This window comes from Sphingopyxis sp. YR583 (genome assembly GCF_900108295.1).
In the GTDB taxonomy this organism is placed as follows: domain Bacteria; phylum Pseudomonadota; class Alphaproteobacteria; order Sphingomonadales; family Sphingomonadaceae; genus Sphingopyxis.
Genome location: NZ_FNWK01000001.1, coordinates 1,701,268 through 1,756,260, shown reverse-complemented (window position 1 = coordinate 1,756,260; position 54,993 = coordinate 1,701,268). Strand labels below are relative to the sequence as shown.

Annotated in this window: 58 protein-coding genes (2 of these 58 cut by a window edge); 29 read left to right on the top strand and 29 right to left on the bottom strand. The window is 65.0% G+C overall.

All coding sequences use genetic code 11. The features are described from left to right. Both BLW56_RS08130 and metW read left to right on the top strand, forming a co-directional pair. On the top strand, positions 1 to 122 hold the final stretch of the coding sequence (locus tag BLW56_RS08130) for a homoserine O-acetyltransferase MetX (RefSeq protein WP_093510041.1). It extends 1,000 nt beyond the left edge of the window; only the last 122 of its 1,122 coding nucleotides appear in the window; the start codon falls outside the window, past its left edge; it ends in the stop codon at positions 120 to 122. Beyond that, complete coding sequence (metW, locus tag BLW56_RS08125; RefSeq protein WP_371262217.1) at positions 122 to 709, top strand: methionine biosynthesis protein MetW; 588 nt, start codon at positions 122 to 124, stop codon at positions 707 to 709. Before BLW56_RS08130 ends, metW begins: the two co-directional genes overlap by 1 nt. Here metW and BLW56_RS08120 read toward each other — a convergent pair. Further along, positions 706 to 1,341 (bottom strand): TetR/AcrR family transcriptional regulator, encoded by a 636-nt coding sequence (locus BLW56_RS08120; RefSeq protein WP_093510040.1) that lies wholly within the window; start codon positions 1,339 to 1,341, stop codon positions 706 to 708. The genes metW and BLW56_RS08120 overlap by 4 nt on opposite strands. A gap of 205 nt (positions 1,342 to 1,546) precedes the next feature. Between BLW56_RS08120 and BLW56_RS08115 the strand changes: the two genes are divergently transcribed. Then, entirely contained in the window at positions 1,547 to 3,907 is a 2,361-nt protein-coding gene (locus tag BLW56_RS08115) for a TonB-dependent receptor (protein ID WP_093510039.1), read from the top strand. Between the two features lie 51 nt (positions 3,908 to 3,958). On the opposite strand, the gene BLW56_RS08110 is transcribed toward BLW56_RS08115, so the two are convergent. Genes BLW56_RS08110 through hemC form a run of 5 tightly spaced genes read right to left on the bottom strand, consistent with a single transcriptional unit; the run spans position 3,959 to position 8,892 of the window. Continuing rightward, a complete protein-coding gene (locus tag BLW56_RS08110; protein ID WP_177175937.1) occupies positions 3,959 to 5,077 on the bottom strand; it encodes a CaiB/BaiF CoA transferase family protein in 1,119 nt (372 codons plus the stop codon). 10 nt (positions 5,078 to 5,087) lie between these two features. Then, complete coding sequence (locus BLW56_RS08105; protein ID WP_093510037.1) at positions 5,088 to 6,290, bottom strand: acyl-CoA dehydrogenase; 1,203 nt, start codon at positions 6,288 to 6,290, stop codon at positions 5,088 to 5,090. A gap of 52 nt (positions 6,291 to 6,342) precedes the next feature. Next, positions 6,343 to 7,239 (bottom strand): mitofilin family membrane protein, encoded by an 897-nt coding sequence (locus BLW56_RS08100; protein WP_093510036.1) that lies wholly within the window; start codon positions 7,237 to 7,239, stop codon positions 6,343 to 6,345. Between the two features lie 19 nt (positions 7,240 to 7,258). Then, positions 7,259 to 7,948, bottom strand: coding sequence for a uroporphyrinogen-III synthase (locus BLW56_RS08095; protein ID WP_093510035.1), 690 nt, complete (start codon positions 7,946 to 7,948; stop codon positions 7,259 to 7,261). After that, a complete protein-coding gene (gene hemC / locus BLW56_RS08090) occupies positions 7,945 to 8,892 on the bottom strand; it encodes a hydroxymethylbilane synthase (protein WP_093510034.1) in 948 nt (315 codons plus the stop codon). The genes BLW56_RS08095 and hemC overlap by 4 nt, the downstream gene beginning before the upstream one ends. 63 nt (positions 8,893 to 8,955) lie before the next feature. On the opposite strand from hemC, the gene tsaD reads away from it, so the two are divergent. The 3 genes from tsaD (at position 8,956) to BLW56_RS08075 (ending at position 12,585) form a co-directional block, all read left to right on the top strand. Then, positions 8,956 to 9,990, top strand: a complete 1,035-nt coding sequence (gene tsaD / locus BLW56_RS08085) for a tRNA (adenosine(37)-N6)-threonylcarbamoyltransferase complex transferase subunit TsaD (protein ID WP_093510033.1) — start codon at positions 8,956 to 8,958, stop codon at positions 9,988 to 9,990. After that, a complete protein-coding gene (locus BLW56_RS08080; RefSeq protein WP_093510032.1) occupies positions 9,987 to 10,979 on the top strand; it encodes an NAD(P)H-dependent glycerol-3-phosphate dehydrogenase in 993 nt (330 codons plus the stop codon). Before tsaD ends, BLW56_RS08080 begins: the two co-directional genes overlap by 4 nt. 76 nt (positions 10,980 to 11,055) lie before the next feature. Further along, a complete protein-coding gene (locus BLW56_RS08075; RefSeq protein WP_177175877.1) occupies positions 11,056 to 12,585 on the top strand; it encodes a lipopolysaccharide biosynthesis protein in 1,530 nt (509 codons plus the stop codon). Between the two features lie 3 nt (positions 12,586 to 12,588). On the opposite strand, the gene BLW56_RS08070 is transcribed toward BLW56_RS08075, so the two are convergent. Together BLW56_RS08070 and BLW56_RS08065 are read right to left on the bottom strand one after the other, a co-directional pair. Beyond that, on the bottom strand, positions 12,589 to 12,846 hold the full coding sequence (locus BLW56_RS08070) for a hypothetical protein (RefSeq protein ID WP_093510031.1): 258 nt from the start codon (positions 12,844 to 12,846) through the stop codon (positions 12,589 to 12,591). A 58-nt stretch (positions 12,847 to 12,904) separates the two neighbouring features. Then, on the bottom strand, positions 12,905 to 13,903 hold the full coding sequence (locus BLW56_RS08065) for an adenosine kinase (protein WP_093510030.1): 999 nt from the start codon (positions 13,901 to 13,903) through the stop codon (positions 12,905 to 12,907). A 110-nt stretch (positions 13,904 to 14,013) separates the two neighbouring features. Here BLW56_RS08065 and BLW56_RS08060 point away from each other — a divergent pair, with 110 nt between their 5' ends. Together BLW56_RS08060 and BLW56_RS08055 are read left to right on the top strand one after the other, a co-directional pair. Further along, a complete protein-coding gene (locus BLW56_RS08060; RefSeq protein ID WP_093510029.1) occupies positions 14,014 to 14,694 on the top strand; it encodes an EI24 domain-containing protein in 681 nt (226 codons plus the stop codon). Continuing rightward, complete coding sequence (locus BLW56_RS08055) at positions 14,691 to 15,074, top strand: hypothetical protein (RefSeq protein ID WP_256203347.1); 384 nt, start codon at positions 14,691 to 14,693, stop codon at positions 15,072 to 15,074. The genes BLW56_RS08060 and BLW56_RS08055 overlap by 4 nt, the downstream gene beginning before the upstream one ends. Positions 15,075 to 15,081: 7 nt before the next feature. Here BLW56_RS08055 and queG read toward each other — a convergent pair whose 3' ends face one another. After that, positions 15,082 to 16,134, bottom strand: coding sequence for a tRNA epoxyqueuosine(34) reductase QueG (gene queG / locus BLW56_RS08050; RefSeq protein WP_093510028.1), 1,053 nt, complete (start codon positions 16,132 to 16,134; stop codon positions 15,082 to 15,084). A gap of 66 nt (positions 16,135 to 16,200) precedes the next feature. On the opposite strand from queG, the gene BLW56_RS08045 reads away from it, so the two are divergent. From BLW56_RS08045 to msrB, 4 genes are all read left to right on the top strand, one after another. Further along, a complete protein-coding gene (locus BLW56_RS08045; RefSeq protein ID WP_093510027.1) occupies positions 16,201 to 17,157 on the top strand; it encodes an ABC transporter ATP-binding protein in 957 nt (318 codons plus the stop codon). Further along, complete coding sequence (locus BLW56_RS08040; protein WP_093510026.1) at positions 17,154 to 18,401, top strand: ABC transporter permease; 1,248 nt, start codon at positions 17,154 to 17,156, stop codon at positions 18,399 to 18,401. Before BLW56_RS08045 ends, BLW56_RS08040 begins: the two co-directional genes overlap by 4 nt. Before the next feature lie 124 nt (positions 18,402 to 18,525). Then, on the top strand, positions 18,526 to 19,782 hold the full coding sequence (locus tag BLW56_RS08035) for a cytochrome P450 (RefSeq protein ID WP_093510025.1): 1,257 nt from the start codon (positions 18,526 to 18,528) through the stop codon (positions 19,780 to 19,782). A 55-nt stretch (positions 19,783 to 19,837) separates the two neighbouring features. Further along, the gene (gene msrB, locus BLW56_RS08030) at positions 19,838 to 20,326 is read left to right on the top strand and encodes a peptide-methionine (R)-S-oxide reductase MsrB (protein WP_093510024.1); all 489 of its coding nucleotides are present in this window, start codon (positions 19,838 to 19,840) and stop codon (positions 20,324 to 20,326) included. A gap of 10 nt (positions 20,327 to 20,336) precedes the next feature. Here the strand turns inward: msrB and BLW56_RS08025 are convergent, their stop codons facing one another. The 3 genes from BLW56_RS08025 to BLW56_RS08015 are packed head-to-tail and all read right to left on the bottom strand — an operon-like array spanning position 20,337 to position 24,199. Then, positions 20,337 to 22,214, bottom strand: a complete 1,878-nt coding sequence (locus tag BLW56_RS08025; protein ID WP_093510023.1) for a hypothetical protein — start codon at positions 22,212 to 22,214, stop codon at positions 20,337 to 20,339. Further along, positions 22,211 to 22,642 (bottom strand): GtrA family protein, encoded by a 432-nt coding sequence (locus BLW56_RS08020; RefSeq protein WP_093510022.1) that lies wholly within the window; start codon positions 22,640 to 22,642, stop codon positions 22,211 to 22,213. The genes BLW56_RS08025 and BLW56_RS08020 overlap by 4 nt, the downstream gene beginning before the upstream one ends. A gap of 21 nt (positions 22,643 to 22,663) precedes the next feature. Next, positions 22,664 to 24,199 carry an NAD(P)/FAD-dependent oxidoreductase gene (locus tag BLW56_RS08015; protein ID WP_093510021.1) on the bottom strand — a complete coding sequence of 512 codons (1,536 nt, stop codon included), beginning with the start codon at positions 24,197 to 24,199 and terminating at the stop codon, positions 22,664 to 22,666. Between the two features lie 160 nt (positions 24,200 to 24,359). Here BLW56_RS08015 and BLW56_RS08010 point away from each other — a divergent pair, with 160 nt between their 5' ends. Further along, positions 24,360 to 25,322 (top strand): patatin-like phospholipase family protein, encoded by a 963-nt coding sequence (locus tag BLW56_RS08010; protein WP_093510020.1) that lies wholly within the window; start codon positions 24,360 to 24,362, stop codon positions 25,320 to 25,322. Between the two features lie 172 nt (positions 25,323 to 25,494). On the opposite strand, the gene BLW56_RS08005 is transcribed toward BLW56_RS08010, so the two are convergent. From BLW56_RS08005 to BLW56_RS07965, 9 genes are all read right to left on the bottom strand, one after another. Further along, positions 25,495 to 28,275: a carboxypeptidase-like regulatory domain-containing protein gene (locus tag BLW56_RS08005; RefSeq protein ID WP_093510019.1), complete on the bottom strand. Its 2,781-nt coding sequence runs from the start codon at positions 28,273 to 28,275 to the stop codon at positions 25,495 to 25,497. A 31-nt stretch (positions 28,276 to 28,306) separates the two neighbouring features. Next, positions 28,307 to 29,131, bottom strand: a complete 825-nt coding sequence (locus tag BLW56_RS08000) for a hypothetical protein (protein ID WP_093510018.1) — start codon at positions 29,129 to 29,131, stop codon at positions 28,307 to 28,309. Positions 29,132 to 29,321: 190 nt separating this feature from the next. Next, entirely contained in the window at positions 29,322 to 29,819 is a 498-nt protein-coding gene (locus BLW56_RS07995; RefSeq protein ID WP_093510017.1) for a DUF4402 domain-containing protein, read from the bottom strand. A gap of 284 nt (positions 29,820 to 30,103) precedes the next feature. Further along, on the bottom strand, positions 30,104 to 31,075 hold the full coding sequence (locus BLW56_RS07990; protein WP_093510016.1) for a ParB/RepB/Spo0J family partition protein: 972 nt from the start codon (positions 31,073 to 31,075) through the stop codon (positions 30,104 to 30,106). Further along, entirely contained in the window at positions 31,076 to 31,858 is a 783-nt protein-coding gene (locus tag BLW56_RS07985; protein ID WP_093510015.1) for a ParA family protein, read from the bottom strand. After that, positions 31,855 to 32,502 (bottom strand): 16S rRNA (guanine(527)-N(7))-methyltransferase RsmG, encoded by a 648-nt coding sequence (gene rsmG / locus BLW56_RS07980; RefSeq protein ID WP_371262216.1) that lies wholly within the window; start codon positions 32,500 to 32,502, stop codon positions 31,855 to 31,857. The genes BLW56_RS07985 and rsmG overlap by 4 nt, the downstream gene beginning before the upstream one ends. Continuing rightward, positions 32,499 to 34,367: a tRNA uridine-5-carboxymethylaminomethyl(34) synthesis enzyme MnmG gene (mnmG, locus tag BLW56_RS07975; protein ID WP_093510014.1), complete on the bottom strand. Its 1,869-nt coding sequence runs from the start codon at positions 34,365 to 34,367 to the stop codon at positions 32,499 to 32,501. Before mnmG ends, rsmG begins: the two co-directional genes overlap by 4 nt. A gap of 75 nt (positions 34,368 to 34,442) precedes the next feature. Then, positions 34,443 to 35,762: a tRNA uridine-5-carboxymethylaminomethyl(34) synthesis GTPase MnmE gene (gene mnmE / locus BLW56_RS07970; protein ID WP_093510013.1), complete on the bottom strand. Its 1,320-nt coding sequence runs from the start codon at positions 35,760 to 35,762 to the stop codon at positions 34,443 to 34,445. A gap of 8 nt (positions 35,763 to 35,770) precedes the next feature. After that, entirely contained in the window at positions 35,771 to 36,067 is a 297-nt protein-coding gene (locus BLW56_RS07965) for a DUF6489 family protein (RefSeq protein WP_093510012.1), read from the bottom strand. 109 nt (positions 36,068 to 36,176) lie between these two features. Between BLW56_RS07965 and BLW56_RS07960 the strand changes: the two genes are divergently transcribed. Genes BLW56_RS07960 through BLW56_RS07950 form a run of 3 tightly spaced genes read left to right on the top strand, consistent with a single transcriptional unit; the run spans position 36,177 to position 38,863 of the window. After that, the gene (locus BLW56_RS07960; protein ID WP_093510011.1) at positions 36,177 to 36,875 is read left to right on the top strand and encodes a dienelactone hydrolase family protein; all 699 of its coding nucleotides are present in this window, start codon (positions 36,177 to 36,179) and stop codon (positions 36,873 to 36,875) included. Then, positions 36,872 to 37,270 (top strand): nuclear transport factor 2 family protein, encoded by a 399-nt coding sequence (locus BLW56_RS07955; protein ID WP_093510010.1) that lies wholly within the window; start codon positions 36,872 to 36,874, stop codon positions 37,268 to 37,270. The genes BLW56_RS07960 and BLW56_RS07955 overlap by 4 nt, the downstream gene beginning before the upstream one ends. Before the next feature lie 15 nt (positions 37,271 to 37,285). After that, entirely contained in the window at positions 37,286 to 38,863 is a 1,578-nt protein-coding gene (locus BLW56_RS07950) for an FMN-binding glutamate synthase family protein (RefSeq protein ID WP_093510009.1), read from the top strand. Here BLW56_RS07950 and BLW56_RS07945 read toward each other — a convergent pair. The 6 genes from BLW56_RS07945 to hemE form a co-directional block, all read right to left on the bottom strand. Beyond that, complete coding sequence (locus tag BLW56_RS07945; protein WP_256203346.1) at positions 38,860 to 39,246, bottom strand: DUF1489 domain-containing protein; 387 nt, start codon at positions 39,244 to 39,246, stop codon at positions 38,860 to 38,862. The two genes, BLW56_RS07950 and BLW56_RS07945, sit on opposite strands and share 4 nt — an antisense overlap. 77 nt (positions 39,247 to 39,323) lie before the next feature. Next, positions 39,324 to 39,986 carry a TerC family protein gene (locus BLW56_RS07940; RefSeq protein WP_371262230.1) on the bottom strand — a complete coding sequence of 221 codons (663 nt, stop codon included), beginning with the start codon at positions 39,984 to 39,986 and terminating at the stop codon, positions 39,324 to 39,326. 59 nt (positions 39,987 to 40,045) lie between these two features. Further along, complete coding sequence (locus BLW56_RS07935; protein WP_093510007.1) at positions 40,046 to 40,339, bottom strand: antibiotic biosynthesis monooxygenase family protein; 294 nt, start codon at positions 40,337 to 40,339, stop codon at positions 40,046 to 40,048. A 12-nt stretch (positions 40,340 to 40,351) separates the two neighbouring features. Continuing rightward, on the bottom strand, positions 40,352 to 41,608 hold the full coding sequence (gene rho, locus BLW56_RS07930; protein WP_093510006.1) for a transcription termination factor Rho: 1,257 nt from the start codon (positions 41,606 to 41,608) through the stop codon (positions 40,352 to 40,354). 197 nt (positions 41,609 to 41,805) lie between these two features. Further along, positions 41,806 to 42,222 carry a CopD family protein gene (locus BLW56_RS07925; RefSeq protein ID WP_371262215.1) on the bottom strand — a complete coding sequence of 139 codons (417 nt, stop codon included), beginning with the start codon at positions 42,220 to 42,222 and terminating at the stop codon, positions 41,806 to 41,808. Between the two features lie 33 nt (positions 42,223 to 42,255). Next, a complete protein-coding gene (hemE, locus tag BLW56_RS07920; RefSeq protein ID WP_093510004.1) occupies positions 42,256 to 43,284 on the bottom strand; it encodes a uroporphyrinogen decarboxylase in 1,029 nt (342 codons plus the stop codon). A 338-nt stretch (positions 43,285 to 43,622) separates the two neighbouring features. On the opposite strand from hemE, the gene BLW56_RS07915 reads away from it, so the two are divergent. The 12 genes from BLW56_RS07915 to BLW56_RS07860 all read left to right on the top strand — a co-directional run bounded on the left by BLW56_RS07915 (position 43,623) and on the right by BLW56_RS07860 (position 52,018). Then, entirely contained in the window at positions 43,623 to 44,435 is an 813-nt protein-coding gene (locus BLW56_RS07915) for a pyruvate, water dikinase regulatory protein (protein ID WP_093510003.1), read from the top strand. Then, complete coding sequence (locus BLW56_RS07910) at positions 44,432 to 45,028, top strand: Maf family protein (RefSeq protein ID WP_093510002.1); 597 nt, start codon at positions 44,432 to 44,434, stop codon at positions 45,026 to 45,028. Before BLW56_RS07915 ends, BLW56_RS07910 begins: the two co-directional genes overlap by 4 nt. Beyond that, on the top strand, positions 45,025 to 45,837 hold the full coding sequence (gene aroE, locus BLW56_RS07905; protein ID WP_093510001.1) for a shikimate dehydrogenase: 813 nt from the start codon (positions 45,025 to 45,027) through the stop codon (positions 45,835 to 45,837). The genes BLW56_RS07910 and aroE overlap by 4 nt, the downstream gene beginning before the upstream one ends. Then, positions 45,834 to 46,457, top strand: coding sequence for a dephospho-CoA kinase (gene coaE / locus BLW56_RS07900; RefSeq protein WP_093510000.1), 624 nt, complete (start codon positions 45,834 to 45,836; stop codon positions 46,455 to 46,457). The genes aroE and coaE overlap by 4 nt, the downstream gene beginning before the upstream one ends. A 19-nt stretch (positions 46,458 to 46,476) precedes the next feature. Next, positions 46,477 to 47,175 carry a DNA polymerase III subunit epsilon gene (gene dnaQ / locus BLW56_RS07895; RefSeq protein ID WP_093509999.1) on the top strand — a complete coding sequence of 233 codons (699 nt, stop codon included), beginning with the start codon at positions 46,477 to 46,479 and terminating at the stop codon, positions 47,173 to 47,175. A gap of 46 nt (positions 47,176 to 47,221) precedes the next feature. After that, positions 47,222 to 47,794, top strand: a complete 573-nt coding sequence (hpf, locus tag BLW56_RS07890; RefSeq protein ID WP_062186249.1) for a ribosome hibernation-promoting factor, HPF/YfiA family — start codon at positions 47,222 to 47,224, stop codon at positions 47,792 to 47,794. Positions 47,795 to 47,945: 151 nt separating this feature from the next. Beyond that, positions 47,946 to 48,410: a PTS sugar transporter subunit IIA gene (locus BLW56_RS07885; protein WP_093509998.1), complete on the top strand. Its 465-nt coding sequence runs from the start codon at positions 47,946 to 47,948 to the stop codon at positions 48,408 to 48,410. Positions 48,411 to 48,431: 21 nt separating this feature from the next. Continuing rightward, positions 48,432 to 48,770 carry a DUF1491 family protein gene (locus BLW56_RS07880; RefSeq protein WP_093509997.1) on the top strand — a complete coding sequence of 113 codons (339 nt, stop codon included), beginning with the start codon at positions 48,432 to 48,434 and terminating at the stop codon, positions 48,768 to 48,770. A gap of 197 nt (positions 48,771 to 48,967) precedes the next feature. Continuing rightward, on the top strand, positions 48,968 to 49,633 hold the full coding sequence (locus BLW56_RS07875; protein ID WP_093509996.1) for a cell wall hydrolase: 666 nt from the start codon (positions 48,968 to 48,970) through the stop codon (positions 49,631 to 49,633). 185 nt (positions 49,634 to 49,818) lie between these two features. Continuing rightward, on the top strand, positions 49,819 to 50,439 hold the full coding sequence (locus tag BLW56_RS07870; protein WP_093510853.1) for a DUF4136 domain-containing protein: 621 nt from the start codon (positions 49,819 to 49,821) through the stop codon (positions 50,437 to 50,439). Next, a complete protein-coding gene (locus tag BLW56_RS07865; protein ID WP_093509995.1) occupies positions 50,436 to 51,545 on the top strand; it encodes a M14 family metallopeptidase in 1,110 nt (369 codons plus the stop codon). The genes BLW56_RS07870 and BLW56_RS07865 overlap by 4 nt, the downstream gene beginning before the upstream one ends. Continuing rightward, entirely contained in the window at positions 51,545 to 52,018 is a 474-nt protein-coding gene (locus BLW56_RS07860; RefSeq protein ID WP_093509994.1) for a GNAT family N-acetyltransferase, read from the top strand. Before BLW56_RS07865 ends, BLW56_RS07860 begins: the two co-directional genes overlap by 1 nt. A gap of 63 nt (positions 52,019 to 52,081) precedes the next feature. On the opposite strand, the gene BLW56_RS07855 is transcribed toward BLW56_RS07860, so the two are convergent. Further along, positions 52,082 to 52,543: an Hsp20 family protein gene (locus tag BLW56_RS07855; protein WP_093509993.1), complete on the bottom strand. Its 462-nt coding sequence runs from the start codon at positions 52,541 to 52,543 to the stop codon at positions 52,082 to 52,084. Positions 52,544 to 52,732: 189 nt separating this feature from the next. On the opposite strand from BLW56_RS07855, the gene gpmA reads away from it, so the two are divergent. After that, the gene (gene gpmA, locus BLW56_RS07850) at positions 52,733 to 53,419 is read left to right on the top strand and encodes a 2,3-diphosphoglycerate-dependent phosphoglycerate mutase (protein WP_093509992.1); all 687 of its coding nucleotides are present in this window, start codon (positions 52,733 to 52,735) and stop codon (positions 53,417 to 53,419) included. Between the two features lie 89 nt (positions 53,420 to 53,508). On the opposite strand, the gene BLW56_RS07845 is transcribed toward gpmA, so the two are convergent. After that, on the bottom strand, positions 53,509 to 54,993 hold the 3' portion of the coding sequence (locus BLW56_RS07845) for a TonB-dependent receptor (RefSeq protein WP_093509991.1). It continues 570 nt past the right edge of the window; 1,485 of the gene's 2,055 nt are visible here — the last part of the coding sequence; the start codon falls outside the window, past its right edge; its stop codon occupies positions 53,509 to 53,511.

Here is a 54,993-nt window from a genome sequence, read left to right as displayed (position 1 = left end):
AGAGTGTCGGCGCCGCGGCCAGCTTCGTCGAGCTGTCGGCGCCCTTCGGCCACGACAGCTTCCTCCTCGACGTCCCCGCGCTCGACCGCCTCGTCGCGGGCGCTTTGGGATCGGGTTTCTGATGGCGCTGCGTCCCGACCTTGCGATCATCGCCGACGCCGTTCCCGCGACGTCACGCGTTCTCGACGTCGGTTGCGGCGACGGCGAGCTGATGGTTGCGCTGCGCAACAAGGGAGTCGACGCGCGCGGGCTGGAAATCGATCCGGCCAACGTCACGGCGGCGATCGCGCGCGGCCAGTCGGTGGTACAGGGCGACGCGAACCGCGACCTTGCCGACTATCCCGATGACGCCTTCGACTATGCGATCCTGTCGCAGACGCTGCAGACGACCGAGCGCCCCGACCGCATCGTCGACGAATTGCTGCGCATCGCGCCGCGCGCCTTCGTCAGCTTCCCCAATTTCGCGCATTGGCGCGTGCGGCTCGCGTTATTGTGGGGCGGGCGCATGCCGGTCACGCGGTCGATCCCGATCGCCTGGTACGAAACCCCGAACATCCACCATGTCACGGTGAGCGATTTCCGCGATCTCGTCCGCGCCAAGGGCATCGGGGTCGAACGCGTCTGGCACCTGTCGGGCGACCGGCCGACGAGCGACGCCGCGGCGAGCTGGCGCGCCGAACATGCGATCTTCCTGATTTCGCGTAGCTAATCCGGCTTTTTCAACCCGTTGGCGAGCAGGTCGTTCGCGATCCGCGCAATCTCCGAAATATCGCTCTCGGTATCCCACAGGCCATAGCGCATTCCCAGGAACACGTTCATCCCACCGATCGCCCATGCGTGGATTTCGCTGACGTCATCGCGGATTTCGCCCCGCGCCGCGCCATTCTCCAGCCGCTGACGCACGCGCGCGACGGTGGTTTCATAATGACGGCGATAGCTTTCATAATCGACGAATTCCGCCTCATCGATGATGCGGTAAATCTCCTTATGCTCGCGCACGAAGCCCAAATAGGATTCGAGCCCGATGCGTTCGGCGCTGATCTCGTCGGGTGCCGCCTGAACCAGCGGCGTGACATGATCGCGGAGCTGCTCGCTCATATAGCGAACGAGCGCCTGGAAGATTTCCTCTTTCGAATCGAAATAGGTGTAGAAGCTGCCGAGCGCCGTCCCCGCGCGGCGCGTGATCGCGCTGATCGATGCCTCGTGAAAGCCGCGTTCGCCGAATTCGATCGCCGCCGCGTCGAGCAGCTTGCGCAGCGTGCGTCGCCCGCGCTCGGTGCGCGGCGTCTTGTCGCGCGCTTCGCTATCGACCCTTGCTGTCGCGGCTGGCGGTTGATCCATAACGGTCCTCGTCTCCCCTCCGTCGCTGCCCCAATCCTGCATCGTGGCTTTTTCGCACCACTGGCAAGCAAAAAACGACGGCTGCACATTCCAAGTTGAAACTTGGTTCATGTTTCATTATTGGATGCGACGCGGCTTGGCAAGCACCGGCCCAAGAAAACCAGAACAGGGTGGCGAGGGGTCACCCGCCACATGGGAGAGTCATATGCGTCCTTTCGCCCGCCCGCTGCGCCGTGCCGTCCTTGCCACCAGCGCGCTTCCGATGATCGCCTTCGTCCCCGCCGCTTTCGCGCAGGAAGCGGGCACGACCGACTCCAGCGACGGAGACATCGTCGTCACCGCTCGCCGCCGCGAAGAATCGCTGCTCGACGTGCCGATTGCGGTTACCGCTTATTCGGGTGCGGCGCTGGAGCAATCGGGCGCGTCCGACATCACCGCCATTTCCGACACGACGCCCAACGTCACGCTGGAAAACTCGCGCGCGACCAATTCGACGCTGACCGCGTTCATCCGCGGCGTCGGGCAGCAGGATCCGGTCGGCGGATTTGAGGCCGGCGTCGGCATCTATCTCGACGATGTCTATCTCAACCGCCCGCAGGCCGCCGTGCTCGACATTTACGATGTGGAACGGATCGAGATTTTGCGTGGTCCGCAAGGCACGCTTTACGGTCGCAACACCATCGGCGGCGCGGTCAAATATGTCACCAAGACGCTGCCGCAGGATTTTTCGCTGAAGCTGCGCGCGACCTATGGCACCTATGACCAGGCAGAGGGTGTCATCACCGCCAGTGCGCCGATTGGCGACCTCCTCCGCGTCGGCGGGTCGGTTGCGCGGCTGTCACGCGGCGGGTTCGGCAAGAATCTGACGACCGGACTCGACAATTATAACAAGGATATCTGGGCAGGGCGGGGCACCGTCGAATTCGGTGGCTATGGCGAACCGGTGCTGATCCGCATTTCGGGCGACTATACCAAGGACAAGTCGCAGCCGCGCGGCGGCCACCGCCTGATCCGCAGCCTGCAGACCGGAACGCCCGTACTCGACGATGTCTACGACACCCGAGGCGGCCTCGTCACGCCGAAGCAGGATATCGAGGCTTATGGTCTCTCGATGAATGTCTCGGCCGACCTGTCGGACACGGTCACGGTGCGTAGCATCAGCGCCTGGCGCAAGGACACGAGCTTCGGCCCGATCGATTTCGACGCGCTTCCCGCTGTCGATGTCGACGTTCCCGGCCTCTACAAGAATGAGCAGCTCAGCCAGGAATTCCAGATTCTCTATCAAAGCGACAGGCTGAACGGTCTGGTCGGCTTCTATTATCTCAATGCGTCGGCGATCACCAATTTCGACGTGTTGCTTTATACCACCGGCAACCTTCTCGGCTTCCCGCAATTCTCGTCCTACACGGGCGGCACGGTCAAGACCGACACATGGTCGGCGTTCGGTGATTTCACCTATGACGTCACCGATCAGCTTTCGATCTCGGTCGGCGGGCGCTACACGTCCGACGTTCGCGACGCCCGCATCCTGAAACAGCGCCGGATTTTGGGGCCCGATCCCCAGCTGGGCGGCAATGCGCCGATTTCGCTGGTCACCGATTCCGATTTCGCGGGCTCGCGCAAGTTCACCAAATTCACCCCGCGCGCCTCGATCGCATTCAAGCCGACCGATGATCATCTGATCTACGCATCCTATTCGAGCGGCTTCAAAGGCGGCGGTTTCGACCCGCGGGGCAACTCCACCGGCGCCCCGGATACCAATCGCGACGGCGTGCGCAGCTATGACGAGATCTTCAATTTCCTGACCTTCGATCCGGAAACGGTCGACAGCTATGAAATCGGGTACAAAGGATCGCTGGCTGACGGCCGCCTGCGCCTTGCCGTCACGGGCTTCCGCGCCGATTACAAGGATGTGCAGATCCCCGGTTCGGTCGGTGTCGACAATAATGGCGATGGCGTGTTCGAAACCTTCGCCGGGATCACGACCAACGCCTCGAAGGCGCGCTTGCAGGGGGTCGAGGTCGAAAGCTCCGCCACGCTGGCACGCGATTTTGCCGGGGACGGATCGGCGATCAACCTCGCGGGGACGCTTGGCTATATCGATGGGAAATATCTGAAGTTCATCAACAATCTGGGCGTCGACGTCGCCGACTACCGGGACATCCAGAACACGCCCAAATGGACCGCATCGGGCACGCTCTCGGGGCAGTTCCCGGGCTTCTCGGGCTCGATCAACGCGTCAACCACGCTGTCCTATCGCAGCAAGACCACGCAGTTCGAAACCCCGAGCCCCTATCTCGATCAGAAGGGCTATGCCCTGTGGGATGCGAATCTGGTCTGGTCGTCGAGCGACGACGGCTTTTCGATCGGCCTGCATGCCAAGAATATATTGGACAAGCAGTACAAGACTTCGGGCTATCAGTTCGTCGCGGTCAACCCGACGACGGGCGTGCCCATCCTGACGCAGGCCGGCAACGTGACGCCCGGTCTGGGACAGGAAGGCGTGGTCACCGCATTCTACGGCAATCCGCGGCAGGTCTTCGTTACCGGCACGGTCAAATTCTGAGCCGGCGCATGTAAAAAGGGGGAAAGGGGCGTCCGTTCGGCGCCCCTTTTTCTATGGGACGAGCGGCGGCGCCCCGGTGGCGGCGACCATACGCTCGCCGTCGATGACGATCGGGCTCGCAACCCCGTCGATCGACGCACCTTCGGGACGGAAGCGCATACCCCGCGCCTGAACCTGCGGGTCAGCGAACACCTGGGCCAGATCGTTGATCGGTCCTGCGGGCACACCCTCGGCCTCGAGCGCGAGCGACAGCGGCTGCGCATCCCATGTGGCGATCTTCGCCGCCAGCAGCGGGATCAGCTCGGCCCGGTTTGCGAGCCGCGCCGCATTATTCGCAAAGCGCACATCGTCGGCCCATTCGGGCACTCCCAATATGGCGCACAGCTTCCGATATTGGCCGTCGTTTCCGACCGCAATGACCAGTTGGCCGTCGGCGGTCGCAAACACCTGATAGGGAACGACATTGACATGTGCGTTGCCCATCCGTTTCGGCACGATACCGCTTGCCAGATAGTTGGCCGCCTGGTTGGCAAGCACCGCGACCTGGCTATCGAGCAATGCCATGTCGACATGCGCCCCCTCGCCCGTGACGTCACGACGTCGCAGTGCAGCCAGGATCGCGACCGCCGAATACATGCCGGTGAAGATATCGGCGTAGGCAATTCCCGCCTTTTGCGGTGGCCCGTCGGGATCGCCGGTCAGCGACATGAAGCCGCTCATCGCCTGCACGATATAATCATAGCCCGCGCGGTGCGCATAGGGCCCGGTCTGGCCGAAGCCTGTGATCGAACAGACCACGAGCTGTGGAAAATCCGCGCGCAATCGCGCCGGGTCGAGCCCATATTTGACGAGCCCGCCGACCTTGTAATTTTCGATGACTACATCGGCATCGGCGAGCAGCGCACGCACGTCTGCCTGTCCTTCGGCCGACGCAATATCGATCGCAACGCTGCGCTTGCCGCGATTGCAGCTGTGGTAATAAGCCGCGCCGAGCGCTTCGCCGTCCGGTCCCGTCACGAAGGGCGGTCCCCATTCGCGCGTATCGTCGCCAGCGCCGGGTCGTTCGACCTTGACCACCTCGGCGCCGAGATCGGCAAGCAATTGCCCGCACCAAGGGCCCGCGAGCACCCGCGCCAGTTCGATGACGCGGATGCCCTGCAGAGGTTTCAAGCCCAAAGGCTCAGGCAAAAGCCGAAATGCCCGTGATCGCGCGGCCAAGGATCAGTGCATGAACGTCGTGCGTGCCCTCATAAGTGTTCACGGTTTCGAGGTTCACCGCATGGCGGATTACATGATAGTCGGCCGAAATGCCGTTGCCGCCGTGCATATCGCGCGCGACGCGCGCGATATCGAGCGCCTTGCCGCAATTGTTGCGCTTCAGAAGGCTGATCGCGTCGGGAACGAGCCGTCCCTCGTCGATCAGCCGGCCGACGCGCAGCGCCGCCTGCGTGCCGAGCGCGATTTCGGTGAGCATGTTCGCGAGCTTCAATTGCACGATCTGGTTCGCCGCGAGCGGGCGTCCGAACTGCTTGCGTTCGCCGGTATAATTGCGTGCCGCTTCATAGCAGAATTCGGCGGCGCCCATCGCGCCCCAGCCGATGCCGTAACGCGCGCGGTTTAGACAGCCGAACGGACCTTTCAGGCCCGAAACATGCGGCAGCAGCGCATCTTCGCCGACCTCGACCGAATCCATGACGATCTCGCCGGTAACCGACGCGCGCAGCGAGACCTTGCCCTCGATCTTGGGCGCCGACAGGCCCTTCATGCCCTTTTCGAGCACGAAACCGCGGATCGCGCCGTCATGCGCGTCGGACTTCGCCCAGACGACGAAGACGTCGGCGATCGGCGAATTGGTGATCCACATCTTCGCGCCCTTGAGGCGATAGCCGCCCTCGATTTTCTCGGCCCGGGTGCGCATGCCGCCGGGGTCGCTGCCCGCGTCGGGCTCGGTCAGGCCGAAACAGCCGACGAGTTCGCCCGAGGTCAGCCCGGGCAGATATTTGCGCTTCTGCTCCTCGCTGCCATAGGCGTTGATCGGGTGGATCACGAGGCTGCTCTGCACCGAGCAGGCCGAGCGATAGCCCGAATCGATGCGCTCGACTTCGCGCGCGATCAGGCCGTAGCTGACATAATTCAGACCCGCGCCGCCATATTCGGGGTCGATCGTCGCGCCGAGCAGGCCGAGCGCGCCCATTTCGGACATGATCTCGCGGTCGAACCGCTCATCGAGAAACGCCGACGTTACGCGCGGCAGCAGGGCGTCGGTCGCATAGGAGCGCGCCGTGTCGCGGACCATCCGCTCCTCTTCGCTCAGCTCCGCATCGAGCTGGAGGGGATCGAGCGGGTCGAGCGCTTCGATGCGCTGCGGATCGGCGAGGGCCATGGAAGGGCGCTTTCTCTCTAAAGGGCGGGCAGCCCCTCGAGAGGCTCGCACGCTATGGGGTCGGTTCGGCCGTTTTGCGGGCCATCGCGGCAGCGGGGCTGTCACGCGGCTCCAATATCGCCGCCGTCTCGATCAGGTCAAGCGCGCGCCGTGCCTCATGATAGCGCCGCGCCTCGATCAGCCATTCGCTCGCGACGTCCGACCCGGGCATTGCCTCGACCTCGGCGATCGCAAGGTCGGCCTGTCCTGCGGTCAGATAGCGCCGCGCGCGATCGAGCCGTTCGGACGCGCGCGGCGACTGCGTTCCCGCAGCGCGCACGACGAACAGCTCGCCCAGTTCGCGGCGCAGCCCGGTCCACAGGCTGCCATTATCGTCGCCGCCGCGCCCGACGAGCTGCGGCGCCATCGCATCGAGTTCGGCGCGAAGCTGTTCGAGTGTCACCGGTTCGCGCGACGTTTCGATGATCGTCTTGACCGCATTGGGTTGGTCGTCGCCGAAACGCAGACGAAGCTGCGCATCGAGATAGCCGAGCGACAGCCCGCGATCGAGCGCACGGCGCACGGCAAAGGCCACGAGCAGCCCCTCGGCGCGCGAGGCATTGCCCGACGCCGATTCGGCCTCGAGCGTGATCCGCGACAGCCGCTGTTCGAGTTCGGCGACGCGCGTCGCCAGCGCATCGGCCCCGTCGACCGGCGACACCATCGGCAGCGCGGCTGCCCCCCCGCTTTTGACCGCGGGCGGACTGGCGGTGCCGGCGGGCGCGCCGATCATTTTTGCCGGAGGCGGCAGATTGTCGCCCGTCAGCCAGCGATTCACAGCCCACCCGCCGCCGCCGATACCGATCAGGAGCAGCAGGAAGGCACCGATGGCGATAGCGCGAAACGATAGTCCCCGTGCAGGGATCGCCTCGTCCGCCGACGACGACGTGTCGATGCTGTCGATTGCCATGTTTCTCTTTCGAACGACCCTATTTCGTACCTTTGTGCCACAAAGCGCGCGCCTGTGCCAATATTGCGACATCGTCCGGCTGTTCCGCAATGGCAAGGTCGCGCCAGCCTGTACCCGCCGCCGCCGCGACCGCGGGGCTGATCGCGACCAGCGACAGATGATCGCGCCTCATACCGACAAGATCGGATATGCGCCGCGCCGCGCGCATCGAATGCGCAAGCAGGATGGCAGGCGCGGCCGTCAGCTCGGTCCATCCGGCGGGCGGAGGAACCGGATCGACGGCATAGCAGGGCAGCGGCACGACCGCGACGTCCAGCGCGCTGAATTCGGACCGGTCCTGGCCGCAAAGCCATAATATATTTCGGATATTTGCCGACGTCATGTCGTCAAGAAGTCGCTGCGCGCCCGCCGATCCGGTCATGGCCACCGTCAGACCCGCCGCCTCTGCCGCGCGCGCCGTCGCTGTACCGACGGCATGGACAGGCAGCGATGCCAGTTCGGCGAGCCCCTGCCCGGCCAAGCGTGCAGCGAAGGCACTGGTCAGCAGCAAGGCATCGTAATCGCCGGCTCGCGGCGGCGTCCAGTCGACCGGCCGCGCGTCGAAAAGCGGCATCGCAAACGCTTCGAATCCCATCGCCCTCGCCCGTTCGACCGTCGCCGCGTTACCCGGCTCGGGCCGCGTCACGATCAGCGGCGGGGAGGCGGTCATGCCGCGAACAGGCGCCGGACGCTGTCGGGCGCCTGTTCGATCAGCCGGCGCGCCAGCGCCGGGACCGTTCCCGAATCGGTGACGACGACATGCCCTGCGGCGTGATCGGCGCCGTCTTCGGAAAAAATCTCGGCATCGAGGCGCAGTGCGCCATCATCTTGCCACGACGCATGCGCCGCGACGGGCGACCGGCAATCGCCGCCGAGTGCCGCCAGAAATTCGCGCTCGGCCGCGACAGCAAGATGGGTTGGCGTATGATCGACCGCGGCGAGCAATGCGCGCGTCGCGGCATCGTCGGCCCGGCATTCGATCCCGATCGCGCCTTGCGACGCGGCGGGAAGCAGCAGGCTCGCCTCCTGCACCGTCCCGATGTCGTGCATCCCGAGCCGTTCGAGCCCGGCCGCCGCAAGCAGCGTCGCATCGGCATCGCCGGCCGCGATCTTCGCAAGCCGCGTCGCGACATTGCCGCGCAGCAGCACGGTTTCGAGGTCGGGCCGGATCCGCTTCACCTGCGCCGCACGCCGCGGGCTGCTCGTTCCGAGCCGCGCGCCGTGCGGCAGGTCGGCGATCGCCGCCGCCGCGATCCCCTCGCGTACGACCAGCCGGTCGCGCGGATCGGCGCGTTCGAGCATCGCACCCAGGAAAAAGCGCGCGTCGCGCAGCGTTTCGACATCCTTAAGCGAATGGACCGCGATATCGATCGCTCCGGCGTCGAGCGCAGCGTCGAGTTCGCGCGTCCACAGTGCCTTGCCGCCGACCTCGGCCAGCGCGCGGTCCTGAATCTTGTCGCCCGTCGCGGTCATCGGCACGATTTCAAGCGCCGCCATGTCGATACTATGGCTGGCAATCAGCGCCGCCATCGCCATATGCGCCTGTGCCATCGCGAGCGGGGAGGCTCTTGTGCCGATCCGCAGCGGGTTTTCGGGGGTGGGAAGTCCATTCATGCGCAAGCTGCTAGCGCGGCTTGCCCTGCCGATAAAGGGGCGGGTAAAGGAACGCGCAACAATATGACCCTGATCCTCGGCCTTGAATCGAGCTGCGACGAAACCGCGGCAGCGCTCGTCGACAGCGAACGGCGCATATTGGCGTACCGCGTCGCGGGGCAGGAGGCCGAACATAGCCCCTATGGCGGCGTCGTTCCCGAAATCGCGGCACGCGCACATGTCGACCGGCTCGCGCCGATCGTCGAAGGCGTGCTCGCCGACGCCGGCGTGTCGCTCGCCGATGTCGACGCGATCGCCGCAACCGCGGGGCCGGGGCTGATCGGCGGCGTCATGGTCGGGCTCGTCACCGGCAAGGCGCTCGCGCACGCCGCAAACAAGCCGTTGATCGCGGTCAATCACCTCGAAGGCCACGCACTGAGCCCCCGCCTTGCCGAACCGGGTCTCGAATTTCCCTATCTGTTGCTGCTCGTCTCGGGCGGGCATTGCCAGTTGCTGCTCGTGCGCGGGGTCGGCGACTATCGCCGCCTCGCAACGACGATCGACGACGCTGCGGGCGAAGCCTTCGACAAGACCGCAAAGCTGCTCGGGCTCGGCTATCCGGGCGGCCCCGCTGTCGAGCGCGTGGCAAAGGATGGCGATCCGCATGCGGTTCCGCTGCCGCGCCCGCTCGTCGGCAGCGCCGAACCGCATTTTTCCTTCGCCGGGCTCAAAAGCGCTGTTGCGCGCGCCGCCGCATCGGGTGCGCACTCCATCCCCGATCTCGCCGCCTCCTTCCAGCAGGCCGTCGTCGATTGCCTCGTCGACCGGAGCCGGATCGCGCTTGCCGCCTGTCCCGACGCAACCGCCTTCGTCGTCGCGGGCGGGGTCGCCGCCAACGGCGCGATTCGCGGCGCGCTGACCGATCTCGCCGCACGCTTCGACAAGCCTTTCGTGGCGCCGCCGCTGTGGCTTTGCACCGACAATGGCGCGATGATCGCGTGGGCGGGCGCCGAACGTTTCACGGCAGGCCTCACCGACCCGCTCGACACCGCCGCGCGCCCGCGCTGGCCTCTCGATCCGGATGCCGAAGCCGTGCGCGGAGCTGGAGTGAAAGCATGACGTCATATGCCAACTTCGGCGTGATTGGCGGCGGCGCGTGGGGAACCGCGCTCGCACAGCTCCTCGCCGCCGACGGTGCACCTGTGCGACTATGGGCGCGCGAAGAGGATGTCGTCGCCGATATCAATACCGGACACCGCAACCGGGCTTTCCTTCCCGATGCGGCACTTTCTCCCTCGCTCACCGCAACCGGCCATCTTGCCGACATGGCCGATCTCGACGCGCTGCTCGTCGTCGTCCCCGTGCCCTTCTTGCGCGCCGTGCTGACCGACCTTCCGACGGGTAACGCGCCGCTGATCTTTTGCAGCAAGGGCATGGAGGCAGGCAGCTTCGCCTTCCCGATCGACATGGCGCGCGACCTCACGCCGCAGCGGCCGCACGCCGTGCTGTCCGGCCCGACCTTCGCGCACGAAGTCGCCGCCGGCCTCCCCACAGCAATCACCCTCGCCGCCGCCGATGTCGAACTCGCAACCGATATCGCACATGCGCTCGCGCGCCCGCATTTCCGTCCCTATGTTTCGACCGATGTGATCGGCGCCGAGATTGGCGGGGCGGTGAAGAACATCCTCGCGATCGCCTGCGGCATTGTCGATGGCGCCGGACTCGGGCTCAACGCGCGCGCTGCGCTCATCAGCCGCGGCTTCGCCGAAATGACGCGTTTTGGCCTCGCGCGCGGCGCACAGGCCGAAACGCTTGCGGGGCTTGCAGGCCTCGGTGACCTTGTGCTGACCTGCACATCGTCGAATTCGCGCAACTTCGCGCTCGGACAGGGGCTCGGCCGCGGTGAAGCCGCCGAGGTGCTGATGGCCGACCGCCGTACCGTTGCCGAGGGAGCGTTCAGCGCACCCGTCGTCGCCGCAGCCGCGCGCGCCGATGGCATCGACATGCCGATCACCGACACCGTCGCGCGCCTTGTTTCCGGCGAAACGCGCGTCGGCGACGCCATTCAGGCCCTGCTCAGCCGGCCGCTGCGACCCGAAGGACGATGAATTGCTTCGCACAATTGCCTGCCTCCCCCGACCGCGCTAAACTGCGCGGCGGGGTAAAGCAGAAGGGGCGCTAGGCTTGAGCCACACCGATAGCGCAGCCGCGCCCCGATCACCCGACTCGACCTCGCGCGATGCGGACACCGCCGCGCTGGCCAAAGGCGGGCGCACCAATTTCTTCGGCTTCATCCTTCGCCTCGTCGCGCGCCTGCCCTTCCTTTACGTGGCGGGCCGCTGGTACGGACCCGAGGCGGTCGGGCGCTTCGCCTTCGCCGTGCTCGTTATCGAACTCGTCGCGCAGCTTGCGACGCTCGGTCTCAAACGCGGCCTCGCCGAGCAACTGAGCGCACCGGGCGCCGACCAACGCACCGTTGTGTGGGACGGCATGTTCGTCGCCTTCATCGCCTCGGCGGCCGGATCGCTGCTGCTCGGCATCTTTCCGCAGCTGATGTTTCCGTCGGGCGGTATCGACAGCGCCGATCGCTGGATGGCGTTGCTCGTCTTCGCGATCGCGGGGACAGATATCGCGCTCGCCGCCTGCGCCTATAAATTCGACGTCGGCGCCACCGTGCGCGCGCGTGCAGTCGTCGAGCCGTGGGTCATCAGCGCCGCTGCGGCGGGATTCTGGTTTATTTCGGCGCGCGACGGGCTGATGCTGTCCTATGCCGCCGCGATGCTCGGCGCCTTCCTGACCGCGCTGATCCCGATGCTGCGCCACTATGGCAGCCCGCAGGGATGGCAACCGCATCCCGCCCACCTGATCGCAGTTGCGCGGCGCAACGCGCCGCTCGCCGCCGCCGACGCGATCGAATGGGGCACCCGCCGCCTCGACCTGTTCATCCTCGGCCAGTTCACCTCGCCGACGATCTACGGCATCTATTATATGGCGCAGCAGGTCGCCTCGCTGCCGCAGAAGCTCAAGACGAGTTTCGAACCGATCCTCGGCCCCGTGATCACGCGCAACCTCGCCGAAAACCGGCTCGCCGCCGTCGCCGCGCAGGTCAGCCAGGTCGGCTTCTGGATCATCGCCGCGCAAGCCGGCGTCGCGCTCGCGCTCGGCATCCCGGGCGAGGCGGTGATGGGTCTCGTCGGCCCCGAATTCGTCAGCGGCACCGCCGCGCTCGCCTTCCTTCTTGCGGCCGAAGTCGTCGCGGCGACCGCAGTCGTCAGCGAAGCGGCGCTCGTTTATGTCGCACGCCACCGCAACCTGCTGATCAGCATCGCGACGCTTGCGCTCCAGGCCGCGCTCAGCGTTGCGCTGATCCTGATCGCGAAGTCGATGGGGCTCCCGCCGATCACCTATGCGGGCGCTGTCGCCCTCGCGCTGATGCTCGCGCTCGGTTTTGCCTCGCTGGTCAAGGCGCGCCTGCTTGCGCGTATTCTCGGCGCGCCGGTCAACAGCCTGCGCTGGGCGCTTGTCTGGGCGACCGCGGGCGCGACGATCCTCGGTTATGGTGCGACGCAGCTTCCCGAATGGGCCGAACTGCTGATCGGCGTGCCCTTCATCCTCGGCATCTATGGCTGGCTGATCTGGACGCGCGGTTTCGGGCCCGCGGACCGCGAATTGTTCCGGAAACACCCCGATCCGGCCGCCACTCCCGCCGCCTGATCGTCAGTCGACCGCCTTCTGCGCTGCATCGCCGACATCTTCGGCAGCGTCGCCGACCTTCTGCGCCGCTTCGGCGATCGCCCCGCTCTCCGCCTTTTCATTCGAAAGAAACTGGAAAGCGAAAAAGGCGGCGATCAGGATCGCGACGAGGAAAATCAGGCCAAGGCCCATTCCGCCGCCGCGGCGCGGTTCGCGGTCGATGACGGTGGTGGTGTGCGTCGTCCCGTCGGGATCGCGTGTCGTGTGGATTTCGTCGGCCATAAAGAAAACTCCCATGCCTGTGATGCGGCATAGGACGCTCGGCGACCGGCGAAAGTTCCTAGCCCAGCCGTTCGGCAACCTTCGCCTTGAGGTCGACCTGCGCGCGCGGGCCAACCTGCGCGATGATTTCGCGCGCACATACGGCGCCCATCGTCAGGCAATCGCCGATCGGCCGCCCATCGGCCAAGCCTGACAGGAAACCGGCGGCGAACAGGTCGCCCGCGCCCGTCGTGTCGACGACCGTATCGATCGGCTCGGCACCGACCTCCGTGCGCGTCCCGCCCTGCAGCGCGATCGCGCCGTCCGAGCCGCGCGTGACGATCAGCAACGGCACCTGCGGCGCAATCTTCGCAACCGCCGCCTCGAAATCCTCGGTCTCCGCAAGAGCGCAGATTTCGACCTCATTCGCGAACAGGATGTCGAACAGCCCCTCGGTGATCAGCTTGCGGAAATCCGCGCCGTGCCGGTCGATGATGAAGGCATCGGATAAGGTGAAAGCGACCTTGCGACCCGCCGCGCGCGATACGTCGATCGCGCGGCGCATCGCCGCACGCGACAGCTCGGGATCCCACAAATAGCCCTCGAGATAGAGGATCTCGCTATCGGCGATCCACGCCTCGTCGATCATGCGCTGTTCGAGAAGATGGCTCGCGCCGAGGAAGGTGTTCATCGTGCGCTGCCCGTCGGGTGTGACGAGAATCAGGCAGCGCGCGGTCGGCGCACCTTCCTTCAGCGGCGGGGTTTCATACGCGACGCCAAGCGCGCGCAGATCATGCGTGAAGACATGGCCGAGCTGGTCGTCTGCGACCTGGCCGATGAAGGCACAGCGTTCGCCAAGCGCCGCCATGCCCGCGAGCGTGTTCGCCGCCGACCCGCCCGACACCTCGACCGCCGGGCCCATCGCCGCATAGAGACGTTCGGCCTCTTCGCCGTCGATCAGCCGCATCGAGCCTTTGGTCAGGCCTTCGGCCTCGATCAGCGCATCATCGGCGCGGGCGAGAACATCGACGATGGCATTGCCGATGGCGACAACGTCGAAACGGGCGGTGGAAGCCATGAAAAATCCTGTGCTGTATGGGAAAAGCTGCGCGCGCCTTTAAGGGCGACGGCGCGCCAAGGCAAGCGCGGGCGCTTGACGCAGCGCTCCGCGCCGCTCATCCACGAGCGATGGCCCGCGCCGTTCACGCTTTCCTGCTCGCGCTCAGAGACCTGCCCCAGCCGCGCGTGCTCCGCGTGCTAGCGCAAAGCCTCGCGCTCACCCTGCTCCTCCTCGCCGTTTCGGGCGCCGCACTCTTCTTCGGCTCGCGCTGGTCGCTTGCGCACTGGAAATGGCTGGACGCGGCGCAGCTCGACATGGCGGGCATATTGATCGTCCTCCTCATCATCGCGGGCAGTTGGCTGCTGTTTCGCGCGGTCGCGATCGTCGTCGTCGGCCTGTTCGCCGATGCGATCGTCGCCGATGTCGAGGGACGCCATTATCCCGCTGCGGCCCGGCGTGCCGTCGATGTCGGCTGGCGCCAGAATATCGCGCTCGCACTCGCGTCGCTCGGCCGGCTGATCGGCGGCAATCTGCTCGCCCTGCCTATCTATATCCTGCTGCTTGTCACCGGAATCGGCACACCGATCTTCGCGCTGCTCGTCAATGCGCTGCTCCTTGGCCGCGATCTCGAGGCGATGGTGCTCGCGCGCCACCCCGGTCATCCGCGCTTCGACCGGTCGGCGCGCTGGTCGCTCGGCCTGCTGTCCGCCGCAAGCTTCGTGGTTCCCGTCGCCAATTTGTTGGCGCCGATTCTCGGCGCCGCTATGGCGGTCCACATGCTGCATCTCGGCAAGGGGGATCCGAATTGACGATAGAAAACCGCCGTCTGGCCGCCATCGCCGGACTCGCCTTGACGCTGGGCGCCTGCGCCGGTCCCGCCATCCCGCGCGCGACGCCGCCACCCCCGACGGGCGGTCCGCCGCCGACCACCGTGGTGAAACCGGTCCAGAATAACGCGCTGATCGGAAGCAGCGCCGACGCGATCGGCCGGATGTTCGGCAAACCGCGGCTCGACATCACCGAAGGCGCGGGCCGCAAGCTGCAGTTCGCGGGATCCAACTGCATCCTCGACATCTATTTCTATGCGCCGCGCGCGGGCGCCAATCCCGTCGCGACGCACGTCGACGCGCGCACCCCCGACGGCCGCAACGCCGAGGTGAACAGCTGCGCGCAATCTCTGCAACGCTAGAGCGACGTCACGACGCCAATTCGGCGAGCGCCCACAAGGCCGCGTCGGCGACCATCGGCGATTCGTCCTTCGCCAGCCGTTCCAATGCCGGAACAAACCGCCTGTCGCCGCTGTTTCCGGCCGCCATCGCGGCGTTGCGCGCCATCCGTCCCCGTCCGATCCGCTTGATCGGCGACCCCGCGAACACCTGCCGGAACCCGGCGTCGTCGAGGTCGAGCAGATCCGCGATCGACGGTGCGGCCAGCTCGGCGCGCGGCAGAAAGGCCCGATGCGTGTGCGCGGTGTCGGCGAACTTGTTCCACGGGCAGGCCGCAAGGCAATCGTCGCAACCATAGATGCGGTTGCCGATTCCGCGCCGCAGCGCGACCGGGATCGGGCCATTATGTTCGATCGTCAGGTACGAGATACAGCGCCGCGCATCGAGCCGATAGGGCGCAGGAAACGCCTGTGTCGGGCAAGCGTCCTGGCACGCCGAACAGCTGCCGCACGTGTCGCGGCCCGGCGTCGAAGGCGCAAGCTCCAGCGTCGTGTAAATCGCCCCCAGGAACAGCCAGCTGCCATGGTCACGGCTGACGAGGTTGGTGTGTTTGCCCTGCCAGCCGAGGCCGGCGGCCGCCGACAGCGGCTTTTCCATCACCGGCGCGGTGTCGACGAACACCTTCACCTCGGCGTCGCGAACCTCGGCGACCAGCCAGCGTGCGACGGCTTTCAGCGCTTTTTTCACGACGTCATGATAGTCGCCGCCCTGCGCATAAACCGAAATGCGCCCGCGTGTCCGATGCTCCGCCAGCGCCAGCGGGTCGAGCGCGGGGGCATAACTCATACCCAATGCGATCACCGACTGGACCTCGGGCCACAATCCCCTGGGCGATCCGCGCTGCTCGGCGCGGCTTTCCATCCAGATCATGTCGCCGTGGCGCCCCTCGGCCAGCCACTGGTTCAGCCGCGCGGCGGTTTGCGGGGCCGCGTCGGCGCGCGCGATCCCGAACGCCGCGAATCCATGTTCGCGCGCGACCGCTTCGAGGCGTTCTTCCAAAGAGGGCAAGGCTTCGGCAACCATTGGCGCTCTATACGCGAGCGGTCTCGCCGTGCCATAGTCCGGTGAGGGGATGATCGGGGACCAGGTTTGAACGATTTCAGTGTCGAGGCGAACGGCCTCACCAAATATTTCGGCGATTACAAGGCCGTCGATCATGTCAGCCTCGCGGTGCCGACCGGCAGCATCTATGGCGTGCTTGGCCCCAATGGCGCGGGCAAGACGACAAGCCTGCGGATGACGCTCGGCATCATCGACCCCGACGAGGGGACGAGCCGGCTGCTCGGCGACCACAAACCGCAAAGCGTGCGTAACCGCATCGGATATCTCCCCGAGGAACGCGGGCTTTATCCCGGCATGAAAGCGCGCGAGGCGATCGCCTTCATGGGCGCGCTGCGCGGGCTCGACTGGGCCGAAGGCCGTCGCCGCGCCGAACGCTTCATGACCGAACTCGGGCTCGAACGCGTCGTCGACACCAAAATCCGCAAGATGTCGAAAGGCATGGCGCAGATGATCCAGTTGATCGGCTCGATCGTCCACGCCCCCGACCTCATCGTCCTCGACGAACCTTTCTCGGGGCTCGATCCCGTGAATCAGGAACGGCTCGAAATGCTCGTGCGACGCGAGCGCGAACGCGGGGCGACGATTCTCTTCTCGACGCATGTCATGGCGCATGCCGAACGGCTCTGCGACCGGATCGCGATCATCGCCCGCTCGGCGCGCCGTTTCGAAGGCACCGTCGACGAAGCGCGCGCGCTGCTGCCGATGCAGGTTCGCTATACCCCGCGCGATCAAGACGATCCGGCTGCGGTCGCCGCCTATCTGCCCACGGGCGCCGAGCGCCATGCCGAGGCCTGGCATTTCACGATCGGCGACGCCGATGTCGAACCATTGCTCGCGCGCATCACCGCGAGCGGTCATGGCGTCACCGGGCTGTCGATCAGCCGCCCGGCGCTGCACGATGCCTTTGTTCATATCGTCCGGCAGGTCGATGCGGGCTTCGACGCCGACGCCGCCCAGGACGCCGTAGAGGAGGCCAGCGCATGACCCCCTTCCTTCGCAGCATGTTCGTTGTTGCGCGGCGCGACTTTCTCGCGATCGTCGCCACCCCGACCTTTCTCCTCTTTCTGCTTGCGCCCCTGTTCATGGTCGCGATGGGGCTCGCCGGCGGTGTTGGCGCGTCGCAGCTCGCCGACAGTGCGCGCGGTGCCGGCCGCATCGTCGTCGTCGCCGACCCCGCCGATATCGAGGCATTGCGCGCTGCCGACACGCGCCTCCGCGCCGCGATGGCGCGCGAGCCCGCGACGCTCGACATCCGGATCGCGGGTCCGGCGAACGCCGATCCCGTCGCGATCGCGCGCGAAAAAGGCAGCGACACCTATGCCGTGATGAGCGGTCCGCTCACGGCACCGCGCATCGTCGAACGCGAAAAGGGCAGCAGTTCGGGACGCTATCTGGGCTTGCTGGCGGGCGATGTGCAGCGTGCCCGCGCCGCCGGCCCGCTCCCGTCGATCACCCCCGATTTCGAGGCCTTGTCGAGCGGTGGCACCAGCATCGCGGTGCAACAATCTCTCGGCTTCGGTGCGGTGTTCATCATCTTCCTCCTTACCCTGCTCCTCGCGGGCCAGACGGTGAGTTCACTCGCCGAAGAAAAGGGCAACAAGGTCATCGAGATCCTCGCCGCCGCGGTCCCGCTCGAAAGCGTGTTCCTTGGCAAGCTGCTCGGCATGCTCGGTGTCGCCGTGCTGTTCATCGCCTTCTGGATGGTCATCGCGATGGGCGGCGGGCTGGTCGCGGCGACGCAGGTCGATCCCGCCGCCATCGCTGCGGCGGGCAAGGCCGGCAAGGCGGCGAGCGCACTCGCCTCGATGCCCGCGACCGGCTGGACCTTTTTCCTCGGCATCGGTTTCGCCTATTTCATCCTGTCCTTCCTCCTGCTCGGCGCGGTCTTCCTCGGCGTCGGGGCGCAGGCGGGTTCGGTGCGCGAAATCCAGATGCTCAGCCTACCGATCACCATCTTCCAGGTCGGCATGTTCAGCCTTTCGGCGGGCGCCGCGAGCGCGCCGGGAAGCGGCCTCGCCCATTTCGCCCAGATTTTCCCCTTCTCCTCGCCGCTCGCAATGGCGGCGCGCGCCGCAACCGATGATTCGAAAACGGTCCATCTGCTGGCGCTCGGCTGGCAGGCCGTCTGGGTCGCACTGGTGATCTGGCTTTCGGTCCGCCTCTTCCGCGCCGGCGTGCTGAGCAGTGGCAGCGGCTGGAAATTCTGGAAGAAAAGAAAGGCCGTGTGACGCGTTCGCCTCGCACCAAATTCGGGTGATCCGATCCGCGGGATTGCTTCGTTGACAAAGCTGTAAATAGTGGCATTCTGCAACTGAATCGGCCGCGCCAGACGGCCGCGCAGAGGAGCTGCCAATGGCCACCCAGATCCGCGTCGAATCCGAAGCCCCCCATCCGCTCGATGTCAGCCGCGCCGACATGTGGCGCGAAGACAAGTGGCAGGAACCGATGCGCCAGCTACGCGCCGAATCGCCGATCTATTATTGCGAGGATTCGAAGTTCGGCCCCTATTGGTCGGTGACGACCTACAAGCCGATCCAGCATGTCGAAGCGCTGCCGAAGATCTTCTCTTCATCGTGGGAATATGGCGGGATCACCGTCGCCGGCGACGGAGTCGAATATCTGAAAGAGGGTGAGATCCCGATGCCGATGTTCATCGCGATGGATCCGCCGCAGCACACCGCACAGCGCCGCACCGTCGCGCCCGCCTTCGGCCCGTCGGAGATCGAGCGTATGCGCGCCGACACCGTCGCACGCACCGCGGCGCTGATCGACACGCTGCCCGTCGGCCAGCCCTTCGATTGGGTCGAAAAGCTCTCGATCGAGCTGACGACCGACATGCTCGCGATCCTGTTCGATTTCCCATGGGCCGACCGCCACAACCTCACCCGCTGGTCCGATGCGCTCGGCGACATCGAATCCTTCGACACCGCCGAGCTTCGCCACGCGCGCACCGCGACGGCATTCGAAATGGGTGCGGCGTTCAAGGAGCTTTGGGATCATAAGGCGAAGAATCCCGGCAAGCACGACCTCATCTCGATCATGCTTCAGTCCGACGCGATGAACCATATGAGCGAGCATGAGTTCATGGGGAACCTGATCCTGCTCATCGTCGGCGGCAACGATACGACGCGCAATTCGATGTCGGCCTATGCCTATGGCCTCCATTGCTTCCCCGAAGAACGCGCGAAGCTCGAGGCGAATCATGATCCCGACCTCGCGGTCAACGCGATGCACGAAATCATCCGCTGGCAGACCCCGCTCGCGCACATGCGCCGCACCGCGATGGAAGATACCGAATTATTCGGTCACCAGATCAAGAAGCGCGACAAACTCGCCCTGTGGTACGCCTCGGCAAACCGCGACGAAGAGATTTTCCCCGATGGCGACCGGATCATCGTCGACCGCGAAAACGCACGCCGCCACCTGGCCTTCGGCTATGGCATCCATCGCTGCGTCGGCGCGCGTGTCGCCGAACTCCAGCTCACGACGCTAATTTCCGAAATGCAGAAGCGCCGCCTGCGCGTGAACGTCCTGTCGGAACCCGAACGCGTCAACGCCAGCTTCGTCCATGGCTATCGTCATATGCAGGTCGAACTCGAACGATATTGACGGGGGATGTAACCGGGCGCGACCGGCGCGCGTATTCCGGGCAAGGAGTCCCGATATGATCGACCGCCGTCACATTCTCTCCGGTCTCGCGCTTGGCGGCGCGGTGATCGCCGCGCCCATGTTGTTCGCAAGGCCTGGCAAGCGCCCGGCAGGCGAAGCCGGCTGGCAATTGTCCGACGCCGAATGGAAAAAACGCCTGTCGCCGCTTCAATATCGCGTGCTGCGCGAGGCGGCTACCGAACGCGCCTTCACCAGCCCGCTCGACAAGGAAAAACGGGCCGGAATTTTCGCCTGCGCCGGCTGCGCGCTGCCGCTCTATTCGAGCAAGACCAAGTTCGACAGCGGCACCGGCTGGCCCAGCTTCTGGGCGCCGCTCAAAGGGGCGATCGGCACCGCGACCGACCGCGAACTCGGCTATGCACGCACCGAAGTGCATTGCCGGCGCTGCGGCGGCCATCTCGGCCATGTGTTCGACGACGGGCCGAAACCCACCGGCAAGCGCTATTGCATGAACGGCGCAGCGCTGAGCTTCCGCCCCGCATAGCCCCGCGCGGTCACTTCGCCGCGGGCCTGACCCGCCACACCGACAGCCCCGCGCGCGACGCAATTGGCACGGGTTCGAGCCATGCTGGCGGCGTTCCGGCGTAAAGCTGCGCCGCCAACGCATCCTTGCGCGCGTCCCGATATTTGCCGAAGTCATTCGCCGTGCGGCAATAGACGATCAGCGTCGCCTGTTGCTTGCGGGCCAGCGCCTCGGCCTTCGCCGGATCGTCCGCGAAAATGCGGATCGTGTCGGCCATCGCTTCTTTGTTGCGGTGATGCGGCGTCGCGACGAAGCTGTGACGCGTCCAGAACATCAGCGGGGCGCCAAGGTCGATCGGGGTCAGGATGGTGGTCGCCGGCAGCCGGTCCAGATCGGCAAGCGCGACCGAATCGAGGCAATTTTCCTTATAGGGATTTACCGTCGCCGCCTCTTCCCCGGCCGCCATCGCTTCGGCCTTCATCGACGGAATCAGCGGGCCGAGCAGCGTTGCCACGGCCATGCTGCCCAGCAGCGGCAGCGTCAGCGCGGCGGCAACCGACGCAAGGATGCGCGGCACGGTCGAGGCTATCGTTCGCGCCCAGGCCCAGGCGCGAAGTCCAAGCCAGGCGCAACCGGGCAAGGCGAAGAGGTGCGCGGTCGACGCGCTGCGCAGGACGAGCAACGACAGCGCCGCCGTTCCAACCAACGCGACGATGATCGTCGCCCAGTTTCTGCGGTCGGCCGCGAGGGTGCAGCTCCGCCAGGCAAGGATCGCCCCAACGAGACCGATCAGCGAGGGAATGAGCACATGGATCGCATCGCTTGCCCCCGACATCCACAGCGGCTGCCCTTCGAGGACATGGCGATACCAATATTTCACGACGATCGGATCGAGCGTGGCGAAGGGTCCGTTCGCGCATTGCGGCTCGGTCCATAGCAGCGCCCCCGCAGCCGATACGCCCGCTGCGCCGAGCAGCAGGAACCGGATCGATGCCCGGCCCGGGTTTATCCCGGCGGCAGCAAAGGTCACTGCCGCCGCGGCGACAAAGGCGGCCATATAGGGGGCCGAAAGCGAATCGCACCATGTGCCCGAAAGCCCGAGGGGACCGCGCGTCGCAAATTGAATCAGCAAGGCTCCGCCCGCGAGCGCGCCCATATAGCCGCAGAGCCGCGCGCGGTCGTCCGCGCGTCCATCGAGCGCCCAGCGCAGCGCGGCCAGCCCCGCAAACAGCGCGACGAGCGGCAACCCTTCGATCGACACCGCGAGCAACGCCGCGGCGAAGATACCGCCGAGCACGCCCGCCTTCCAGGTCGCCGGGCGCAGCGCCTGCGCCATGACCAGCATCGCGAGAAAGATCTGCCAACCGTGATGATCGACCCGGAGCGGTCGGAATTGCGCGACGATATAGGCCGACATGATCAGGAACAACGGCGCGACATAGGCGATTCGCCGGTCGGACAGTCCCCGGTAACCGAGAACGCAAGCGACGCTGAGCGCCGCACCGAGCAGCGGCGGCCACAAGGTCATGACGATCCGTTCGGCCATCGTCTGCCCGAACAGCGGTTTCAGCAGCAGGATACCGGCCGCCAGCGGGGCATCGACGATGCGCGACCAGTGCATCAGCACCCCGCCGCCCGCCGGATTGACGCGATATTGCGACAAGTCCCACCAGCCCTGTCCGGCAAGCAGGTCGCGGACTTGCGCCATGCGCATCGCATCGTCGGTGTCGGCCAGTTCGAGCGCGCCGATCGCATGCCATTTCGCGCCGATCGCGACGAGGCTCATCAAGCCCCAGACGATCAGCGCGATACGGACCGGCGTGAACCACGGACTAAGGCCGATATCGCCCGACGATGCGGCGCGAACCGGTGGCTGCCCGCCTGCGGCAAGCGCGGGCGCATCATTCATGCGGCGACGGTCCGGAAGACGATATGTCGGCGCAGCAAATAGGTCGTCTGAAAGCTGACGGCGATCGCTGCGAGTTTCGCGAGTCGCGGATCGAGGCCGAGCGCGCTGCCCCCGCCGACGATCGCGGTGGTCACCGCGAGCCCGACAAGCGCCGACCCGACGAAGAGCAATTTCTGGCGATGGCGCTCACCGGTGCCGCGCGCCGCGGCGCCGTCGGCAAAGACGAGTCGGCTCGACACCATCCAGTGTACGAGAATCCCGGCGCAATAGCCTGTCGCCGACGCCGTCACCGGCGACATACCTGCGTCGAGCAGCAGCAGGAACAGCCCCGCGTCGCTGCCGAGCGCAAGCGCGCTCGCGAGTAGATAATTCAGCCAGCGAATTTCGCCGCGCCGCACCGACGCGATCAATTTCGTGACAGGCAGCATGCCGATCCCCCCGGCGAGCCCTTACGCGGCCTTCGCCACGCGCGTCGGCACTTCGCGGACCGACGCCAGCGCCGCCTGCTCGCCCTCGGTGCCGCTCTCATGATATTCGGCATCTTCGTTGACGCCCCAGATATCATAGATTTTTTCGCCCGCGACGATGTTGCGCACCGTCAGCATCGCGGTCATCATCGCATGATCCTGGTTGTTGTAACGGTGCATGCCGTTGCGCCCGACCATGTGTAGCGTCGGATAGCGCGCCTCGAGTTCGCTGCGCATCGTCTCGACATGCGCGGCATATTCGTCGTCATAGACGGGATAGGCCTTTTCCTGCCGTACGACGGCGCCGCCGACGACATCTTCGGGATCGCACAGACCCAGGATTTCCATTTCCTTCGTCGCCAGCGCGATCAGTTTCTCGTCGCTCGCGGTCCAGAGCCCGTCGCCCTCGAAACAGAAATATTCGAGCCCGACGCACGCGAGTTCGGGATCGGGCACCATTTCGGGCGACCAGCTACGGAAATTCTGCACCCGGCCGACCTTGACCTTGCTGTCATGGATATAGATCCAGTTGTCGGGGAACAGGTCTTCGGACCGGATCTTGAGCGCGACGGTCAGAAAGTCGCGATATTTGAGGTTCGGTGCGGCATTCAGCGCGCACGCCGGCAGCGGATGGATCCGCGCGGCAAGCTCGCGCATCGGCGCAGAGCTAATCACATGGGCCGCGTCGATGACGACATCGCCGTCGGGAGCGGTCGCGGTCATCCGCCAGCGGCCCGTCTTCTGGTCCTGCGTCAACTGTTTGAAGCCATGCGCCATCAGCACATGGTTGCCGCCCGCGACGACCTTGTCGCGCGCTGCATCCCACATCATGCCGGGGCCGAGCCGCGGATAGCGGAAGGTTTCGAGCAAGGTCTTCGTCGCCATGCCGTCGTTGGGCTTCTTGTTGAGCCCGAGGCTGCGCTTCAGCCCGTCGATCACCGCGCCGCCGAGCGAAAGCCCCTTGATGCGTTGCGCAGCCCAGTCGGCCGACATCTCGTCGCACGGCATGCCCCACACCTTCTCGGTATAGGTTTTGAAAAAGATCGAATAGAGCTTCCGCCCGAACTGGTTGATCGTCCAGTCCTCGAAACTGCGGACCTTCTTGTTGGGAAACAGCTTCGCCTCCGCATAGCTCACCATGCACAAGGTCGAACGAATGATGCCGAGGTTCCACAGCGCCTCGAACGCGCGCAGCGGATAGCTATAGAATTTGCCCTCATAATAGATGCGGCTCATCCGCGGGCGCTCGATGAAATCGTGCGGCAGTATCTCGTTCCACAAATCGACGACTTCGCGGCTCTTCGAAAAGAAGCGATGCCCGCCGATGTCAAAGCGAAAGCCCTCATGCTCGACCGTCCGGCTGATCCCGCCGACATAGACGGGATCCTTTTCGATCACCGTCACGCTGTAACCCTGCTGCGTCAGCTGATAGGCGGCGGTCAGCCCCGCCGGCCCCGCACCGATGATGGCGACGTCGACGCTCGTCGGACGGCTTTTCGAACCAAAGGCTTCGGACATTATGATTATTCCCCACAGGCAAATTCTTGCTCGCTACCCCTGTGGCTAATCATGGCTAAAAAGTGGTTAATATCGCCGCGCAATTCTCGCGAAACCGCAGCTTCATGCCTTGGGGAGCCGCGGTTGTTGCTGTAAACTGCCACCAGCCAGGAGGCGCGATATGGCAGGCGGTTTGGCAATCGTATTGAGCGGAGGCGGCGCGAAAGGCGCGTTTCAGGTCGGCGTCGTCCACGAACTCGTCGTCAATCGCAGTGTGCGGCTCGACATCGTCGCCGGCGTCTCAACCGGCGCGATCCAGGCCCTGGGCGTCGCGCAGGACGATATCCCCGCCCTTCTCGACACATGGCTCGCGATCAAGGGCAACAGCTCGATCTACAAGGCGCGCCCGCTGGGCGTGGTCGGCGGCCTGCTCGGCGAGGATGCACTCTACGACACAGCACCGCTGAAACGCCTGCTCAAGGGCTTTGCAAACGACGCGAAATTGCGCGCGAGCGGGCGCAAGCTGCTCCTCGGCGTGGTCAATCTCGGCACCGGCACCTACCGCACGATCGACGAGAGCGTGCCAGGCATCCACAATTGGGTCTATGCAAGCTGCGCGATGCCGCTCTTCTTCGATCCCCTGAAGACGCGCGCAAGCGATGGGACCGAGGAACAATGGGTCGACGGGGGCGTGCGCGACGTGACACCGCTCAGTTCGGCGCTCGAAATGAACCCGCGGGGCGTAATCGCGGTGCGCGCGTCGCCCGCGCCGCGTCCGGGGACCGTGCGCACCTTTCCCAACCTGATCAAGATCGGGCTGCGCGCGGTCGATATCCTGCAGTCGGAAGTGTCGGCGAACGACCTCGCCGGCGCCGCGCTGATCAACGACCTGATCGCGGCGCGCGAAGGCCAGCTTCGCGCACTCCAGAACGAAGGCATCGGCGGCGCGCAGGCGGCGCGCATCCTCCGTCCGCTCGACGTCCAGATCGCACGCTACCGCTTCGCGCCGATCCGTATCATCGAGCCCGAAGAGGAAGTCGCCGAAACGCTCGAATTCAACCCCGCGAAAATCCGCGCCGCGATCGACGCCGGCCGCCGTGCCGTCGACCGCGAATGGGACGCGCTCGAGCCGTTGCTGAGCTGAGATTGAACGGCGGCCAGCGACCGGAAGCGGACGCTCGGCCTCCTACACTTCGTCATTCCCGTGAAAGCGGGAACCCAGCGATAGGCCAGCCGACGGCCGCTCTAGGTTCCCGCTTTCGCGGGAATGACGAAGATAGGAACGACAGCTCTCAACCCCAAAGCCGCCCTCGCATCTATCGCGCACCCCCACCCGGCGGTCCGCGAACAGCATTCGCGCCGTCGGCCGCCTCATCCTGCACGGCAACATCGCGCCGCAGCGGCTTCAGCGTCAATGTACCGAGCCTGACGCGCGGTGTTGCCTTGCCCGGCACCGCGCCGATCGCGAACTGCGCATCGAGCCGCAGCGCGGCGGCCGATGCCTTACCTAGCCGCACCGTATAGCGCCCATAGGCGACGCCCTCGAACAGGAAATAGCCGTCGAATTCGGTGATCGTCGTCGCACGCAGGCGCCCCTCGGCATCGACCAGTTCGACGCTCAGCCCCTCGACCGGGTTGCCGCCGTCGCGGCGCAAGACCCCCTCGATCTCGCCCGCCGCCGCCATCGGCAACAGCACGCGCGTCGCGACACCCGGACGCGGCGTGATCACGACACCCGGCAGCGCGGGCTGGACATAGGGGTCGGGCAAGCTGCCCGCGTCGATCCCGATCATCACGGGACGGAAAGGTTCGAGCCCGTCGATCGCGCCCAATCCCGCCTTGTCGGTCGCCGCGTCGATAAACGCATTGCCTGCGGTCAGCGGCACGTCGGGCAGCGCCGCTTCGCCGGGCTGGCGGATTCCGTCGCCATTTTCGTCCATCCACACTTCGGCGACCACCTGCCCCCTGCTGGCAAGCTTCTCGCTCGATACGCGCCAACCGCCGGCCGACTTCGGTCCAAAGCTGAACGCGAGCGCCAGCGACGCCGCGACCGATCCGTCGCTTGCAACCTCGCCGAATCCGGTCAGCTGCAACTTGTTGAAACGGCGCGTATATCCCAGCCCCGCTCGCGCGCGATCGAGCCCGCGATCATAGCCAAGCTCGGTGCGCCATTCGGCGTCGCCCCTCCCTGCCCATTCGCCGATCAAGGTCATGCGCGAATCGGCATTGGCGCCCGACAGCGCAAAACGCGCCTCGCCGCGGACGCGAACCCGCCCGATCCGGGCGTTGGCGAGCAGGCTGGCGGTCAGATTGTCGGGCGGATCGGGACCGACCGGGACTTTCGTGCGGCTCCAGTCGAGCTGGCCGGTAAAGGTCAGCGCACGAAAACTCGCCGACGCGCGCGCGCTGGCTTCCAGACTGTCGACCCCCGACCATCGTTCGACCTGCCGCACGTCGAAATGCAGCGGCAGCACCGTTCGCCCCAGCTTCACCGACTGGTCGACCGACACCGAATATATGCCGTTTATATTGTTGATCAGGCGATCCGAAACAAACCCGCCCCACCCGCGCATCGCATCGGCGCGCACATAGGTCTCGCCGAACGCCGCCAGCCAGCTCGCGCGCGCGGCAACGCCGCCCCCGCCTCCTCGCGAATTGTCGGCATAGCTGCCCCCGACTTCGAGCAAGGTCGGCCCGACCGAGCGGCGGAGCGCGATCTCGCCATAATTATAGCGGACATTTTCGATCAGCAGGCTGTGGAGATAGGCTGCGGCCGACGTGCGCGTATCGAGTCCGCGCTCGATTCCCATCGTCCCGCGCCATCCCCGACGGAACGCCCCGCGTCGCCGGCTCCCGAATTCGATCAGGTCGGCATTTTCCTGCGCGACCCCCGCCCAATACCAGGTCTGCTGCGGCGGGATCGAATCCATCCCCACCTGCACCTGCCGGATTTCGCGCCTGATCTGCCCCTGCGGCCCGTACAGCACGATCTCGAAGCGATTCGCGCCATATTGCAGCGGCACGTCGATAAACTCATATCGCCCGTCGCCGTTCGGGCTGGTGAAGGCAAGCAACTGTCCGTTGCGATACAGCTCGGCATCCCATCCGGCAGGCAGGTCGCCGCGAAAGGTCGTCTTGTCGAAGGCATCGGGCCGCTCGATCGGCCGATTGGTCAGAACCGCGCCGCGTCCGGGCGCCGAGGCCGCGACGATTCCCGTCGACAGCAAACCGACATCGCCGAGACCATAATGCGTCGCCTTCAACGGCCCGAGCAGCTGCCCCTGCGGATCGGTGCGATAGAGCCGCATCCGCAGGCTATCAGGCACCCCTTCATTGTCCGACGACAGACGCGCGTCGAAACTCTGGCCAAGCGCCTCGCCCGCCGCGAAAATCTCGTAACGCCCCTGGACATAGGATCCGCCGCGCTTGTCCGACACCACGCCCGCCGACGCGACGATATCGACCGATGGTGTCGCCCATGCCCGATACGGCCGCGCCGCCTGCGGCAGGCTTGCGAGGTCGAACGCGGCTTGCGGGCGGATCGACGCCGCGCGCGCGCGACGTTCGGCGGCCAGCTGGAACGGCAGCTTGTCCTTGGTATCGATCCGTAGCACCGCATTCGAAAGGTCCGCCGCGAGCGGCACGCCGAGCCACTGGTTCAGGCTGTCGAGGTCGACGCACCAGCCCGCGGACGTGTCGCGAATGGTCGTCGCGTCGAGGCGAAAGCTCTGGCTTCCCGCGCGCACTTCGCCGGCATCGCGATCGATCGTCAAGCTCCGCCGCTCGTCGAACACCCATCCGGTTGCGCGGCGCAACTTCTTGTCGACGCGCACCGCAAGGTCGAGCGCGAGCACGACATCGCCCAGATCGACACAAATCCCCTGCGGAGTCTGATAGCCGCGTACCCCGTCGCCAAGGCGATATTGTCCCGATCGCACGTCGAACAGCCAGCTATCGTCCTCATTGGGTGCCCAGCCGTCCCCCGCAATCGAAACGGGCCTTTTTTCCACGGCTTCGGCGCCGGCGGGAATCATTCCCACCAGCGCCAATCCGGCCAGTATCGCCGGTTTCCATCGGGAAAGCGCCGCGCGGATCATCGCTCCGCCCGCCTCGCTCCGTCCTACCCGATCATTTCACGACCCGCTCGGCATCGTCGATCGTGCCGCCGCCGATTTCGCGATCTTCGGTATAGCGAATGCGCACCGGCCCCTTCAGCTTCGCCGCCAGCTCGCCCGGAACGCGAAGTGACACCTTGCGCGCGCCGACCTCGGGATAGACCGCGATACCGCGTGCGACGAGCAAGGGCTCCGCAAGCCCCGGCCGCGTCACCTCGATATCGCCATAGACCGACCGGTTTCCCGTCCGCGAAAGGTCGAAATTGAACGCCGGCCCATCCTTCGTCTCGCTCACCCACGCCTCGCCGATCGACGCTTCGGCGCCCACCGCACCGACGCGCACGATCACCGGGATCGTGATCCCGTAGATCGGCGTCAGCGCGATCGACACGCCCTCGCTTGCGGGCTTGGGCGCAGCGGTCGCCGGCGCCGCATCGGGAACCGCACGGAACAGCATATGCGCGCGATATTCGCCCGGCGGCGTTCCTTCGGGCAAACGCACCCCGACGCGCACGACCTGCGGCTGGTTGGGCGGCAGGGTCACGCGGCGCGGACTGAACGCGATCATGTCGAGCGCCGCCCGCTCGGCGGGCGTGACATCCTCTTCGGCGATCTCATCGAGTCCGCCCTCGGCCGTCATCCGCTTGATCTCGAGACTGATGCGATAGGTCGCAGGCTCGCTGCCGATATTGTTGAGTACCACCTCGGTCCCGCGCGATCCGTCGAGGATGACGCGTGTCGGCGCGACGAGCAGGTCGCCAGCCGCCAGCGCGGACGATGCCGCGGTGCCGAGCGCAACCGCGGCGAGCAGGCCAAGGGCCTTCAGAAAGCGAAACATGGATACGATCCCCACAATCGTCCGGGAAACGGCCCCACACCGTCCCGATGGTCGCATCCTGCCTGCGCCAACATGGTTGATATTTCGCTAACCATCGTGGCGGTTTGCGTAAAAAAAGGGGTCGCCGGACCGATGCCGGCGACCCCATTTTAACGGCTGGCGGATCTCGGCCCGCCAGGCCCCCCAAAGCTTACTGGTAGTTCGCGGTAACGTTGAACGTACCCGAATAGTCGCCCGAAGCCTGATTGGCGCCGACGCTCAGCGTACCGCCGACCTGAAAGCTGCCGCCCGTCGGGCTCAGCGTGATGTTCGGCGACGAATAGGTCAGCGTCGACGTCATTGTGCCGCCGAGCGAACCGTTGAGCGTGACGGTCGAATCGCCGCCGACGAGCACCACGGCCCCGTTCGTGCCCTGAACGGTGTAATTGCCCGCCGTCGTCGTGCCCGTGCAGGTCAGACCCGCGCCGCAGGTCGCGGCACCAGCGGTCGACACAGCGACGGTCGAGGCGGTCGCACCGCTGATGATCGTCGCATATTGCAGGTCGCTGGTCTTGGTGAGCGTGATCTGGCGCAGGATCTTCGCCGTCGCCGTGCCCGTGGCCGACGCCGCTTGGGCCGCCGAGGCGTTCATGGCGAGAGCAGCAATCGCGGCGCCCAGAAGGGCGCGCTTCATTCCAAAGTTGCGCATATGATTTGGTCCCTTAGATTCCAAAAATCGGAAGTCGAAATTCGAATGGATATCCCACCCCATTCGCCGACCTCTTTAAGGGGCGACCTGTTCAGGCTTTGCCAGCAATATTGGTTAATGACGCGGTAAGCATTGGCCCGCGTTTCGACATTAAATATCTATATAACAATCACTTGATTGGATTTGCAGTGACGTGTGCGGCGCACGCACCGTCCTTTTCGGCCCGGACTGGTACAAATCGGGCGGGTCCAAACCAGCACCCGGCAGCCCATCTGAAAGATCAATCAGATCGATTCGCCCGACAACCGCTGGCAAATCATGTCGAGCTGATCGAGCGACGCGAATTTCAGCGTCAGCGCACCCTTGCCCTCGCCGGCATATTGGATTCCGACCCCGATGCCGAGCAGCTCGGACAGGTGGCGTTCGACCGCCACGATATCGGGATCGCGACCGACCTCGCCCGGTGGCCTCGAATCGCCCGATGTCTTGCGCGGCGCCTCGCCGCCCTTGTCGGCACGCACCAGCGCCTCGACCGCGCGGACCGACAGCCCTTCCTTTGCGACGCGGCGCGCGATCGCTTCGGCGTCGTCGACGCCGATCAACGCGCGCGCATGCCCCATCGCGAGCGACCCGTCGCCGACGAGCGCCTGCACGCTGTCGGGCAGGTCGAGCAGACGCATCAGGTTCGCAACATGGCTGCGCGACTTGCCCACCAGTCTCGCGAGCGCTTCCTGATTATGCCCGAAATCCTCGATCAGTCGGCGATAGGCGCTCGCCTCTTCGATCGCGTTGAGGTCTTGGCGCTGGATATTCTCGACGAGCGCAATCTCATAGGTCGCGGCGTCATCGAGTTCGCGCACAAGCGCAGGAATCTGGTGCAGGCCCGCACGCTGCGCCGCGCGCCAGCGCCGCTCGCCCGCGACGAGCTGGTAGCCGTCACCATCGGGCGAACGACGGACGATGATTGGCTGCAGCAATCCGCGCAGCCCGATCGAATCGGCCAGCTCGGCGATCGCATTCTCGTCGAAATGACGGCGCGGCTGACCGGGGAGCGGGCGAATCGTTCCGACTCCGACGTGCTGCACGGCATCGCCCGATACGGGCGCGGCGGCCTTTGCAGCGCCGCCCGGCGTCGCCAGCACCGGCGCTTCGACTGCAACATCGCCGAACAACGCGTTAAGGCCGCGCCCCAGCCCCGAGGGCCGCTTCCGCGCTGGTGTCGAATCAGATCCCGTTTCGTCTTTATTATCAGCCATTTATGCAGCCTTGCGAACGTTGGGAAGCCGGTCGATCAGTTCGCGCGCGAGCGCGATATAGGCCGCCGATCCGGCGCAGCGATGGTCATAGATCAGCGCCGGCAAGCCATGGCTCGGCGCTTCGGACAGGCGGACGTTCCGCGGGATCACCGTTTCGAACACCACGGGCCCCAATACCTCGCGAACATCGTCCGATACCTGATCGGTCAGCCGGTTACGGCGGTCGAACATCGTCAGCGCGACGCCGAGGATCGACAATTTCTGGTTGAAACGTTCGCGCACACGCTCGACCGTGGTGAGCAACTGGCTGAGCCCCTCGAGCGCGAAAAATTCGCATTGCAGCGGCACGATCAACGATTCGGCGGCGATCAGTGCGTTGAGCGTCAACATGCCCAGCGACGGCGGACAGTCGATCAGGCAAATGTCCCACTGCCCCGCCTCGGCGCTCGACAATGCCTGTTGCAGCCGGTGCAGCCGGTCCTGAAATTCGATCAGCTCGATCTCGGCGCCCGACAGGTCGACCGTCGCGGTGACGATATCGAGCCGCGGCACGGCGGTCGCGATCGCGCATTCCGCCAGCGTCGCATCGCCGCGCAGAAGTTCATAACTCGAACATTCGCGCTGCGACTGTTTGATGCCCAGCCCCGTCGACGCATTGCCCTGCGGATCGAGGTCGATGATCAGCGTGCGCCATCCGGTTGCCGCGAGCGCGGTCGCCAGATTGATCGCCGTTGTCGTCTTGCCGACCCCGCCCTTCTGGTTCGCCACGGCGATACGGATCATCGCTTTCCTCGCTGTTTTGCCCCGATCTGGCCCCGCCCCACCAGTATCTGGCTCTCGGCATCGGTGCGGCTCTGTTCCACGTGGAACATTCTCTGCCATGGCTGCGGCAGCAATGCCAGTTCCTTAACTGCGTTTCGACCTTTTGGCAGCAACCAGAGCGTCGATTCGGTGGAAAAACGGGCGGACAAGTCGATCAGCCTGTCGAGCGGAGCAAAGGCGCGCGCGCTGATCGTCGCGGCCGGCTGCGTCTCGACGCGTTCCAAAGGGGCCTCGACGACGTCGACATGCTTCAGATCGAGCTCGGCCACAACGGCGCGCAAGAAGTCGCAGCGCCGCTTGCGCGATTCGACGAGCATCATCGGCCGCGAACCGAGGATTGCGATGACCAGACCCGGCAACCCCGGTCCGCTGCCAAGGTCCATCCAAAGGCCTTCACCGTCGCGATCGAACGACAAAAGCTGCGCGCTATCGGCAATATGGCGCACCCAGATAGTCGGAATGGTCGACGCGGCGATCAGATTCTGTCGCGCATTTTCGGCGACGAGCATGTCCGCAAAACGGTCGAGCCTCGTCCACTGGTCGGGCGCAGACGCGAACGAGGCCTCGATCCAGGCTCGCGCGTCGGCTTCGCTATCGAGGATCACGCCGCACGCCGCCGGCTATGCACCATGATCGCGGTCAGCGCCGCGGGGGTCACCCCGTCGATCCGGCCCGCCTGCCCCAATGTCTCGGGGCGCGCCTTGGTCAACCGCTCGACCATTTCGCGCGACAATCCGCCGACCGCACCATAGTCGAGCGCCGGATCGAGGCTGATCGCCTCATTCGCCGCCAGTGCGCGAAGCTCGGAATCCTGACGCGCGATATAGGGTGCATAATGCGCATCCTCGGCAATCTCCGACAGGATCGCCGCGTCGATCGAATCGAGCTCGGGCGCGAGCAATGCAAGCCGCGCCATGGACATATCGGGGTAGCGCAGCAGGTCGATCCGCTTGCGCGCGATGCCGTCGCCCGGCAACGCAATGCCGACCGTGGCATAATCGGGAGTCGTCACCACGGCTTCGAGCAGTGCCTCTGCGCGGGCGCGTTCAACTTGCCGCACCGCGAACAACGCCGCGGTCGCGGGTCGGACGAGACCGAGTGCAATCCCCTTGGGCGTCAACCGCGTCGCGGCATTGTCGGCGCGCAGCCGCAGCCGATATTCGGCACGCGCGGTGAGCATTCGATAGGGTTCGGTCACACCCTGCAGCACTAGGTCGTCGACCATCACCCCGATATAGGATTCGCTGCGGTCGAGGATCAGCGGCTCGCGCCCCTGCACGCTCAGCGCAGCATTGGCGCCGGCGACGAGACCCTGCGCGGCGGCCTCTTCATATCCGGTTGTCCCGTTGATCTGCCCCGCGCACCACACGCCGGGCATCGCGCGGACCTGCAACGTCCGGTCGAGCGCGCGGGGATCGATATGATCATATTCGACCGCATAGCCCGGAACGACCATCTCGACCGCCTCTAGCCCATCCATCGTGCGCAGCATCGCGAGTTGCACATCGGCAGGAAGCGAGGTCGAAATTCCGTTCGGATAGACGAGGACGCTATCAAGCCCCTCGGGTTCGAGAAAGACCTGATGCCCGTCGCGATCGGCGAAGCGATGGATCTTGTCCTCGATCGACGGGCAATAGCGCGGTCCCGCGGCACCGATCGCACCAGTGAACAAGGGCGAGCGATCGAGATTCGCCGCGATGATCTTATGGCTTTCGGTATTGGTGCGCGTGATCGCGCAAAAAATCTGAGGCACCGTCCGCCCACTGTTCCACGTGGAACAGGTCCAGTTCGCCCCCTCGGCACTATCCGACGCCTGCTCGTCCAGCCGCCCCCAATCGATGGTCCGTCCGTCGAGACGCGGCGGTGTCCCGGTCTTCAGCCGCGCCATCGGCAGATCGGCACCGCGCAATTGGTCGGCGAGCCGGTGCGCCCCGGCTTCGCCGATGCGCCCGCCCTCCATTCGCTCCTCGCCCCGGAACAATTTTCCGCCAAGAAAAGTGCCCGTCGCGAGGACTATTGCGCGTGCGGCCAGCGCCGTTCTGTCGGAGAGATCGAGCCCCTCGACACCGCCGTCATCCGACAGCCGAAGCGCCGCGGCCTCACCAGCAATGACGCTGATCCCCGCTTCGGCCGCGAGTAGATTCTGGATCGCGTCGCGATAGAGTTTGCGGTCGGCCTGTATGCGCGGACCCTGCACCGCTGCGCCCTTCGACGCGTTGAGCATGCGATAATGAATCGCCGCGCTATCGGCAGCGCGCGCCATCCAACCGTCGAGCGCATCCACCTCGCGCATCAGATGGCCCTTGCCGAGCCCCCCGATCGCAGGGTTACAAGACATCGTCCCGATCAGCGCGGGGTCGAAACTGACCAGCGCAACGCGTGCGCCAAGCCGCGCCGCCGCGGCCGCGGCCTCGGTTCCGGCGTGCCCACCGCCAACGACGATGACATCGAAAATTGCTGGATCTTGCATGATTGCCGCGCCTTTAGCGTAAAGCGCGCATAGAATCCACCGCGCTGCGACCGATGCGATGTTTCACGTGGAACATCATTTTCCGATGCAGAAACGCCCGAACAAGGCATCGAGCATCTCTTCGACTCCCGCGCGCCCTGTGATGCGGTCGAGCGCCGTAGCGGCAAGCCTAAGCCGTTCTGCAAGCAGGATTAAGTCGTTCGCCTCGCGCGTGCCCGCAGCAATCGCCAACCAGTCGCGCGCTTCGGCCAGTGCCACGCGCTGGCGCTGGCGGAGCGCCGCCTCGCCTTCGCGCGGCAACAAGGTCCGCGCCATTTCAACGATATAGCGATGCAGCTTGTCCATCCCCTCGCCCGTCGCCGCCGACAGGGTCAGGTCGCAACCCGCCGCTTCGGCTTCGGCTGCCGCATCGCCGCGCCAGCGATCGGCCTGCGCCGCGATCAGGATCGTCCGCGGATGGTCGGGCGCTTCCTTCGTTTGCCCAAGCCACAACAATATATCGGCGCCTTCGACTGCCGCCCTTGCACGGTCGATTCCGATCGCCTCGATCACATCGGCGCCTTCACCGCGAATCCCGGCGGTATCCGAAAAACGCATCGCGATTCCGTCGAGCGCCAGCGGAGTCTCGATCACATCGCGCGTCGTTCCCTCGATCGGCGACACGATCGCGAGCTCGCGCTGCGCCAAGGCGTTGATCAAGGTAGATTTTCCGGCGTTCGGGGGCCCCGCGATCACCACCGACAACCCCTCGGCGATGACCTCCGCCGCCGGACGCGCCAGCCACGCACCCAACTCTTCCGCCAGCGCACCCATCACCCCAATCAGGCGCTGGGTCACGGCCTCGCCGACTTCGACATCATCCTCGTCGGCAAAATTCAGCTCGGCCTCCGCTCCCGCCATCAGCCCGAGCAACCGGTCCTGCCATTCCGCAACGGCGCGCGAGACATGCCCGCTTGCCATGCCGAGCGCCTGCACCCGCTGGCTCTCGGTCTCCGCCGCCAGCAGATCCGCGAGCCCCTCGGCTTCGGCCAGATCGATCCGGCCGTTATCGAACGCGCGCCGCGTAAACTCGCCCGCCACCGCCGGCCGCAGACCCGGCATCGCCGCAAGCGCCGCTTCGACCGCAGCGACAACCGCGCGTCCGCCATGCAAATGCAGTTCGGCCAAATCTTCGCCCGTTGCGGTCGCGGGACCGGGGAACCACAGGATCAGCGCGCGATCGAGCGGCACACCGCTCGCATCCTTGAGCGCGGCGAGCGAGGCATGACGCGGATCCGGCAATCGCCCTGCCAGCGCCTTCAGCGCCGGGCCCGCCATCGGCCCACTCACACGCACGACGCCGATCGCTGCCGGCGGCATCCCGCTCGACAGCGCAAAAATCGTATCGCTTACAATGGTTTCGTTCAGCTCTTGCGCCCCTTGGCGGACTTGTCGCCATCGTCGGCGCTACCCGATTTCGAAGCGCCGCCCATCAATCCGCCGCCAAACTGGCCGAGCAGCGACTGGACTAGCCCAAGGCCGCTTTCGCCCATCGGCACCCAGGTCTTGACCATCTGCTGGACCATGTCGGGAGTGATTCCCTTCGCCATCAATTCCTTGACGCGGTCGAGATAGATGTCGTGCAGCGGCTCGAGGTCGGGAAGCCCGAACAGGCGCCGTGCCTCTTCGGGGGTGCAATCGATCTCGATATTGAACTTCATCGCCTGTCTCCGCCCCGAAAAATGCCCGTTAGCCGCTTGAGCCCTGCCCGCGGCCCCGCTAGCTTCGCGCTTTCACAGCAAAGAAGCAAGAGACAGGAGAGCTCCCCACATGGCCGCGACCAACACCCAGATCCCGACGCTCGACGGCGCCGGCAATATCCCCGCCTATGTCGCCCGCCCCGACGCCGACAGCACGCGCGCGATCATCGTCATTCCCGAAATCTTCGGCGTCAACGAAGGCATCCGCAAGAAATGCGACGACTGGGCGGCCGAGGGCTATCTCGCGATCGCGCCCGACATCTTCTGGCGCTTCGCCCCGGGAGTCGAGCTCAGCCCCGATATCGAAGCCGAATTCCAGCAGGCGCTCGGATATTTCGGCCAATATGATGCCGACGACGGGGTCAAGGATATCGAGGCCGCGATTCACTGGCTGCGGAGCCAAGGCGCCGACAAGATCGGCTGCGTCGGCTTCTGCCTCGGCGGCCGCCTCGCCTATATGGCCGCAGCGCGCACCGACATCGATGCGTCGGTCGGCTATTATGGCGTGATGATCGACCAGATGCTGAACGAAAGCCACGCGATCGCCAACCCGCTGATGCTCCATATCCCGACCGAGGATCATTTCGTCGATCACGCCGCGCAAAAGAAAGTCCACGACGCGCTCGATCCGCATCCGAAGGTCACGCTCCACGACTATCCGGGCCTCGACCATGGCTTTGCCGCCACGATGGGCAACCGGCGCAACGAAGAAGGCGCGCAGCTCGCCGACGGTCGCACCCGCGCTTTCTTTGCCGAGCAACTCGCATGACCACGCATCCCGGTCTCGCCGCCTGGCACGCCTATATGGCGCGCGGCGGCGACCCGCAGGCGCTGCGCGACCTGCTCGCCGAAGATGCGGTGTTCCACTCGCCCGTCGTCCACACCCCGCAAGCAGGCCGCGACAAGGTTTTCGCCTATCTCCATGCGGCGAGCCACGTCCTCGGCGGCGACAATTTCCGCTATCTGCGCGAGATCGTCGATGGCGATCAGGCGATGCTCGAGTTCCAGAGCGAACTCGACGGCATCCAGATCAACGGCGTCGACATCATCACTTGGAACGACGACGGAAAGATAAGTGATTTCAAAGTGATGGTTCGCCCGCTCAAGGCGATCAACAAGGTCTGGGAAAAGATGGCGGCGATGCTAGCGGAACAGGCGGGCTGATCGCCGGACGGGCCGGTGCTGCGCTGGATCGCCTTCCCCATCCTCCTCGCCGCGGCGGCGTTCGCGGCGTGGTGGGCGCCCGCACGCTGGACGCTGCTGCTCTGGGTCCCGCTCCTCCTCATCGCCGCCTATGATGCGGTCCAACGCCACCACAGCCTCCGCCGCAACTTTCCGCTGATCGCCCGCATCCGCTGGCTGTTCGAGGAGGCGCGTCCCTTCCTCTACGCCTATGTCGTCGAAGGGCCGTTCGACGGGCGGCCCTTTACGCGTGCCGAGCGCGACATCGTCTATGCCCGCGCCAAGGGCGAACTCGACAGCCACCCCTTCGGCACCGAGCTCGACGTCTATTCGGACGAATATGAGTGGATGAGCCACAGCATCGCACCGGCGACGGGCCCCTACCGCACGCAACGTGTACATGTCGGCAGCCCGCAATGCGCGCAGCCCTATGCCGCCGCGCCGCTCAACATCTCGGCGATGAGTTTCGGTTCGCTTGGCGCCAATGCGATCGAAGCGCTCAACCTCGGCGCCCGGATGGGCAATTTCTACCATGATACGGGCGAAGGCGGTTTCAGCCCCTATCACCGGATCCATGGCGGCGATATCGTGTGGGAACTGGGGAGCGGCTATTTCGGCTGCCGCGACGAGAACGGCCGTTTCGATCCCGAACGCTTTCGCGATGCGGCGCAAAACGACCAGATCCGGATGATCGAAATCAAGCTCAGCCAGGGCGCGAAGCCGGGCCACGGCGGCGTCCTCCCGGGGCCCAAGGTCAGCAGCGAAATCGCCGCGACGCGCGGCGTTCGCGAAGGGCATGACTGTATATCGCCAGCATCGCATTCGGCCTTCTCGACCCCGATCGAAATGATCTTGTGGGCCGCCCGACTGCGCGACCTCTCCGGCGGCAAGCCCGTCGGGATCAAATTATGCGTCGGCCAGCCGCACGAAATTTATGCCGTCATGAAGGCGATGATCGAAACCGGCATCCGGCTCGATTTCATCGTCGTCGACGGCGCCGAGGGCGGCACCGGCGCGGCGCCGGTCGAATTTTCGAACAGCATCGGCATGCCCTTGAGAGAGGGCCTGATCTTCGTCCGCAACGCGCTCGTCGGCTGCGGGCTCAAGGAGGAGATCAAGGTCGCCGCGTCGGGCAAGGTCCATTCGGGCGCCGGACTCGCGATGAATTGTGCGCTCGGCGCCGATTGGTCGAACGCCGCGCGCGCCTTCATGTTCACGCTGGGCTGCGTCCAGTCGCTCAAATGCCACACCGACAAATGCCCGACCGGCGTCGCGACGCAGGATCCCGGCCGACAGCGCGGGCTGGTGGTCGAAGACAAGGCCGAACGCGTCCGCCGCTTTCAGGCCGCGACCGTCAATGCGCTATGGGATATCAGCGCGGCCATGGGACTCGAATCGCCCTGGCAGATCCAGCCGCACCATCTCCACGAACGCCTCAACTCGGCGCGATCGGATTCGATCGACCGCATCTATAAATTCTATGAGCGCGGCGTGCTGCTCGAAGACCCGGGCTCGGTTGCCGGTGCCCGCTATTGGGCGATGGCACGCGCCGACAGCTTCCGCGCCGCACTCTAGATCAGGCTGAGTTCGGCCAGTTCGCGATAGAGTTCGGGCGGCAGATCGGCGAGCCCGTCGCTCTCATCAACGCCCTTCGGCGCATCGCTGTCGGCAAGGTAACGCCACCCCTGATGCGCACGCTTGGGCTGCGGATGAATCCGCTCGAGCGCCGCGACACAAACGATATCGATCCGCCCGTCGCTGCGATCGTCGAAGCGCAATATCTCGACGCGCGCGACCAGCGTATGTTTCACGATGAAGTGCAGCTTGCCGCCAATCAGCTCGTCGGCACGCTTCGGCTTGAACCGCGTCGTGAAACGGATTTCGCCATCCTGTGCGTAGTTGGCGATCCGCGCCTGCAGCGCCGGATAGTCGGCGCAGCCGACGGCAACGCGGGTCATGTGAAGTTGCGACATAGCCCGAAGATGGGAACCGGCAGGAAAAAAGCCAGCCCCGCGAAGGACTGGCTTTTCCTTTTTTAGCCGAAGAGCGTCCCGACCCCGACGCCGGGATCGACCCAGCCTTCGTAGATCATCTTCACCGCGACATAGACGATGACGGCCAGGCCGATGTAAGCGATCCAGCGGTAGCGCTCGATATATTTGGCGATGATGTTCGCCGCGACGCCCATCAGCGCGACGGCAAAGATCAGCCCGACGATCATGATGCCCGGATGCTCGCGCGCCGCACCGGCGACCGCGAGCACATTGTCGAGGCTCATCGACACGTCGGCAACAGCGACCGCCCAGGCGGCACCGGCAAAGCTTTTGGCGGGCTTCAGACCCGAATGCTCGTCGCCTTCGATCTCGGGCGAACCATGCGACTGGCCGGTGTGGCGCAGTTCGCGCCACATTTTCCATGCCACCCACGCAAGCAGGATGCCGCCGATGAAGATCAACCCGACGATGCCCATCAACTGTTGCACGACGAGCGCAAAGGCGATGCGCAGCACCAACGCGGCGAGCACGCCGATCAGGATGACCTTTTTGCGCTGATCGGCGGGAAGTCCCGCAGCGAGCGCACCGACCACGATCGCATTGTCGCCCGCAAGCACGAGGTCGATCATCAAAACCTGCACGAACGCGGCCAAAGCCGCAGGCTCGGTGATGTTCGAGAAATCCTTGACGATCGCATCCCACATCCCGGCGGGGCCACCGAAACCGCCGGCATGCGCCGCGGCCTGAGTCAGAAATTCCAAAATCACAGCGGCTCTCCGAAATAGCTGACCTCTGGCATAGGGTCATAAAAGCGATGCAGCAACGCTCGCCATTGCTGATAGCGATCCGATTGCCGAAAGCCGTCGCGATGATCCGCGACCGACGTCCATTCGACCAATAACAGATAAGGCTGTCCCGTTGCCGTCGGGCGCCGGATTTGCATGGAGATAAAGCCTGGCGACGCCTTGATGAGCGGCCGCGCTTCGCCGATGGCCGCCTCGAACGCCGCTTCGCTTCCCGCACGCACGGGAAGCAACGCATGTTCGATCACGGCCATCGGAATGCCGGCTTACTGGTTCATGCTGTCGAAGAAATCCTCGTTGGTCTTCGAATCCTTGATCTTGTCGAGCAGGAATTCCATCGCATCGACTGTACCCATCTGCATGAGGATGCGACGCAGCACCCACATTTTGCTGAGCTTGTCCTTCTCGACGAGCAATTCTTCCTTGCGCGTGCCCGACTTGCCGACGTCGAGCGACGGGAAGATGCGCTTGTCGGCGACCTTGCGGTCGAGCACGATTTCCGAGTTACCCGTGCCCTTGAATTCTTCGAAGATGACTTCGTCCATGCGGCTGCCGGTATCGATCAGCGCGGTCGCTATGATCGACAGCGAACCGCCCTCCTCGATGTTGCGCGCGGCACCGAAGAAGCGCTTCGGACGCTGGAGTGCGTTTGCATCGACACCGCCGGTCAGCACCTTGCCCGACGACGGAACAACGGTGTTGTAGGCGCGGCCGAGGCGCGTGATCGAGTCGAGCAGGATGACGACATCCTTCTTATGCTCGACGAGACGCTTCGCCTTTTCGATCACCATTTCGGCGACCTGGACGTGACGCGTCGCGGGTTCGTCGAAGGTCGAGGAAACGACCTCGCCGTTCACGCTGCGCTGCATGTCGGTGACTTCCTCGGGACGTTCGTCGACGAGGAGGACGATCAGATAGACTTCGGGATGATTGTCGGTGATCGCCTTGGCGATATTCTGCAACAGCACCGTCTTACCCGTGCGCGGCGGCGCGACGATCAGCGCGCGCTGGCCCTTGCCCTGCGGGCTGACGAGGTCGATGACGCGCGCCGACTTGTCCTTGACCGTCGGATCGACGGTGTCGAGCGACAGCTTCTGGTTCGGATAGAGCGGCGTGAGGTTGTCGAAATTGACGCGGTGACGCACCGCTTCAGGATCGTCGAAATTGACCTTGATCAGCTTGGTTAGCGCGAAATAGCGCTCGCCGTCCTTCGGCGCGCGGATTTCGCCTTCGACTGTGTCGCCGGTGCGCAGGCCATATTTGCGGACCTGGTTCGGCGAGACGTAGATGTCGTCGGGGCCGGCGAGATAATTGGCGTCCGACGAGCGCAGGAAACCGAACGAGTCCGGGAGAACCTCGATCGTGCCCGATCCGATGATTTCCTCGCCCTCCTCGGCGAGTTCCTTCAGGATCGAGAACATCAGGTCCTGCTTGCGCAGCGTCGACGCGCCCTCGACGCCCAGTTCTTCCGCCATTTCGACAAGCTGGGCGGGCGCTTTGGTTTTGAGTTCTTTGAGATGCATTGGATGGATTCCAGATAGGTATTCGGGAGGAAATTAAGACATAATCGCGTTGCACCGCCAGGGTGCCTATCCGGCCGTGGGACGACCGTTTCGATAGCATCGGCGCGGGTGACGCGCCGCCCGCGCAAAGCGGGGTTGACCGGCCCCTATAACCGGGCCGGGTTCAAGTCAATCGGGCTGCGCCGGAAGACCGAATTTCAGGGCCGAACGACGACCAGCACGACGATGATCGCCGCGGCGACGCCGGGAACCTCGTTGAGCATGCGAAGCTGCTTTTCGCTGAGCGGCCGCTCGCCCTTCTTCAATTTCTTGAAATAGCCGATCATCCAGCCGTGATAGCCCGACAGCGCCAGCACGAGCAGCAATTTGGCAATGAACCAGCCCTCGCGCCAATAATCGCCGTTAAAGGCGAGCATCAGTCCGAAGATCCAGACGATGACCAGCGACGGGTTCAGGATGATCCGGCGCAACCGGTCCTCGCGCTCGATCCATTTCCTGTCCTCGTCGGACCCGACGGGTGCCTGATGATGATAGACGAAAAAGCGCGGCATCATGAACAGGCCGGCCATCAGGAAGATCACGAAAATGATATGCGCCGCTTTGACCCAAAGCATCGTCGCCCCCAAAAATCCCGCCAGTTCCATAGATTACCCGCCGCGAACGCGTTTGATCAGATGTTCGACATGGGCGATCGGCGTGTCGGGCACGATGCCATGGCCGAGATTGAAGATATGGGGACGCGAAGGGAAAGCCGCAAGGATACGGTCGATCGCCATATCGAGCGCGCTGCCGCCCGCGACGAGCGCCAGCGGGTCGAGATTGCCCTGTACGGGAAGATGTGACGGCAAGGCCGCATCCGCCCAAACGGGATCGACCGTCTCGTCGAGCCCAATCGCATCGACGCCCGTCTCGTCGGCATAGGCGCGCAGCTTGCCGCCGGCCCCCTTTGGAAAGCCGATGATCGGCGTATTGGGATGGAGCGCCTTCAGTCGCCGCACGATCTCGGCATTGGGCGCGATCACCCATTGCTCATATTGCGCGGGGCTCAGGCTGCCGGCCCAACTGTCGAACAATTGCACGGCATCGACGCCATTTTCGATCTGGCCCGACAAATAGGTGACGCTCAAATCGACGATCGCGTCGATGATCGCCTGGAACGCCGCCGGATCGCCGAACGCCATCCGCCGCGCCGCCGCCTGATCCTTCGACCCCTGCCCCGCCACCATATAGGTCGCGACCGTCCAGGGGCTTCCTGCAAAGCCGAGGAAGGTCGTTTCGGGCGGCAATGCCGCAGCCACGCGCGCGACGGTGGCATAGACCGGATCGAGCCGCTGGTGCGCCGTCTCGAGCGACGCCAGCGTGCTGTCGACCAGTGGCGGTGCGAGGCGCGGACCCTCGCCTGCCTCGAACCACAAATGTTGGCCGAGCGCATGCGGAATGACGAGAATGTCGGAAAAGAGGATCGAGCCGTCGAAACCGAAGCGCCGGATCGGCTGCAACGTCACTTCGGCCGCCGCCTCTGGGTCGTAGCACAGCTCGAGGAAACCACCCTTGGTTTCGCGAAGGGCGCGATATTCGGGCAGATAGCGTCCAGCCTGGCGCATAAGCCAAAGGGACGGGCGCTCCTGACGCACCCCGCGCAACGTTGCCAGCAAGCTCTTCGGTGACGCCTTCACGCGGTCCCTCTTTCTCTCTTCATATAATATTTAATAGGATTGTGGTGGTTTGTTGGTCGGCGGACAAGCGCGGCTTTAGGCCGGGGCGTCCCTTTTGCCAACAGCTTGACTCCCGGACTCGCAGGCATGTCGGCAGAGTCGGCACCGGCTTCTCCCCATATTCACAGCCTGTGGATAAGATTCATCCCTTGTGGATAAGCGGTGGAGCGGAATCGACACGGCCGGGGATGAATCCTGCGTGCCGAAACTGTCCCTGCGCTTATGCCAAAACTTATCCACAGGCCCCTCAATCGCTTCGCGACTTGCCTTTTTCGCAGCTTTCCCGCCATGGTGCGGCGATGGGCCGGCTTCACCTGCATCTCATATCCGACTCCACGGGCGAGACACTCGAAAATATCGCCAAGGCGGCGATCGCGCAGTTCGACGATGTCGAGGTCGTGCGCCATTTCTGGCCGATGGTGCGATCGGAATCGCATCTCGACCGCATCATGGCCGAGGTGCAGGCGAGCCCCGGCATGATCCTTTTCACGCTGGTCAACGGCGAGCTGCGCGTCAGCCTCGAGCGCCGCGCGAGTGCGCAGGGCCTGCCGACGGTTGCCGCGCTCGATGCGGTCACCGATGCGCTGTCGCGGATGCTCGGACAAGAGGCGAAGGCGCGTCCCGGCCGCCAGCACCAGCTCGACGCCGCCTATTTCGCGCGGGTCGAGGCGATCCAGTTCACCGTCGCGCACGATGACGGCATCGGCTGGGAAAATTGGGAACAGGCGGACATCGTGCTCGCGGGCGTATCGCGTACCTCGAAAACCCCGACGAGCATCTATCTCGCCAATCGCGGTTTCAAGACCGCGAATATCCCCATCGTCCCCGAATCGCCGCCGCCGAATGCGCTGTTCAACCTGAAGCGGCCGATGGTCGTCGGCCTCACCACCGGGCTCGACCGGCTCGTACAGGTCCGTCGCAACCGGTTGCTCTCGCTCAACCAGGCCCCCGAAACCGCTTATGTCGACGACGAACGCGTGAAGGCCGAACTCGCCTATGCGCGCCGCATGTTCGCTGACAATGGCTGGCCGGTGATCGACGTCACGCGCCGCTCGATCGAGGAAACCGCCGCCGCGGTGATCAAGCTCGTCGAGGACCGCGGCGCCGCATGACGCTTCTCCTCGCCTCGCAAAGCAGCGGCCGCGCCGCGATGCTCCGTGCCGCCGGGCTCACTTTCGAAACCTCCGCCGCGCATGTCGACGAAGAAGCGCTCACCGCTTCGTTGCTCGCTGCCGGTCAGACACCGCGCAACATTGCTGACGCGCTCGCCGAGGCGAAGGCGATCAAAATCTCTTCGCGGCTTCCGGGCGTTACGGTGATCGGCGCTGACTCCACCCTCGCGCTCGACGACGGAATGATGCTCGCCAAGCCCGAAAGCCCCGAAGACGCCGCGCGCCATCTCCGCCGCATGGCGGGCACGCGCCACCGGCTGTTCAGCGCCGCGGTCGCCGCGCGCGACGGTGCGCCCGTCTGGCGCGCGATCGGCGAAGCGAAGCTGTGGATGCGTCCCTTGTCGGATGCCTTTATCGCCGACTATGTCGCGCAAAACTGGGACAGCATTCGCTGGACCGTCGGCTGTTACGAAATCGAAGGAGCGGGCGTGCAATTGTTCGAACGGGTCGAGGGCGACCCCTGGACCATCATCGGCATGCCGATGCTTCCCTTGCTGGCGTGGCTCCGCACCACCGGGCTGGCGCCGCAATGAACGCGCCCTATGCAGAAGTGATCGGCGATCCGATCGCCCAGTCGAAATCGCCGCTGATCCACGGCTTCTGGCTCGAGGCGCTCGGGCTCAGCGGCGATTATCGCCGCGCGCATGTGAAGCCCGACGAGCTCGCCGCCTATATCGCCGAGCGCCGCACCGACCCCGACTGGCGCGGTTGCAATGTCACCATGCCGCACAAGGCGGCCGTGATGGATCTGGTCGATGATCCCGGCGATATCCGCGGCTCGATCGGCGCGATGAACACGATCGTCCGGCAAAAGGATGGCACGCTGATCGGCACCAACACCGATGCCGCGGGCTTCTATTCGCCGCTCGCCGAACTCGATCTCGAGGGTGCGCCCGTCGCGGTCGTCGGCGCCGGCGGTGCGGCGCGCGCGGTGCTGTTCGCGCTCGCCCGCGCCAATGTCGGCCCGGTCACCATTCTCAATCGCAGCCCCTTGAAGGCGATGGGCCTGCTCGCGAGCTTCGGGCTGAAGGGCGAGGTCGTCGCCCTCGATGCGCAGCTCCCGCCGGTATCTCTGCTCGTCAATTCGAGCAGCCTCGGCATGAAGGGCCAGCCGCCGCTCGACCTCGACCTGTCGCCGCTCGCCGACGATGCGATCGTCTATGACCTCGTCTATTCGCCGCTTCAGACCGGATTGCTGAAGGCGGCCGAAGCGCGCGGGCTCGACACGGTCGACGGGCTCGACATGCTGATCGGACAGGCGGCGCTTGCCTTCGAGCTTTTCTTCGGCAAATCCCCGCCCGAGGGCCGCGACGAGGAACTCCGCGCGCTTTTGACCGCATGACCCATCACCGCCGTCCCGGTTCGCGGCTCCGCCGCCCCTTCATCATCGGGCTCACCGGGTCGATCGGCATGGGAAAATCGACCGCTTCGGCGATGTTCGAGCGTGAAGGCGTACCGGTGTTCGACGCCGATGCCGAGGTCCACCGGCTGCAGGGCCCCGGCGGGGCGCTCGTTGCAGCGATCGAGGCGCGCTTTCCCGGCACGACCGGGCCGAACGGGGTCGACCGCCAGAAACTCGGCGCGCAGGTGCTCGGCAACACGCACGAACTCGCGGCGCTTGAAGCGATCATTCACCCCGCGGTCGGCCGGGCGCAGAAACGCTTTCTTGCGCGCCACCGCGCGCGCGATGTCGTCGTGCTCGATATTCCCCTGCTCTTCGAAAAGGGTGGCTGGCGACGCGTCGGCGCGATCGCCGTGGTCTCGGCGCCGGCATGGATGCAGCGCAAGCGCGTGATGCGCCGCCGCGGCATGACCGCCGCAAAGCTGAAAGCGATCCGCCGGCTGCAGGTTGCCGATCGGGTCAAGCGATCGCGCGCCGATTTCATCATCGAAACGGGCCGCCCCAAAAGCGAGACGCATCGCCAGATTCGCTTCATCGCCTCTTGTTTCCGGGCACGATAAGGTCCAGATTATAACTTCGATGCGTGAGATTATTTTCGATACCGAAACCACGGGTTTCGATCCCAGGAACGGGGACAGGCTGGTCGAAATCGGGTGTGTCGAACTGGTCGACCGCCGCGAAACCGGCGTCACCTTTCACGCTTATTTCAATCCCGAACGTGACATGCCCGCCGCCGCCGAAGCCGTGCATGGCCTGTCGATCGGGTTCCTGTCGGACAAGCCGCTGTTCGCGACTCGCGTCGACGAACTGATCGAGTTTCTCGGCGATGCGCCGCTCGTCGCGCACAATGCCGTCTTCGATTTCGGCTTCGTCAATGCCGAACTCGCCCGCGCCGGCCGGCCGGCGCTCGACATGGCGCGCATGTGCTGCACCGTGCAAATGGCGCGCAAGCTCCATCCCGGCGCGAAGCACAGCCTCGATGCGCTCTGCACGCGCTATGGCATCGACCGCAGCCACCGCGTCAAGCATGGCGCGTTGCTCGACGCCGAACTCCTCGCGCATCTCTATATCGAAATGACCGGCGGCCGGCAGATCGGCCTCGGACTCGCCGCTTCGGCGGTGGACATGGCATCGTCGGAAGTGGCGGCGCCTGCGTCGCGGCGTCCCGACCGCCCCTTTCGCGAACCCCGTCCCCATATGGCGTCGGCCGCCGAACTCGCGCGCCACGCCGAATTTGTCGCAGGGCTGAACCGGCCGCTGTGGCTCGATACGGTGTGATGACGCTCCCTTAAAGTCATCGCACCGGCCCAGAAGGAGAAGAAAAATGGAAATCCGCGTCTCTGGCCACCAGATCGAAACCGGCGAAGCGCTGCAGTCGCACGTATCGGATCGGATGAACGCGATTGCCGACAAATATTTCTCCCGCGCGATCGGGGCGCACGCGACCTTCGGCAAGGGGCCGCACGACAGTTTCCAGTGCGACATCGTCGCGCATGTGATGCAGGGTTTGGTGCTGAAAGGGCACGGCCAGGCGCAGGACGCACATGTCGCGTTCGAGGGTGCGGCCGAACGCATCGAAAAGCAGCTTCGGCGCTATATGCGTCGATTGAAGGATCACAATAATGGCGTGGCGGCACCCTCGCCGACCGTCGACGAGATCGAGGATAATGCCGGCTACACCGTTTTCGATGCCGGTAGCGAAGAGGATGCGGGCGACGCGCCGGCAATCATCGCCGAAACGCGCGTCGATATTCCGAGCAGCAGCGTGTCCGACGCGGTGATGATGCTCGACCTGCGCAACACCAACGCGCTGCTCTTCGTCAACAGCAAGACCGGCACGCATAATATGGTCTATCGCCGCGACGACGGGACGATCGGTTGGGTCGAACCACGATAAGGCTGGATTTTCTCCGCCATCCGGCTTAAGGGCCGCGCCCAACGATACCCGAAGCCGGGATGGCGGGGGGCTGCCACGACAGATCCGCGATCGCCTGCCAGCAGCTAAGTGTCTGGCGGCGGCCGGCGTTTAACAAGATTTGACCAGAGCAATGAATCTTTCTTCCCTTCTCTATCCGGCGACCGTGCGCGCGCATGTTCAGCTCGATTCGAAAAAGGCGCTCTTTCCCTTCGTCGGCGATCTGGCGGCGCGTTCGCTCGGTCTCGATGCGGGCGAAGTCAGCGAAGCCTTGCTCGAACGCGAACGCCTGGGCTCGACCGGATTCGGGCGCGGGATCGCGCTGCCGCATGCCAAGATGGCTGACCTCGGCGGCGTGCGCGGGCTGTTCCTGCAACTCGCCAAGCCGATCGACTTCAACGCGGTCGACGGCTTGCCGGTCGACCTGCTCTTCATCCTGCTGTCGCCGCTCGACGCCGGCGCCGATCATTTGAAGGCGCTTGCCGGCGTTTCGCGCATGCTGCGCAACGATGCGATCGCCGAACGGCTGCGCGGTGCGAAGAATGACGAAGCGCTCTATGCGCTGCTGGCCGACACCGAAACGCGTGACGCGGCGTAACGCCGCGCTGCGAGTTTTTCCGTGACTCGGCTTAAAAGCCGCTTCCTCGTCGACCTGCTGCTTCGCCGTACCGAAGCGGCCGGTGGATTTGCTGCGGTGCTTGCCAGTGGCGACGAAAATTCCGGCATCATTCTCGTCCAGTGCAGCGAGCGCGGCGAACCGGGACCATTGCTCGAACGTCGCTTTTCGCCGACCGGCCACTATATTTGGGAGGCCGTCGGTCCAACCGACCCAAAAGATGGTGAATCGCGCGCAAACTATCAGGATCGGCGGCGAAAGGCCGATCCCGACCTGTGGCTGATCGAACTGGATATCGCAGATGCGCCACAACTCGTCGCGGAGTGGGCTGCGTTAACTTGACTCTGTTGCGGCGCACAATAACTGGCGCCCATTCGATAACGCGTAGGTCGATCCGCGGGTTGCACTGCCTTGGCAAAGCATCCGGCAAAACGGTTTGGACACGCAGTCGGACGATGACCGCAGGCGGCGATACAGGACTATAGTCCCCCGCCTGTTTTGAGAGGTTCGGTTCATCGGCCGCACTTTTGACGGACACTATGAGTCGCATTTTGAACGTAGCCGGCATGGCTGCCGTCGGCATGACTGCCGCCTCCATGCTGCTTTTGGCGGAACCGGGCTTTGCAAGCGATCTTGCAGCCGACGCCAATATCCCCGCGATCATCCTGCCGGGTACCGATGCGCCGGCCGCGGATGAAACGGCGGACCTCTCGACCGATGCCGAACTGCCGGTCGATGACAGCAAGAAAACCGAAGACGATGTCGCTCCCGAGCCGAAGCCGGCGCCGGTGACCGCCGATTCGCTCGCCGAACTCGTCGCCGCGACGCCGAAACCCGCCGACATCGATCCCGAACTGCGCTGCCTCGCCGGCGCGGTCTATTTCGAATCGCGCGGCGAATCGCTTCCCGGCCAGCTCGCGGTCGCGCATGTCGTGATCAATCGCGCCCAATCGGGCCGTTTCCCCAAGAGCCTCTGCGGTGTTGTCCACCAGAAGAGCCAGTTCAGCTTCGTGCGCGGTGGCAAGATGCCCGCGGTGCGCAACGCGGCGCAGTGGAACAATGCCGTTGCGATCGCGCAGATCGCGCGCGACGGCAGCTGGAAGAACCACGCCCCCGGCGCGCTCTTCTTCCACGCGCGCTACGTCTCGCCGGGCTGGCGCAAGACGCGCATCGCGCAGATCGACAACCACATCTTCTATCGTTGATATCCGATCCTCCCTGTCGCGTAGCGATGGGGAGGGGGACCGTCCGCGGAGCGGATGGTGGAGGGGCCGCGTCACGGCCCCTCCGTCAGCGCGTCGCGCTGCCACCTCCCCATGCCTGCGGCACAGGGAGGACTTCTGTTACCCCGTTCATTGCCAAGCCATATTTGCTGGCGCATGATGGCTGGATGACGCGTCAAATTTCCGTCGCCCTGCTCGCCGCAGCGGCGCTCGCTCTCGGTGGCTGCGCCACCGCGGTTCCCCCGGTCGAAGTCACGCGCTTCCACGCCAGCGCGCCTGCGGGCTGGGCGCCGGGGACGCGCTACACCGTCGACACCGCCCCGCTCGGCAACGCCGGGGCGATGATCGACGCGCCGTCGCTCGAATGGAACAGCTACCGCACTGCGGTCGAACAACAATTGCAGCGGCAGGGACTCGTCGCGGCACCCGATGGCGCGCGCGCGCCGTTGAAAGTGCGCATCGGTTTCGAACGCATGAACCGTGAGGAGGGCGGCCGCCGCTCGCCGGTTTCGGTCGGGGTTGGCGGTTCGACCGGCAGCTACGGCTCGGGTGTCGGGCTCGGAATCGGTGTCAACCTCGGCGGCGGTCCAAAACGGATGGCCGACCTGCAGCTCGCGGTGCGCATCGACGATGCCGCAAGCGGGCAGGCCTTGTGGGAAGGCCGCGCGCTGACCGCGGTCCCGGTGAAGGCACCCGCCAACCAGTCGAGCCTCGCGGCCGCGAAATTGGCCGACGCCCTATTCAGGGACTTCCCCGGCGAATCGGGACGCACTATCAGCGTCAAATGACCATCAGCATCAACGCCGCTTTCGACAGCGGCAATATCGTCGTGGAACAGGTCGACGGCACGTCGGCGCGCCTTTCGATTCGCAAGGACCGCGAATCGGACTTTTTCCAGTGGTTCCACTTTCGTGTGTCGTGCGCGGTCGGCGATGCGCTCGACCTTTCGATCACCGGGCTCGGCGATTCGGCCTATCCCGACGGCTGGCCCGGCTATGCCGCCTGCGCCAGCACCGATCGCGAAACCTGGTTCCGCCTCGATACGAGTTACGATGCCGGCACGCTGACGATCCAGCACACCGCCGAAAGCCCGATCCTCTATATCGCCTATTTCGCGCCTTACTCGATGGAACGGCACCACGACCTCGTCGCGCAGATCGCCGAATGCGAAGGCGTCACCTATCGCTGCCTCGGCACCAGCCTCGAAGGCCAGCCGATCGACTGCCTCGAACTCGGCACCGGCGAGACGCAGGTGTGGCTCTATGCGCGCCAGCATCCGGGCGAGAGCATGGCCGAATGGTGGATGGAAGGCGCACTCGAAAAGCTCGTCGACCCCGCCGATCCGCACGCACGGTCGCTGCGCAACAAGTGCCGCTTCCATATCGTCCCGAACATGAATCCCGACGGCTCGTGCCGCGGGCATCTGCGCACCAATTTCGCCGGCGTGAATCTCAACCGCGAATGGGACAATCCGACCGCCGAACGCAGCCCCGAAGTCCTCGCTGTGCGCAATGCGATGGACGAAACCGGCGTCGACTGGGCAATGGACGTCCATGGCGACGAAGCGATCCCCGCGGTGTTTCTCGCGGGTTTCGAAGGCATCCCGTCGCTCAAGCCCGAGCAAACGGCGAAGTATAAGGCGTTCGAAACTGCGCTCGCGGCGAACACCCCCGATTTCCAGGTCGATCTCGGCTATGCCGAAACCGCGCCGGGACAGGCCAATCTCTCGATGTCGACGACGCAGCTCGCCGAACGCTTCGGCGCGGTGTCGATGACGCTCGAAATGCCGTTCAAGGACAATCGCGACCTTCCCGACCCCGTCGCCGGCTGGTCGCCCGAACGGTCGAAGCTGCTCGCGCACGCGTGCCTCGCGACGCTGGACCAGCTGCTCTGATGGCGAAAGCGGGCGCCTGGCGGATCGTCGAGGATGATCTGTCGGGTGCTGCCATCCGCGCGCTGCTCGAAGTGCATTTCGCGGGCATGCTCGCGAACTCGCCGGCCGAAAGCTGTCACTTCCTCGATTTCGACGGGCTGCGTTCCGACGGCGTCACTTTCTGGTCGATCCAGCGTGGTGATGAGCTTGCGGGCTGCGGCGCGCTCAAGATGCTCGATAGCGCGCACGGCGAGATCAAGTCGATGCGCACCGCCGAAGCTTTCCTGCGGCAGGGCGTCGCCGCGCATATGCTCGATCATATCATCGACGTGGCGCGGGCCCGCGGGCTCGAACGCCTCAGCCTCGAAACCGGATCGAGCGGCGCCTTCGAACCCGCGATCGCGCTGTACCGGCGCTACGGCTTCACCGAGTGCGAACCCTTCGCCGATTACCGGCCCGACCCGTTCAGCCGCTTCATGACGCGCGCGCTTTAAGAAACGAAAAAGGGGCCCGGAAGCGATTCCGGACCCCGTAATTTCAATCGATCAGGCGTGCTTTTACGCGGCCTTCTTGTCCGCATCGAACAAAGTCGGCTGCGCGCCGCCGATCGCGATCTTGTGCGGCTTCATCGCCTCGGGCACCTCGCGAACCAGGTCGATGACGAGCAGCCCGTCGGCGAGGTCGGCACTGGCGACCCGCACGAAATCGGCGAGCTGGAAGCGGCGCTCGAACGCGCGCGTCGCGATGCCGCTATACAGGAGCTGGCGCCCCTCGCCTTCGGCGACCGGTGCCTTGCGGCCGCTGACGGTCAGCATATTCTGCTGCGCGGTGATATCGATCTCGTCCGACTTGAAGCCGGCGACCGCGACGGTGATGCGAAAATGGTCGTCGGCGACCTTTTCGATGTCGAAGGGCGGATAATTTTCGGCGCCCGAACCGCCCGTTTCAAGGAAATCGAACAGGCGGTCGAAACCGACGGTCGAGCGGCGATAGGGGGTCCAGTCGAAACTGTTACGCATGGATCTTTCTTCCTTTTACAAAGCGAAGTCTCAGGACCGCGGCGGCTGCCGCGATCGCCTCCCGGCCCCGTATCGGCGGCCGGACGGGATCAATCTGGTAGCAGGCGAAACCATTTCAAGAGGGCGGTTGGCGTTCGGCGAAAACCCGCGCTAAAGGGCGGCACATCTCTTCCAGCGCAAGGATCCGAAATGCCCCAGCTCATCCTCATCCGTCACGGCCAGTCGCAGTGGAATCTCGAAAACCGCTTCACCGGCTGGTGGGATGTCGATGTCACCGAAAAGGGCGTCGCCGAAGCGGTCGCCGCGGGCGAATTGATGAAGGCAAAGGGCATCGCCCCCGACACCTGCTTCACCTCGGTGCAGTCGCGCGCGATCAAGACGCTGAACCTCGCGCTCGAGGCGATGGGCCGCCTCTGGCTTCCCGTCACCAAGGACTGGCGCCTCAACGAGCGTCACTATGGCGGTCTCACCGGGCTCGACAAGGCCGAGACCGCGGCAAAGCATGGCGACGATCAGGTCAAGATCTGGCGCCGCAGCTTCGACATCCCGCCGCCGCCGCTCGAAGCCGGCTCGCCGTGGGATCTGTCGACCGACCCGCGCTATGCGGGCATAGCGATTCCCTCGGCCGAAAGCCTGAAGGACACGATCGAGCGCGTGCTGCCCTATTATGAAGCCGCGATCGTCCCCGAACTCGCCGCGGGCAAGACGGTGCTGATCTCGGCGCACGGCAACAGCCTGCGCGCGCTCGTCAAGCATCTCTCGGGCATTTCGGACGCCGACATCACCGGCCTCGAAATCCCGACCGGCCAGCCGATCGTCTATGACCTCAACGACGATCTCAGCGCGCGCGAACGCTATTATCTGAGCGAACGCTGAGTATGTGTACCCCGGCGAAAGCCGGGGCCCAGACGACGACGCCTATGGACCCCGACTTTCGTCGGGGCACACATGATACGAACGGACGACTAAAGCGTCCCCGTCACCGTCAGCTGAAAAAATCGGCCGAACTTGCGTGATCGGCTTTCGCTGAACGCCACCGGCCCGTCGCGCCGGTCGACGAACACCGTACGGTTGAACCCATCCCTCATCCCCGCAAGGTTGCGGTACGACAGCTTCACCGTGAAGCCCGCGACATCCTTATGCTCGATAAAGGCGGTGACGAACGGCCCGTCGGTCGATTCATGCTCGATCGCACCCAGCCGCAAATTCGGGCTGTAGCGTTCGTCGAAATAGCCGGCACCCCATGCAAGGTCGGTCCTGGGAATATCGTGGCGCAGGCTCAGGTCGACGACATATTCCTGCCCTTCGCTCTGGTCGCGCCATGACCCGGTCAGCGGGTCGCGCACGCGGTTGCGGCGCCAGGTGACGTCGCTGTTGATCCGCGCGCCTTTCCACCCGAGCCGGTCGAGCAGCAAGGTCGCCTTCGAACTGATGCGATAGAGATGCGCGGGCGGCAAATTGCCGCGGCCTTCAGTGGTCGGCGACAGCGGCACCTGATCGACCAGATCCTGCGCATAGGCATAGGCGAAGGCGACCGACGCATTGCCCCACGCGCCCATGTCCTGCACGACTTCCAGCTCGGTGCGATTGAGCACCGGCGGTACCAGCTTGCCGTTGCCGCCATTCCCCTGCCCGTTCGCGACATCGACCGAGCTTGCGAAATCGAAAAAGTCGAGCTGGTCGACGCGGCGCTGGAGGAACCAGTTGATCGTCGTCTTGTCGGCGACTTTCCACGCCAGCGCGACCTTGCCCTTCGGCCGGACAAAGCGGCGCGTCAGCCCGTCCGGACCCGACGAGGTCAGCTCGCTATATTCGGCACCCAGATTAACCTGCGCGGTCAGGTTGGACGCAAGCGCGCGTCCCCAGGTCAGCGACGCCTCGCCGCGCTTTTCCTCGACCTTGGTCCGCTCGCCGCCAAAGGGCACGGGCAGGAAATTGCCGTCGGCCTGCAACACCGCAAATTCGGACTCGACGTCGAGCGTGTTGTACGCGCCTTCCAGGGCGACTTGCCAGTCGGTGCCGCCGACGGTGCGCCAGCTATATTCGCCGCGCAGGATCGACTCGCCCTCGTCGGCACTCTGCTTGAAGCGCTCGCCCGTCCGGCCGCCGATTTCGCGGTCGACGATGAAGCGGTCGACGAAGGGGCTGTGCTCGAAGCGGTACAGCGTGATCAGCTTCAGCCGCCCCTTGCCCAGCCCCAGCTCATAATCGCCGCCGATGTCGAAATTATATTCGTCCTCGGTGAATTTGAACGCCTCGCGCACCGTTCCGTCGACCGGCCGCTCCGACACGCTGTCGACGCGTTCGTCGAGCAGTTGCAATTGCCCGCCAAGGTTCAAATTCCATTTGTTGCCGTTCGCCGTCGTCCGCGCGAGCGCCGCCGACAGCCGCGGCCGGTCGCCATTATAGGCGCCGAACTCTTCGCGCGTGAACAGCAGCACGCCATTCGC

What these genes read in the sequence shown, in the direction of transcription:
- metW (WP_371262217.1), top strand. Translation starts at nt 122, where the DNA reads ATGGCGCTGCGTCCCGACCTTGCGATCATCGCCGACGCCGTTCCCGCG.
- BLW56_RS08120 (WP_093510040.1), bottom strand. Translation starts at nt 1,341, where the DNA reads ATGGATCAACCGCCAGCCGCGACAGCAAGGGTCGATAGCGAAGCGCGC.
- BLW56_RS08115 (WP_093510039.1), top strand. Translation starts at nt 1,547, where the DNA reads ATGCGTCCTTTCGCCCGCCCGCTGCGCCGTGCCGTCCTTGCCACCAGC.
- BLW56_RS08105 (WP_093510037.1), bottom strand. Translation starts at nt 6,290, where the DNA reads ATGGCCCTCGCCGATCCGCAGCGCATCGAAGCGCTCGACCCGCTCGAT.
- BLW56_RS08100 (WP_093510036.1), bottom strand. Translation starts at nt 7,239, where the DNA reads ATGGCAATCGACAGCATCGACACGTCGTCGTCGGCGGACGAGGCGATC.
- BLW56_RS08095 (WP_093510035.1), bottom strand. Translation starts at nt 7,948, where the DNA reads ATGACCGCCTCCCCGCCGCTGATCGTGACGCGGCCCGAGCCGGGTAAC.
- hemC (WP_093510034.1), bottom strand. Translation starts at nt 8,892, where the DNA reads ATGAATGGACTTCCCACCCCCGAAAACCCGCTGCGGATCGGCACAAGA.
- tsaD (WP_093510033.1), top strand. Translation starts at nt 8,956, where the DNA reads ATGACCCTGATCCTCGGCCTTGAATCGAGCTGCGACGAAACCGCGGCA.
- BLW56_RS08080 (WP_093510032.1), top strand. Translation starts at nt 9,987, where the DNA reads ATGACGTCATATGCCAACTTCGGCGTGATTGGCGGCGGCGCGTGGGGA.
- BLW56_RS08070 (WP_093510031.1), bottom strand. Translation starts at nt 12,846, where the DNA reads ATGGCCGACGAAATCCACACGACACGCGATCCCGACGGGACGACGCAC.
- BLW56_RS08065 (WP_093510030.1), bottom strand. Translation starts at nt 13,903, where the DNA reads ATGGCTTCCACCGCCCGTTTCGACGTTGTCGCCATCGGCAATGCCATC.
- BLW56_RS08060 (WP_093510029.1), top strand. Translation starts at nt 14,014, where the DNA reads ATGGCCCGCGCCGTTCACGCTTTCCTGCTCGCGCTCAGAGACCTGCCC.
- queG (WP_093510028.1), bottom strand. Translation starts at nt 16,134, where the DNA reads ATGGTTGCCGAAGCCTTGCCCTCTTTGGAAGAACGCCTCGAAGCGGTC.
- BLW56_RS08040 (WP_093510026.1), top strand. Translation starts at nt 17,154, where the DNA reads ATGACCCCCTTCCTTCGCAGCATGTTCGTTGTTGCGCGGCGCGACTTT.
- BLW56_RS08035 (WP_093510025.1), top strand. Translation starts at nt 18,526, where the DNA reads ATGGCCACCCAGATCCGCGTCGAATCCGAAGCCCCCCATCCGCTCGAT.
- msrB (WP_093510024.1), top strand. Translation starts at nt 19,838, where the DNA reads ATGATCGACCGCCGTCACATTCTCTCCGGTCTCGCGCTTGGCGGCGCG.
- BLW56_RS08025 (WP_093510023.1), bottom strand. Translation starts at nt 22,214, where the DNA reads ATGAATGATGCGCCCGCGCTTGCCGCAGGCGGGCAGCCACCGGTTCGC.
- BLW56_RS08020 (WP_093510022.1), bottom strand. Translation starts at nt 22,642, where the DNA reads ATGCTGCCTGTCACGAAATTGATCGCGTCGGTGCGGCGCGGCGAAATT.
- BLW56_RS08015 (WP_093510021.1), bottom strand. Translation starts at nt 24,199, where the DNA reads ATGTCCGAAGCCTTTGGTTCGAAAAGCCGTCCGACGAGCGTCGACGTC.
- BLW56_RS08010 (WP_093510020.1), top strand. Translation starts at nt 24,360, where the DNA reads ATGGCAGGCGGTTTGGCAATCGTATTGAGCGGAGGCGGCGCGAAAGGC.
- BLW56_RS08005 (WP_093510019.1), bottom strand. Translation starts at nt 28,275, where the DNA reads ATGATCCGCGCGGCGCTTTCCCGATGGAAACCGGCGATACTGGCCGGA.
- BLW56_RS08000 (WP_093510018.1), bottom strand. Translation starts at nt 29,131, where the DNA reads ATGTTTCGCTTTCTGAAGGCCCTTGGCCTGCTCGCCGCGGTTGCGCTC.
- BLW56_RS07995 (WP_093510017.1), bottom strand. Translation starts at nt 29,819, where the DNA reads ATGCGCAACTTTGGAATGAAGCGCGCCCTTCTGGGCGCCGCGATTGCT.
- BLW56_RS07990 (WP_093510016.1), bottom strand. Translation starts at nt 31,075, where the DNA reads ATGGCTGATAATAAAGACGAAACGGGATCTGATTCGACACCAGCGCGG.
- BLW56_RS07985 (WP_093510015.1), bottom strand. Translation starts at nt 31,858, where the DNA reads ATGATCCGTATCGCCGTGGCGAACCAGAAGGGCGGGGTCGGCAAGACG.
- mnmG (WP_093510014.1), bottom strand. Translation starts at nt 34,367, where the DNA reads ATGCAAGATCCAGCAATTTTCGATGTCATCGTCGTTGGCGGTGGGCAC.
- BLW56_RS07965 (WP_093510012.1), bottom strand. Translation starts at nt 36,067, where the DNA reads ATGAAGTTCAATATCGAGATCGATTGCACCCCCGAAGAGGCACGGCGC.
- BLW56_RS07960 (WP_093510011.1), top strand. Translation starts at nt 36,177, where the DNA reads ATGGCCGCGACCAACACCCAGATCCCGACGCTCGACGGCGCCGGCAAT.
- BLW56_RS07955 (WP_093510010.1), top strand. Translation starts at nt 36,872, where the DNA reads ATGACCACGCATCCCGGTCTCGCCGCCTGGCACGCCTATATGGCGCGC.
- BLW56_RS07945 (WP_256203346.1), bottom strand. Translation starts at nt 39,246, where the DNA reads ATGACCCGCGTTGCCGTCGGCTGCGCCGACTATCCGGCGCTGCAGGCG.
- BLW56_RS07940 (WP_371262230.1), bottom strand. Translation starts at nt 39,986, where the DNA reads ATGTGGGATGCGATCGTCAAGGATTTCTCGAACATCACCGAGCCTGCG.
- BLW56_RS07935 (WP_093510007.1), bottom strand. Translation starts at nt 40,339, where the DNA reads ATGGCCGTGATCGAACATGCGTTGCTTCCCGTGCGTGCGGGAAGCGAA.
- rho (WP_093510006.1), bottom strand. Translation starts at nt 41,608, where the DNA reads ATGCATCTCAAAGAACTCAAAACCAAAGCGCCCGCCCAGCTTGTCGAA.
- BLW56_RS07925 (WP_371262215.1), bottom strand. Translation starts at nt 42,222, where the DNA reads ATGCTTTGGGTCAAAGCGGCGCATATCATTTTCGTGATCTTCCTGATG.
- BLW56_RS07915 (WP_093510003.1), top strand. Translation starts at nt 43,623, where the DNA reads ATGGGCCGGCTTCACCTGCATCTCATATCCGACTCCACGGGCGAGACA.
- BLW56_RS07910 (WP_093510002.1), top strand. Translation starts at nt 44,432, where the DNA reads ATGACGCTTCTCCTCGCCTCGCAAAGCAGCGGCCGCGCCGCGATGCTC.
- aroE (WP_093510001.1), top strand. Translation starts at nt 45,025, where the DNA reads ATGAACGCGCCCTATGCAGAAGTGATCGGCGATCCGATCGCCCAGTCG.
- coaE (WP_093510000.1), top strand. Translation starts at nt 45,834, where the DNA reads ATGACCCATCACCGCCGTCCCGGTTCGCGGCTCCGCCGCCCCTTCATC.
- dnaQ (WP_093509999.1), top strand. Translation starts at nt 46,477, where the DNA reads ATGCGTGAGATTATTTTCGATACCGAAACCACGGGTTTCGATCCCAGG.
- hpf (WP_062186249.1), top strand. Translation starts at nt 47,222, where the DNA reads ATGGAAATCCGCGTCTCTGGCCACCAGATCGAAACCGGCGAAGCGCTG.
- BLW56_RS07885 (WP_093509998.1), top strand. Translation starts at nt 47,946, where the DNA reads ATGAATCTTTCTTCCCTTCTCTATCCGGCGACCGTGCGCGCGCATGTT.
- BLW56_RS07875 (WP_093509996.1), top strand. Translation starts at nt 48,968, where the DNA reads ATGAGTCGCATTTTGAACGTAGCCGGCATGGCTGCCGTCGGCATGACT.
- BLW56_RS07870 (WP_093510853.1), top strand. Translation starts at nt 49,819, where the DNA reads ATGACGCGTCAAATTTCCGTCGCCCTGCTCGCCGCAGCGGCGCTCGCT.
- BLW56_RS07865 (WP_093509995.1), top strand. Translation starts at nt 50,436, where the DNA reads ATGACCATCAGCATCAACGCCGCTTTCGACAGCGGCAATATCGTCGTG.
- BLW56_RS07860 (WP_093509994.1), top strand. Translation starts at nt 51,545, where the DNA reads ATGGCGAAAGCGGGCGCCTGGCGGATCGTCGAGGATGATCTGTCGGGT.
- BLW56_RS07855 (WP_093509993.1), bottom strand. Translation starts at nt 52,543, where the DNA reads ATGCGTAACAGTTTCGACTGGACCCCCTATCGCCGCTCGACCGTCGGT.
- gpmA (WP_093509992.1), top strand. Translation starts at nt 52,733, where the DNA reads ATGCCCCAGCTCATCCTCATCCGTCACGGCCAGTCGCAGTGGAATCTC.